Below are 56,557 nucleotides of genomic sequence, written 5' to 3' on the forward strand. Positions count from 1 at the left end.
ACCCGGCAAATAGCGCATCACTGAGAGATCGTCTGCGGCAATCGCTGGTGTGCGTCCGGAAATAATATCAGAAATCAGCTGACCCGATCCGCATGCCATCGTCCAACCGAGTGTTCCATGACCGGTATTGAGATAAAGATTCTTAAACGGCGTCCGGCCAACGACAGGCGTTCCGTCAGGGGTCATTGGCCGCAGGCCGCTCCAGAACGTGGCCCGCTCGATAAAGCCGCCTTCAGGAAAAAGATCCCTGACAACCATCTCCAGCGTTTCCCGCCGTGCGGGGAGCAAATCGGTGTTATAACCGACAATCTCGGCCATGCCGCCGACGCGAATACGATCCTCGAAGCGGGTAATGGCGACTTTATAACTTTCATCCAGCACCGTCGAAACGGGCGCTGATTGCGGATCCTTAATCGGGATGGTGAGCGAGTAGCCCTTAAGCGGATAGACAGGCAGACGCACGATACTCTCCAGCAACGCCGTCGAGAACGCGCCGAAGGCGACAACATAGGCATCGGCGGTCACCGTTTCCCCGTCACATTTTACGCCAGCAATTTGATTGCCTTCCTGAAGTAAGGCATCCACGGCGGTATTAAAACGGAAAGTCACGCCTGCCGCCGCGGCCATCTCCGCCAGGCGCTGGGTAAACATCTGACAGTCGCCGGTTTCATCATTGGGCAGCCGTAGCCCACCGGTCAGAATATGCTTTGTCGCCGCGAGCGCTGGTTCTGCTTCCACCAGCCGATCCGCTTCCAGCAGCTGATAAGGCACGCCCGCAGCCTTTAATACCGCAATATCCTTCGACGCGCTGTCAAATTGTTGCGCAGTGCGGAACAGCTGCAACGTACCGCCCTGACGGCCTTCATAAGCGATACCGGTCTCTTCGCGCAACGCCTTCAGGCAGTCCCGGCTGTATTCAGCAATCCGCACCATGCGGCTTTTATTCTGCTGATAGTGCTGCATATTGCAGTTTTTCAGCATCTGCCACATCCAGGCGAGCTGGAACAAGCTGCCATCCGGGCGGACCGCCAGCGGCGCGTGTCGCTGAAACATCCACTTTATCGCCTTGAGCGGCACGCCCGGCGCAGCCCAGGGTGCGGCATAACCGGGCGAGATCTGACCGGCATTGGCGGCACTGGTCTCCAGCGCCACGCCAGGCTGGCGATCGATTACCGTCACTTCATGACCAGCCTGAGCCAGATACCAGGCGCTTGCGACACCCACAACCCCACTACCCAAAATGACGACTCGCATACCTTCCCACCAGATTAAAAAGAGGATTGAACTGCATAGCTGCGCTATTTGCAGATGAAAACACTACCCTTAAACAGGGCGACCTGCGGTGACTTATTTCACATCTTTTTCACATTCACTGGCAACTAAAACAGAACATTGCGCTAAATACGGGATTTCACCCTGCTTTATCGCGGATGGTAGCAGCAAATCATTGATCCGTTGGTTTGCAGAGGTGCGCACAGAAGATTATTAGCCCTCACTATCATGCGACACTTAAGTAGTTTTATCTGCTGGATAAACCTCGAGAATCTGAACTCTCCAGGGTGCCCGCCTGGTTTTCCCCGTCACGCTTTATTTTATGCCGGAGAATGCGGTTAATCGCCTGAGCGATTGGAGAGAGTGAACTATCATTGAGATATTGGCTTTTCTTCCGGGTGGATCAGGGCAGTCGCGCTTTGGTCGCCGTCATGAAAACGGATATTTTGTCGCTACATGCTGTAACGTCGAAAACCGGTTTTTATAAAAGGGGTGCGCTATGACGACTATCTTTGACGATGCCATCACCAGCAGTAAAAGACTCAGTGATGGTCCTGACTGGACCTTTGAACTGCTTGATGTTTATCTTGCGGAGATTGACCGGGTCGCCAAACTCTACCGGCTCGACACCTATCCTCACCAGATTGAAGTCATTACCTCAGAGCAGATGATGGACGCCTACTCCAGCGTGGGTATGCCCATCAACTACACGCACTGGTCGTTTGGCAAGAAGTTTATTGAGACCGAGCAGCGTTACAAGCATGGACAGCAAGGCCTGGCTTATGAAATCGTCATCAACTCCAATCCCTGCATCGCCTATCTGATGGAAGAAAATACCATTACCATGCAGGCGCTGGTGATGGCGCATGCCTGTTATGGCCACAACTCCTTTTTCAAAAACAATTACCTGTTTCGCAGCTGGACCGATGCCAGCTCGATTGTGGACTACCTGATATTTGCCAGGAATTACATTACCCAGTGCGAAGAGCGTTACGGTCAGGAAGAGGTGGAGAAACTGCTGGATTCCTGTCACGCGCTGATGAACTACGGTGTTGATCGCTACAAGCGGCCGCAAAAGATTTCCCTACAGGAAGAGAAAGCGCGGCAGCAGAGTCGCGAAGCCTATCTGCAAAGTCAGGTTAATACGCTATGGCGTACCCTTCCCCGCCGGGAACGGGAAGAAGCGCAGGTAGAAGCGGTGCGTTATCCTTCCGAACCTCAGGAAAACCTGCTCTATTTTATGGAAAAAAACGCGCCGCTGCTGGAGCCATGGCAGCGGGAGATTTTGCGCATCGTACGTAAAGTCAGCCAGTATTTCTATCCACAGAAGCAGACTCAGGTAATGAATGAAGGCTGGGCAACGTTCTGGCATTACACCATTCTTAATCATCTCTATGATGAGGGAAAAGTCTCCGAACGCTTTATGCTGGAATTCCTGCACAGCCATACCAATGTCGTCTTTCAGCCGCCTTACAACAGCCAGTGGTACAACGGCATTAACCCTTACGCGCTGGGGTTTGCCATGTTCCAGGATATCAAGCGTATCTGCCAGCAGCCCACGGAAGAAGATCGTCACTGGTTCCCGGACATCGCGGGCAGCGACTGGCTGGAAACCCTGCATTTCGCTATGCGGGAGTTTAAGGATGAAAGCTTTATCAGCCAGTTCCTGTCGCCGAAAGTGATGCGCGATTTCCGGTTATTTACGGTAATGGATGATGACCGCAATAACTTCCTTGAAATTGCGGCCATTCATGATGAGGCGGGCTACCGGGCCATTCGTCAGCAGCTTTCAGCGCAGTACAACCTGAGCAATCTGGAACCTAACATCCAGGTTTATAACGTTGATTTGCGTGGCGATCGTTCACTGACGCTGCGCTATGTGCCGCACAGCCGCGCGCCGCTGGATAAAAGTCGCCGGGAGGTGCTGAAACACGTACATCGTCTGTGGGGTTTTGATATTCATCTTGAACAGCAAAACGAAGACGGCAGCACCGAGATCCTCGATCGCTGTCCGCCAAGACCTTCTGCGCTCTGAAGCCCGCAGCGCTCAACAGGGAGTTTTAAGCTGAATGCTTTATCTGCCACAGCCTGTCCGGGCGATGCTATAAAAGAAAAAAACCGGTTCGTCTGAACCGGTTTTTTGCTCTGAGAAGCGTTTTACCGCCCTGCTTTTCTTTATATGCATTACCTGACTGCAAGCGCCGTTCCCGACATCGCCGTTCTGATGCAAGCTATAAGCTGAGATCTCAGCGGCGCGGCGGCGGTAAATCGGTGGGCATGCTGTTCTGCATGCTGTGCCAGATTTCACCGCTCTGTCGCCCGTAATCCCGCACGGTGTCCACAATCTTATCGAACTGCTGCTCCTGGCAGATGATCAGCAGCTGCTGATAGAAGTCCATCGCCAGCTTCCGGGCTGCCGGATTAGAAAAGTAATGACGCCCCACCCGCGTATAGAGGCCTTTCAGCCCGTTCAGGATCAGCCCATAAATGGGATTACCCGACGCGAAAGCAAGACCACGGAAAATGCTGTAGTCCAGGTCAGTATAGGCTTCCGCTTTATCTTCCACGTTTTGTGCCGTCTCCAGCACCGCTTTCGCTTTCTCCGGATAGGTACGGATAGCGCGGCGGATGAAGATGGAAGAGATATTGGTCCGCACGGAGAGCAGATTGTCGATAAGCTGGGGGACGCTGTCGTGATCGAGCCGGGCCAGCGTTTCAAGGATGTTCAGACCGGACGTTTCCCAGAAATCATTGACGCGGGTGGGCTTACCATGCTGAATGGTCAGCCAGCCATCGCGGGCCAGGCGCTGCAATACTTCGCGCAGCGTGGTCCGCGTTACGCCAATCAGCTCTGAGAGCTCCCGCTCGGCGGGCAGGATCGTACCCGGCGGAAAGCGACTGTTCCAGATGCTTTCAATGATGTACTCTTCAGCGAAACCCGCAGGGCTCTGCGCCTTAATTACCATAGCGTTCTGTTTCCGTTGCGTTCAGACTGCGAAAATTTCAGCTCATCATACCAGATGGCCCCGGCATCACATAGACTGGCAGCCGGCTAAAAGAGGGATTGCGCTGCAAAAGGGGAAAAATTTACGCCGTTTTTCAGCCTGTTCCGTTAAGGTGGCGTTAACGTCAGCATGCCCGTTCCACTGAAGCAGTGTTAACGTCAGCAGAGAGGCAAACCGCCTGGAAAATCGCGGCCATTGTTAGCCTAAGTCATTTTCCCGCTTTAAATTTCCACCGGGTGGCTGGCAGGCTGAGGCTTTTAGTTTACACTGCCGTTTCAACGACTATTGCATGGATTGATTATGTTGAGATACCTGAACAGCTGTTCCCCTGGACGCGGCGCCTGGCTACTGCTTGCCTTCACCGCTTTTGCACTGGAAATGGTTGCGCTCTATTTTCAGCACGTTTTACTGCTGAAACCTTGTGTCATGTGTATTTATGAACGCTGTGCGCTGTTTGGCATAATGGGCGCTGGCCTCGTTGGTGCGATCGCACCTAAAACCCCGCTGCGCTGGGTGGCTATTGCGATCTGGCTTTACAGCGCCTGGGAAGGCATTCGTCTCTCCTGGGAACACACCATGATCCAGCTCCATCCGAACCCTTTTGTGACCTGCGACTTCGCCGCCCGTTTTCCTGAATGGCTGCCGCTGGACAAGTGGCTGCCAGCCGTGTTTGTCGCCAGCGGCGATTGTGCTGAGAATCAGTGGTCCCTGCTGACGCTGAGTATGCCGCAGTGGCTGGTGGGAATTTTTGCCGCCTTTATGCTGGTCGGCCTGCTGGTGCTGATCGCACAGCCGCTTAAGCCTAAACGTCGCGATCTTTTTTCACGCTAATCGCTTTACGTTAACGGGTCAGCACGGGAAAGGTGGAACAGATTGGCCACCACGACTACGCTTTACAAGACACGGTGTTGAAAAGGGAAACGAATGAAAAACATTGCCTTAGCAGTTCTGTTCGCTTGTTCTGCTCTGACCCTCTCCGGCTGCACTTACTGGGGCGAAGATAAAACCCATAGTCCACCACCCGCGCCTCCGGGCGGACAGCAACCGCCGGGCGCACCCGGTGGCAGTGGCCCGGTGGGTCAGCCTCAGGCGTGATGCAGGGCCAGCAAAGTCAGTACGTTGCCAACGGGTGAAATTAAAGCGTGCTGATTACCCATGTTATAACCGGCTTGAACAAGCCGGTTATTTTTTTGTGCCCAAGTTATTTCGTATTACTCAGCCCAGCTGGGCTTATTGATGATATGTTCTTCCCAGTCACGGACTTCGCTCTCCCTGACCGCAATATGTCGGACGGAGATACGCGCCGCATGCATCGCCGCTTTCGAGCCGCTGCGCAAGGGATGCCACTGAGGCAGATTTTTACCTTCGGCCAGCATACGATAGGCGCAGCTTGGCGGTAACCATGAGAAGGTCGGCAGGTTATCCCGCGTCAGCTTGATGCAGTCCTCTTCATATTCAAAACGACGCTCGTAGTTACGGCACTGGCAGGTTTTGATATTCAGCTGGTTACAGGCGACGTTGGTGAAATAGATCTCATCCGTATCGGCATCCTGCAGTTTGTTCAGGCAGCACTGGCCACAACCATCGCACAGGGATTCCCATTCCTCATCGCTCATCTGCTCCAGCGTTTTTTCCTGCCAGAAAGGGGTGTCAGTCATGTTCCTCTCCTGTTTATGTAAAAGCCCGCACCTTATAAACAGTTCGGGCCCTGGTTGCAAGCCTTAGAGTACGCGCGTTGTCACGCCATGTCCGCCGAGTGAAATCGCCAGTCTGTCGCCAGAGTGCATCGGGCCTACGCCTTCAGGCGTGCCGGTCAGCACAACATCGCCCGCACGCAGGGTGAAATAACGACTCATATAGGCGATTAGCGGCAGAATTTTATGGATCATTTCCTGAGTGTTGCCCTGCTGGCGCAGCTCACCATTGACCTCCAGTTTCAGGTCAATGTTTTGCGGATCGGCGCCCAGTTCCGCAAGCGGGATAAAACCTGACAGCGGACATGAACCGTCAAACGCCTTCGCCTTTTCCCAGGGCTGGCCGGCTTTCTTGCAGCCTGCCTGCACGTCACGCAGGGTAAGATCGAGCGCCACGCCATAACCCGCTATCGCCTTAGCAACATGTTCTTCTGAGGCCTGCTTAAGCGTGGAGCCGATCAGAATGGCCAGCTCAACCTCATGATGCACGGCACCCGACTCTTTCGGGATGGCGATGGGCTGGCGAATATCGCAAATGGCCGTTTCAGGCTTAATAAAGAGCACAGGTTCAGATGGCGTCGCATTGCCCATCTCCTGAATATGTTTCGCGTAGTTACTGCCGACGCAAACTACCTTGCTTACCGGATAATCGAGTAAGGCGCCCTGCCAGTTATGGTGCTGATACATATGACCTCCTGAAACTCTTAAGGATGACCCTCTGCTGCCATCGTAACGTTAACGTGCAATCGCGTCAGCCATCATGCCGATGCTGACCGCAAAATAGAGCGAGCGATTCCAGTGCATGATTGTGCGAAAATTGTCATAAACCATAAAAGCGCGTCCCGAAGGATCGTCAGGAAGGACGATCCATGCCCGCATCTCATTTTCAGGCAGCGCCACATCGCTTGTCATGCGGATGCCGATTTTCTGCCATTCGCCGACGCTTTTCACTTGTTCGTCTTTCAGCCCGGCCAGCTCTGGGGTAAAACCGAGCGGAATAATGACTTCCCGCCCCCAGCTTTCACCCGCCTTCCAGCCCTCTTTCGCCAGGTAATTCGCAGTGGAAGCAAAGACATCGTCATTGTTATGCCAGATATCAATAATACCGTCGCCATCCCCATCCATTCCGTAAGTCAGAAAAGAGCTCGGCATAAACTGATTCTGTCCCATCGCGCCCGCCCAGGATCCTTTCATCATGGCGGCATCGATATGCTTTTGCTGGATCATCTGTAGCGCGGCGATAAGTTCTTTAGTGAAGAAGGCTTCCCGACGCCCTTCAAACGCCATGGTGGCCAGTGCCGAGACAACATCTTCTTTGCCCTGGAGACGGCCAAAATGACTTTCAAGCGCCCAGAGCGCCACGATATATTCTGGCTGTACGCCGGTTTTACGGCTCACCGCCAGTAACGGCTCGCGGTGCTGCTGGAATTTTTCACGTGCGCGCTCAATCTTCGACTGAGGCAGTACGCGGTCAAGATAGTCACTGAGCGTGATTTTTTTCTCAGGCTGATTACGATCGGCTTTAATGGCGCGATCGACAAAATGGATGTTGGCAAAGGCGGCGTCGATCGTCGCCTGTGTGATCCCCTGACGGCGGGCCTCTCTTTTCAGCGTCTCAACGTAGAGGGGGAATTCGGCTGGATCGCGGCCTGAAGCCGCCAGCGTTGTTGCCTTCGGCGGCGTGACAATACCCTGATTGTTCTGCAAAGGAGGCTTGCTGGTGACGGCGTCAGTAGCCGCAATGGCCGTACTGCTTTTTACCGTGCTACCAGCAAGAACAAAAGAGAAAATAAGCAGGCTCAGCGTTCCTGATTTCATGCGGCATCCTATTTTGCGGACGCCTCGCCACAAATTAAATTCGCGGAATGCAGACCCGGACGAGGCGCTAATTTTGCAGATGAATCTGAATTAAACTTTTTTACTTTTTTCCAGATGCATCTTAAGCAGACTTTCTGGTGGCGGCGGGACCTGTAAATAATAGCCCTGCTCCTTAAGCGCGGCCTTCACTTTCACCAGATCCGCATTGGCCAGCCGTTTGCTGCCGTCCAGCGGCAGCAGCATCGCCAGTTGAGGCTTACCGAATCCCTGCATCAGCTCGGCAGGAACGCGGGAAAAATCGTCCTTTTTTTCAACGTAAAGATAAGTCTGATCGCGTTTCGCGCTTCTGTAGATCACACAAAGCATATTTTTTACCCGAATTAACCTGGATGGTGACTTGCCTGAATATAGCAGTAACTATAACATGCTTGCAGAACTTCGGAATAATGTCCCCTGACGATTAATTACGGCTATAACAGACGTAATTCAGGGAGATAAAATAACAGGACTGAGCCGGGACAGATGTCACAAACGCCAATTGAGTTAAAAGGCAGCAGTTTTACTCTGTCTGTAGTGCATTTACATCACGCCGATCCTGACGTGGTTCGCCAAGCGCTACAGGATAAGGTCAACCAGGCTCCCGCGTTTCTGAAAGATGCACCGGTTGTGCTTAACGTCGCCTCGCTGGACAGTCAGGTCAACTGGCGCCGGATGCAGCAGGCGATTGCCTCGACCGGTCTGCATATCGTTGGTGTCAGCGGCTGCAAAGATGAGTCGCTAAAAGCGATTATCGGTCAGGCTGGCCTGCCCCTGCTTTCTGAAGGTAAAGAGCAGAAGCAGAGTACCGAGGCCGCCCCTCCCGCTCCACCGGTTGAACAGCCGGTGATCAAAACCCGCGTCATTGATACGCCGGTTCGCTCAGGTCAGCAAATTTATGCCAGAAACTGCGATCTGATCGTGACCAACAGCGTCAGCGCCGGGGCGGAGCTGATCGCCGATGGCAATATTCACGTCTACGGCATGATGCGTGGACGGGCGCTGGCGGGTGCCGGTGGCGATCGCGACTGTCAGATCTTTTGTACCAGCTTGTCAGCTGAACTGGTCTCCGTTGCCGGAGAATACTGGATAATGGACCAGATACCCGCTGAATTTTTTGGAAAAGCGTCGCGTCTTTTTTTAAAAGACGGCGCATTGACTATACAGACACTGAACTGAGCCAGGCTCACGAAGCCTTTCTTTTCTTAAGGAAATAATTATATGGCACGCATTATTGTTGTTACATCGGGTAAAGGAGGCGTGGGTAAGACCACGTCCAGCGCGGCCATCGCTACCGGTTTAGCCCAGAAAGGTAAAAAAACGGTTGTGATCGATTTCGATATCGGTCTCCGTAACCTGGATTTGATTATGGGCTGTGAACGCCGTGTGGTTTACGACTTTGTTAATGTCATTCAGGGTGATGCCACACTGAACCAGGCGCTGATTAAAGACAAGCGAACCGAGAATCTGTTTATTCTTCCCGCTTCGCAGACGCGTGACAAAGATGCTCTGACCCGTGAAGGCGTGGAGAAAGTGCTTAACGATCTGGGCACGATGGCGTTTGATTTCATCGTCTGTGATTCACCGGCAGGGATCGAAACCGGCGCACTGATGGCGCTCTACTTTGCCGATGAGGCGATTATCACCACCAACCCGGAAGTCTCATCAGTCCGGGATTCTGACCGTATTTTGGGTATTCTCTCCTCCAAGTCCCGTCGTGCTGAGAACAGCCAGGAGCCGATTAAAGAACACCTGCTGCTTACCCGCTATAATCCGGGCCGCGTCAGCCGTGGCGATATGCTGAGCATGGAGGACGTGCTGGAGATACTGCGCATTCCTCTTGCGGGCGTTATCCCGGAAGACCAGTCCGTACTGCGCGCGTCCAACCAGGGCGAACCGGTGATTCTGGATACAGAATCTGACGCCGGCAAAGCGTACGCCGACACCGTTGATCGTCTCCTCGGTGAAGAACGCCCTTTCCGCTTCATTGAAGAAGAGAAGAAGGGTTTCCTGAAACGCCTGTTTGGGGGATAAACCATGGCCTTACTCGATTTCTTTTTATCCCGTAAAAAGAGCACAGCCAATATAGCCAAGGAACGGCTGCAGATCATCGTGGCAGAACGCCGGAGGGGCGACAGTGAGCCCCACTATCTGCCGCAGCTGAAAAGGGACATCCTGGAAGTGATCTGTAAATATGTCAAAATCGATCCGGAAATGCTGACCGTTAAGCTGGACCAGAAAGATGATGATATTTCGATTCTGGAGCTGAATGTGACGCTGCCGGAGGCGGAAGAAGCACCAAAATGATCGATAGTTGCGGCTGATTTTCCCCTGCGCACCGCAGGGGAAACCGTCACTTATCCTGCTCTCAGAATTCCGGCAATGCCTTCACTCAGCAGTTCGCCCCGCCATCCGTCGATCAGCTCCGGCTTTTTATTACGCGGCTTGAGGTTCCAGTGCCAGCTCAGCAGCTGATTAATCTGGCGACGCGAGGCCAGCAGTTCCTGGCTGACGCCATTTTTCTCTGCCGCTTCTGCCACCAGCGCTTTCAGCGCCTTGAAGACTTTTTTGTAATCAGGATGATCGATCAGGTTCGCGATCGGCCCGGGCAGCTCGCTTTCATCCAGGGCGTTCGCCTGTGCCACCAGCTCCACCAGCGTTTTGCCGTGAAAACGGATCTCCTGTCCCGGTAATCCCAGATGGTCCAGCTCGCCCAGCGATCCTGGCAAGTAGCGCGCCACCTTCCACAGGTTCTCTTCACGTACCACAAAATTGACCGCCATATCTTTTTCACGTGCGAAGGCGAGTCGCCAGGCGGCCAGCAAACGCAGCGCGGCAAGCTGCCGGGGGCGAAGCTGCCAGGCGTTAGTGATATCGCGATAAGCCTCTTCCGGTGCCACCACAACCTGGCGGCGCTGACACAGCAGGCTGCACTCGTTGAGCGCGGCAGCGATTCTGCCGGAGGCTTGCGCCTCAGCCATCAGTTTCTGCGCTATCGGCAGCAGATAATAAACATCGGCGGCGGCGTACTCGCACTGCCGCTCAGTCAGCGGGCGAGCGAGCCAGTCCGTACGGGATTCGCTTTTATCCAGCGTGATGCCGGTAAAAGAGGCCACAATGGTGGCAAATCCGCATGACAGCGGACGGCCCGTAAAGGCAGCCAGAATTTGTGTGTCGATCATCGGCGCCGGCAGTACGCCATATTCATGCAGAAACACCTCGAGATCTTCACTTCCAGCATGAAGGAATTTGATCACATTCTGATCGAGTAACAGCTCACGAAACGGGGTCCAGTCGGTAATGGGCAGAGGATCGATCAGGGAGATTTGCTCACCATCGTAAAGCTGGATCAGACCGAGGCGGGGATAATAGGTACGCGTACGGACAAATTCGGTATCCAGCGCCAGCGCCGGAACCTGACGGGCAGCCTGGCACACATCGGCCAGTGCCTCGTTGGTGGTTATCATGGTGTAATTCAAAATGATCCTCTCGCTGTGGCGTTTACCGCCGCAGTCCAATAAAAACGCCGGAAGTGCCGGCGTTGTCGTTATTTTTTAGCAGAACGGCTGAGCGTCAGGTGGCGTTTGCCGCCCCGCTTGCTTCGTCGCGCAGTTCACGGCGCAGGATCTTGCCCACGTTAGTTTTGGGTAATTCGCTGCGGAACTCCACAACTCTGGGGATTTTATAGCCCGTCAGGTGCTTTTTGCAGTGGGCGATAAGCTCTTCCTGCGTCAGCGATTCGTCTTTCTTCACCACGCAGATTTTGACCGTTTCGCCCGAAATCTCATTAGGCACACCCACGGCGGCCGCCTCACGCACCTTCGGATGCTGCATCAGCACATCTTCGATTTCATTAGGATAAACGTTGAAACCCGACACCAGAATCATATCTTTTTTACGATCGATAATGCGGATAAACCCTTGCCCGTCAACGGTAACAATATCGCCGCTCTGAAGCCATCCATTTTTCAGCACTTCATCGGTGGCAGCCGGCTGCTGCCAGTAGCCCGTCATCACCTGAGGCCCTTTGATGCAGAGCTCGCCCGGATCTCCCTCGGCAACTTCATTTCCTGCCTCATCCACCAGCATAATGTCGGTGGAGGGAACCGGAAGGCCGATGCTGCCGCTGTGATAGCGAATATCGTAAGGATTGACGGAAACCAGCGGCGAACACTCCGTCAGACCATAGCCTTCCAGCAGATAGTGCCCGGTCAGTTTTTCCCAGCGTTCAGCAACGGCTTTCTGTACCGCCATCCCGCCACCGGCTGAGAGCGTCAGGCTTGAGAAATCCAGTTTAGTAAACTCCGCATCGTTCAGTAGCGCGTTAAAGAGCGTGTTCACTCCCGTGATAGCGGTAAAGCGGTGCTTTGCCAGCTCTTTGACCAGCGCCGGAATATCGCGGGGATTGGTGATCAGCAGATTTGTCCCGCCAAGATCGATAAACAGCATACAGTTTACCGTCAGCGCGAAGATATGGTAGAGCGGTAGCGCTGTCACAACCAGCTCTTTCCCCTCTTTCAGCAGTGAACCATAGGTCGCTTTGGTCTGTTCGAGATTTGCCTGCATATTCCGGTGCGTCAGCATCGCCCCTTTGGCGACGCCGGTCGTACCGCCGGTATATTGCAGAAACGCCAGGTCATCGTTACTGATCTCCGGACGGACATACTGCATCTCATACCCTTTTTGCAGCGCGCTGCGAAAAGAGAGCGCATCCGGCAGATGATACTTGGGTATCATGCGTTTGATATATTTGACCACAAAATTGACCAGCGTGCCTTTGGCCGGCGAAAGCTGATCGCCGAGGCGGGTCAGAATGACATGCTCTACTTTGGTCTTTGCCACCACCTTTTCCAGTGTGTGGGCGAAGTTGGAGACGATGACGATAGCGCTGGCGCCGCTATCATTAAGCTGGTGCTCCAGCTCCCGTGGGGTATAAAGCGGGTTAACGTTTACCACGATCATGCCGGCACGAAGTATGCCAAACAGAGCGATCGGATACTGCAACAGGTTCGGCATCATCAGGGCGACGCGATCGCCTTTTTTCAGCCCCAGCCCCTGCTGAAGGTAAGCGGCAAAGGCGCGACTGCGCTCTTCCAGCTTACGAAAGGTCATTGCCTGGCCCATATTGATAAAGGCTGGCCGGTCAGCGTAGCGCGAAGCGGCCTGTTCAAACAGCTCGATAAGCGATGAGTAGCGGTCAGCATCAATTTCAGCCGGGACATCGGCAGGGTAACGGTTTAACCAGACCTTATTCAAGGAAGCACCTCGGAAACTATTATTTGTTGTCATCGCAGCCTCTGCCGAACGCTTTTGTTAACATTATTTTAACTCAGCGTACCAGTTTGCTCATTTCAGCGTTAAGAGGTTGCGAAGCAAATCACTAAAAATCATCCCATCCTGGGATCCCAGATAAAAAATAACCCGACGACTGAGAACCAGCCGCCGGGTCATAATGTCAGTCTGCGTTATTCTGTCAGAATCGTTTGTACCTGTGCCGGGCCGGGAGCGTAGTAGCCAAACGGCGGTGGTCCCCAGTAGCCACCATAATGGCGGCCTCGCGGTGGGCCATACCAGATCCAGGGATCGAGAGGCTGCGGCGGCGAGACAATCTGCTGGGTAAGATGCCAGCGCTGATAGCCCGTCACGCTGACCGTCACAAAGTTATAGGCCGCCTGACCGATTTCCCCTTTTTCCACGCCTTTAATCGGGCCGACTACCGTCACGATTTTGTCGGTGAAGTCCACTGGATCGGCGAAACCGTTAATATCCGCATAGATACGTCCAATAGAAGGTGTGCCAAGGATCGGCCTGGCACTGCTGTCGAGCTGCATCGCGGCAATTTCAAGCCGCGTCATCCCGTTCTTGTTTACGACGCTGATGACCTTACCGCCGAAACGCGACTCCTGACCGATATAGAGCTGTGGCGCGTTAAGCACCCTCACCAGATCCTGCTGCGGCGCGGGCGAAGTACCTTTCACCGAGTCGGGCACACTCACACAGCCGGAAAGCAGCGTGGAAGCGAGCAGCAGACAACTTAACTGCAGTAAAAAACGTTTATGCATAGTGTTCTCCCAGGGACTGATTATTGGACTCCGGGCACGATAATAAGTTGCTATGCCTGCTCCCGCCCGGGCAATTTTTTCCATGCCACTTCATTACGCAGATAGGTGGGTTCAGCCTGTTCGACGGCGACGGTTTTCCCACTGGCCAGCGCGGCTACCGCCAGCGGCAGCATATCTTCCGCACAGGGCAGTTCCACTGTTGTCGGCTGAAGATCAAGATGGCTGCTCTCAGCCAGTTGTGGCCAGGCTTTCCAGCCCGTACCAACCATGGCCCACTGGCCGGAGAGCTGGCTCATGCGCGCCTGAGCGGCCTCCGGTTTCAGCACCGCCTCACTCGCTTCGCCCTGCCAGACGCCGCGTTCATCGCGCTGATACTCAGCCCAGTAAACTTCGCCCATACGCGCATCAATCGCCGCGAGAACCCGCGTGGCGCCCTGAAGTCGCCACGCGCCTTCCGCCATGGTTTTCAGCGTGGATACGCCAATCATCGGCAGGCCAGCGCCCAGCGCCAGCCCCTGGGCAATGCCGATGCCGATGCGCACGCCGGTAAAGCTACCCGGTCCCTGGCCAAAAGCGAGCGCATCCAGTCCGGTCAGCGCAAGCTGGCCCTCGCGGAGTATCTCCTGCACCAGCGGCAGGATGCGCTGCGTGTGTTCGCGGGCGCAAAGCTCAAAATGGGCCGTCACCTTATTTTCATTCAGCAGCGCCACCGAGCAGGCTTCGGTCGCCGTATCAATAGCTAAAATTCGCGTGGACATACTCACCTCTGGCGGGAGAAAAATTTCGGCGCGCAGCATAGCATACTGCTCGCCGGATTACTGCTCTGCCTGCGGCCTCAGAAAGGCGACAGCCCGTTCGATGTCCCGGGTGCGTGGCGTGGGCGGCAAACTGTTGAGGAAGACGGCGCCGTAAGGCCGCATGACCAGACGATTATCACAGATCACCAGAACACCGCGATCGTCCACATCGCGGATTAAGCGTCCAACACCCTGCTTAAGCGTAATCACCGCATCCGGAAGCTGCACTTCATCAAAAGGATCGCCGCCGCGCAGTTTGCAATCTTCCATCCTGGCTTTCAGCAGCGGATCGTCCGGCGAGGTAAAGGGCAGCTTATCGATAATAACCAGCGACAGGAGATCGCCGCGCACATCCACCCCTTCCCAGAAGCTGCTCGTGGCCACCAGCAGCGCGTTGCCTGCCGCGATAAACTGCTTGAGTAATTGCCCCTTACTGGTTTCGCCCTGTAACAGAACAGGCAGCGTCAGCGACGCCCGGAATTCCGCCGCCAGCTCCCGCATCATCTTATGGGAGGTGCAGAGGAAAAAGCAGCGGCCATTGTTCGCTTCTATCAGCGGCAATAGCATGCGCGCCATTTGTCGTGCGCCGTCGGGCTGATTGGGCGCCGGCAGGTTACGCGGCACGCAGAGCAGCGCCTGGCTGGCGAAGTCAAAGGGGCTGTTAAGGATCAACGTCTTCGCCTTCGTCACGCCCAGCCGTTCGACGAAATGCGTCATCTGTTCGTTTACCGCCAGCGTGGCCGAGGTAAAAATCCAGCTTGCCGGCCTTTCATCCATCACTTCCCGAAAACGTTCGGAGACAGAGAGCGGCGTCAGCGCCAGCACAAAGTGACGGGAGTTGCACTCATACCAGTAGCTGAAACCGGGCTGCGAGACATCCTTCAGCCGTTTCAGACGTCCGCGATAAAGCGCCGCGCGTTCAAACGCCGCATCCAGCAGGGCTGAGCGACCCAGCGACATTTTCGCCACGTCGTAGCAAAGCTCCAGGGCATCATCAAGCAGCGTCAGCGCCCGTTGAATGGTGGGATTACTGAGCAGTTCGCGCAGGTTGCCGCGAAAGCCGGGATCGCCCAGCGCCAGGCGAAAATCCTGTGCGCACTGCGCCAGACGGTCGGCGGACTTTTGTAACTGCTGCACATCACGCACCTCGGTGCGGTAAGCGATAATGATATCTTTGGCGAGATCGCCTAGCTGCTTGCTGGAGAGCTGCTGGCCGAAATACTGGCTGGCGATGTCCGGCACCTGGTGCGCTTCATCAAAGATCATCACGTCCGCATCGGGAATGAGTTCGGCGAAGCCACTCTCTTTGACCACCATATCGGCGAGGAAAAGATGATGGTTAACCACAATCACATCGGCATCCATCGCCTTGCGGCGCGCCTTCACCACAAAACAGTCCTGATAGAGCGGGCAGTCGCTGCCCAGGCAGTTATCGTTGGTGCTGGTCACCAGCGGCCAGATGGTGCTGTCTTCGGCAACGCCGCCGCAGGTGCTGATATCACCATCAACGGTTTCCCCCGCCCAGCCGCGCAGATGCACCAGATCGCTCATCGCCTGCGCCACCAGCTCTCCCCCCGCCATCGACTGCTGTTCCAGACGCTCCAGGCAGAGATAGTTTGACCTGCCTTTCAGCAGCGCCAGCGTACCCTTAAAATTGAGCGCACGCGCCACGGTCGGCAGATCCCGACTGTAAAGCTGATCCTGCAACGCTTTCGAACCCGTTGAGACAATCACTTTTTTGCCGGATCGCAACGCTGGTGCCAGATAAGCGTAAGTTTTACCGGTGCCGGTGCCAGCTTCAACGACCAGCTCCCGCTTGTCGGCTATCGCTTCACTCACCGCATCAGCCATCTGCCGCTGCGGTTCACGCGGTTTAAAGCCCGGAATGGCCAGCGCCAGCGCGCCGTCTGCTGCAAAATCGTCTGCCACACACCCTCACCACAGAATAGAAAACACTGTAATTATGTCAGTATCCGGCGCCTCACTCCACCCTTTAGGTGACAGCCCGGACGAATCTGTGCCAGGCTAGCGGCAAAATTTTTCGCTACAGATGAGGGAAGTATGACTATTGAACGTCTCGATCCAGAACACCGTATGTCGGAAGCGGTGGTGCATAACGACACCATCTACTACACCAGCGTGCCTGAGAATCTGGATGAGGATGCCGAAGCGCAGACGGCCAATGCGCTCGCCGTTATCGACCGCGTGCTGACTCGCCTGGGTTCAGATAAGCGCCGCATTCTCGACGCCACAATTTTTCTGGTTCATAAAGAAGATTTTCCGGCGATGAATCGCGCCTGGGACGCCTGGGTTTCCCCCGGCAATGCGCCGGTCCGCTGTACGGTGCAGGCGGGACTGATGAAGCCGGAGTATCTGGTGGAAATTAAGATCGTCGCGGCGAAGTAAATGTTTGGGTGGCAGACAGCAGAAGGTCTGCCACGAAAGGCGTGAGGGCTTACTGGCCCGGATTTTGTTGGCGAGGCGGCTTAATAATCGTCCTCTGCATCCTCATCCGGATAGGTCTTGTATTCCGTGACGGACTCTTCCTCTTCTTCTTCATCCTCGAAGCGGGCCGGGATCATTTCGCCGGTGTGCGTTTCGCGAATTTCCGCCGCCACCAGCTGGATAGCCTCTCCGCTGCTCATCCCTTCCGCCATCAGCGTCTGGATGCGTTCAACGGCCAGCTGTTGCTGTTCGTAAGTCAGTGCCGGTAAACCTGTAATCATAAAAACTCCTGCAACGATTGCGGGGATTATTCCCCGCGTAACAAACAGATGCCAGCAGCGGAAAAGTATGCCAGGCTTGCAGCCAGTTACCGTCCAGACCTGCTGAGCACCATGCTACCTGTTTATTATCCTCTTGAGTATACGCCTGACGCCTTAAGGAATCTCTTCGCCCGCGTTGCCGCGCATCCCTGGGCAATGCTGCTTGATTCCGGCTTTGCTGACCACAGCGATAATCGTTTCGATATTATGGTCGCCGACCCGGTCGCGACGCTGGTTACCCGAGGTGATACCACCGTTGTCACAAAGGACGGCCTGGTATCGGAGAGCAGTGACGATCCGCTGCGCCTTCTTGACCAGCTCTTAAGCCAGACTGAGATGCAGGCCGCGCCTCATCCCGATCTGCCCTTTCAGGGCGGTGCGGTCGGCTTGTTTGGCTACGACCTGGGGCGCAGGTTTGAAAAACTCCCTCAGATTGCCATGCCCGATCTTACTACGCCGGATATGGCCGTTGGCATCTACGACTGGGCGCTTATTGCCGACCATCACCGCCAGACGCTGACGCTGGTTGCGCAGGACGGGCCTTCTTCCCGTCTTGCATGGCTGAACAGCCTTGCTGAACCGGCGCCGGTTGCGCCATTCAGGCTGACCCGGCCGTGGCAGTCAAATATGCGTCGCGAAGAGTATGGTGAAAAATTCCGCCGCGTTCAGCAGCACCTCCGTGCAGGAGACTGCTATCAAATCAACCTTGCCCAGCGATTTAGCGCGGGTTACCGCGGTGATGAATGGCAGGCCTATCTCACGCTGAGTGCACAAAATCGCGCGCCGTTCAGCGCCTTTATCAGGCTGCCGGAAAGTACCCTTCTCAGCCTGTCGCCGGAACGTTTTTTGAAAATGGAGAACGGGCATATCGAAACCCGGCCCATCAAGGGAACGCTCCCGCGCCTGGCCGATGCGGATGCTGACAGACTGCAGGCCGAAAAGCTGGCCCATTCGCCGAAAGATCGTGCGGAAAACGTGATGATTGTGGATCTGCTGCGTAACGATATAGGCCGCGTCGCCGTGCCGGGCAGTGTGCGCGTGCCCGAACTGTTTGTGGTGGAGCCTTTTCCGGCGGTCTATCATCTGGTCAGTACTATTACAGCAACGCTTAACCCTTCGCTGCACGCCTGCGATCTGCTGCGCGCCTGTTTTCCAGGCGGTTCCATTACCGGCGCGCCCAAGGTACGGGCAATGACGATCATTGATGAACTGGAGCCGCATCGCCGTAACGCCTGGTGCGGCAGTATTGGCTACCTTAGCGTCTGTGGCCGGATGGACACCAGCATCACCATCCGTACGCTGACGGCGGAAAAAGGCGAGCTCTACTGCTCTGCTGGCGGCGGTATCGTAGCGGACAGCGTTGAAGAGGCCGAATATCAGGAAACCTTTGATAAGGTTAACCGCATTCTGCCCTGTCTGGAGGCGAGTCATGAGTGACGCATCGCTGACGCTTGACGCTTTCCTGAGCCGTTTCGTGCTTCAGCCTCCACGCCGTCTGGCGGTTGATTTACCTACGCGACAGGCCGCGGTACTGGTGCCCATCGTTAACCGTGCCGATCCGACGCTGTTGCTGACCCGGCGCTCCAGCGCGCTGCGAAAACATCCAGGCCAGGTTGCCTTTCCGGGCGGCGTCAGGGATCCGGACGATAGATCGCTTATTGCTACCGCGCTGCGTGAAGCAGAGGAAGAAGTGGCGATCCCACCCAGCAGCGTGCGTGTGATTGGCGTCCTGCCGCCGGTAACCAGCAGCACCGGATTTCACGTTACGCCAGTTGTTGGCGTTCTGCCTGATACGCTCAACTGGCATCCTAATGAAGCGGAAGTGGAGTCGGTGTTTGAGATGCCGCTACAGGAAGCGCTCCGGCTGGGCCGCTACACCGCGCTGGATATCCATCGTCACGGCCTCTCCCATCGCGTCTGGCTCTCCTGGTACGATCACTATTTTATCTGGGGCATGACGGCAGGTATTATTCGTCAGCTCAGCCTACAGGTGGCAAAACAGGCGGATCGCGGCGAATTTGCCGACAAATAAACCAGCCGGTAAAACTTTTACCCTATTTTCAACCATAAAATTCGCGCTTCTGTCGGTCAAATCACTTCACAAACGCGCCGAATCATCTATATTGCACCGCAGAATGAAGGTGAGAATGTCGCCACGGCGAAGGCAGGCCGGTTTACCTGCGTCTGCCTCAGCCCGCGGTCATTACTTTCCCGTCTTATAACGGTAATTTTATTTATGCGATTATCCCGTGGGGATGATCGATTCACAGTCTCAGTACCCGATGGCCCGGTTGGCCCCTCTAAGGAGCAAAGTGTGATTAGCGTTTTCGACATGTTTAAAATCGGCATTGGTCCATCCAGTTCTCATACGGTAGGTCCGATGAAAGCCGGTAAACAGTTTGTCGACGATCTGGTCAGCAGCGGCAGGCTCAGCGAGGTAACCCGCGTGGCGGTAGATGTTTACGGCTCGCTTTCCCTGACGGGTAAAGGACACCATACTGACATCGCGATTATCATGGGTCTCGCCGGTGCTTCACCAGAAAGCGTTGATATCGACGCTATTGCCGGTTTTATTCGTGACGTGGAGCAGCGCCAGCGTCTGCTGCTCGCGAACGGCGCACATGAAGTGGATTTTCCCCGCGAAGGCGGTATGGTTTTCCGTAGTGACAATCTGTCGCTGCACGAAAACGGTATGCGGATCCACGCCTGGTCGGACGATACCCTGGTCTACAGCAAAACCTATTACTCCATCGGCGGCGGCTTTATTGTTGATGAGGAGCATTTCGGCCAGTCCACCCTGAATGAAGTTTCAGTCCCTTATCCCTTTAACTCCGCGAAGGAGATGCTGGCGCATTGCCATCAGACCGGCCTCTCTCTTTCCGGCATGGTGATGAAAAACGAACTGGCAGTGCACAGCAAAGCAGAGATCGAGCACTATTTTGCCGACGTCTGGCAGAGTATGCGCGACTGCATCGATCGTGGGCTGAATACCGAAGGCGTGCTGCCTGGCCCGCTGCGCGTTCCGCGTCGTGCCTCGGCGCTGCGCAGGCTGCTGGTCTCCTCCGATAAACTTTCACGCGATCCGATGAACGTTATCGATTGGGTAAACATGTTTGCGCTTGCGGTGAATGAAGAAAATGCCGCAGGTGGACGTGTGGTGACCGCGCCAACCAACGGCGCGTGCGGTATTGTCCCCGCCGTGCTGGCCTATTACGATCATTTTATCGAATCCGTCAGCCCGGATATTTTTGTCCGCTACTTTCTTGCCGCTGGCGCGGTGGGCATTCTCTATAAAATGAATGCGTCGATTTCTGGTGCGGAAGTAGGTTGCCAGGGCGAAGTGGGCGTGGCCTGTTCCATGGCGGCGGCAGGGCTGGCTGAGCTGCTCGGTGCCAGCCCGGAGCAGGTCTGCGTGGCCGCTGAGATTGGCATGGAGCATAACCTTGGCCTGACGTGCGATCCCGTTGCCGGACAGGTTCAGGTTCCCTGCATTGAACGCAACGCCATTGGCGCGGTGAAGGCGATTAACTCCGCACGAATGGCGATGCGCCGCACCAGCGAGGCCCGCGTTTCTCTCGATAAAGTCATCGAAACGATGTATGAAACCGGGAAAGATATGAACGCGAAATATCGTGAAACCTCGCGGGGCGGACTGGCAATTAAAGTCCAGTGTGACTGATTCTCCTGCCTTCTCGCTCGCCTTCTGACGCCTCCTCTCTGGAGGCGTCAGGTTATGAATAACGTGCCGACGCCGGTTACCGCTCTCAGTGACATCATTGTGCATTCCACTGGTAAGGCATCCAGCAATAAATCACCATTACACTGATTCCGCTAATTCCCGCAAAGTCACCATCAGCATCATCGGATCTATTGGCGAAGGGGTAAACCCCACCCGCAGGTAAAACGCCGCCGCTTCATCAGACAGCGCATGCACCACCCATCCCCCGGATGTCAATGAATTACGCTCCCCTCAGGAGGCATTTATTGATCGTTCAGCGACGGCGCAAGACGATATTCAGGAGGGGGGAATTTGGCTGCCAAAGTCTGTGCTGCGCTGGCAACCTCGGTTATAACCTCCTGTTTTATCATGAATGATTATTCTCCGGCCTCAGACTAAACTTACCGCTGCGTTTGCCGATAACAGATGTCCGGTCTTGATATACGCGTCTTGCTTTAAGGGTGGTTACTGATGCCAATGTCCCAGGAAGTTTTCGGACAGTTTCGCCGTAAGCGATTGTTAATCGCCGCGGTTGTTGCCGCGTTGGTGCTTATCCTCACCCTCTCGTTTCGTTATATGGAAGAAAAAGGCCGGATTGAACAGCAGTCACGCCTTTTTGCCGACAAAGCTATTCAGCGATTCGATCGCCTCTTCTCGCCACTGGATGTGGCGGCAAATAATACGCTGGGCCTTGTTGGTCTGGCCTGCGATCAGGTCAGATCGCCGCTGATTGAAAAGCTTGCCGCACTGCAAACCGTGCGCGCCATTGTGCTGGTCGAAAATGACAATATGTACTGCTCCAGCATCTTTGGCACCACCGGCTTGCGTTTCAGCCAGACCTATCCTGAACTTGCGGTGAATAATCAACGTATGCTGCTCACCACCGATGACCAACTTCTGAAAGGCTCCCCTGTCCTGCTGCTCTGGACCGCCCATGATACAGATAATCGCTCCGGCATCCTTCAGGTCATTAATATCGAAATGATGAGCAATTATCTGCTTGAACCTACGCTGCCCTGGGTGGAACGCGCAATATTTAACGTGGGCGGGAAAAGCCTGGAGTATGGCAACCCGCTGATTGAACCCGCCTTTCCTTCTGGATCGGAAGTCGCCTATCAGGACGTTTCGCTACGCTACCCCTTTTCTGTCACGCTGTTTGGCCCGGCGCCCGGCAGGCTGGCGCTGATGACCGTCCCTTCCCAGCTTCCGCTCGCGCTGCTCCTCAGCCTGCTGATGGGCTATATCGTCTGGCTGGCTACCGCCAACCGGATGAGCCTCTCCTGGCAGATTAGCTATGGTATTACGACCAGGGAATTTCTGGTTTACTGCCAGCCGCTGATTAACGCGCGTACCGGTGAATGTGACGGCATTGAACTGCTGCTGCGCTGGCATAATGCCCGCCAGGGCTGGATCCCGCCGGATGTTTTTATTCCGCTGGCCGAGCGGCAGAATTTAATCGCTCCCCTTACCCGCTTTGTGCTGAACGAGGTTGTACGCTATCTGCCTGAACTGCCCTGCTCTCCCACATTTCACATTGCCATCAACGTGGCCGCCAGCCATTTCCACAACCGGGAGATCATTGACGATCTTCAGCGCATCTGGTGGCCCGCTAATCCTGTCCCTCCGCTTATCGTTGAACTGACCGAGCGTGATGCGCTGCCCGCCGTTGACCAGCGGGTGGTTTTACAGCTGCATAAAATTGGCGTCAAGCTGGCGATCGATGATTTTGGCACGGGTCACAGCTCGCTCTCCTACCTGAAAACATTGAGTCCGGACGTACTGAAAATCGACAAGGTTTTTACCGCCGCCATTGGAACGGATGCAATTAATGCCACGGTAACTGATATGGTGATTTCACTGGCGCAGCGGCTCAATATCAGTCTGGTTGCGGAAGGAGTGGAAACGGAAGAGCAAGCTGAATATCTGCGGGGAAAAGGGGTGGATGTGTTGCAGGGCTATTTTTATGCGCGTCCGATGCCGTTAAGCGAATTTCAGCAATGGCTGACGGACCACAGAAATCTGCCGTCCGTCAGCCAGCCTGTTGCTGATGATGCCTCTGCTGGCACCTTACCCCTAAGATCCTGACGGGCTGCAGGCCTGAACCGGAATGCACCCCGGGGGGTTACTCTTCTTCATCCCCGGCATGAGGATCGTGCTCGCGGGTAATGCGAACAAGATCAATGCGGTAATTTGTCGCTTCAACGATCTGAAACAGGAATGAGGAAAGCTTAATCACTTCACCCGGTTGCGGAAGCTGGCCTTTTTGCTCAATCAGCAGCCCCGCCAGCGAGGCGTGATCGTCCTGCTGGTTAACCAGCGCCTGAGTATCCAGCAGCTGCTGGAGAGAGTGCAGGTCGGTCCCGCCTTTCACCAGCCAGCCTTCACCGTCTGCAATAATATCGGGCGTCTCATCTTCGTCAGGAAATTCACCGGCGATCGCTTCCAGCACATCCAGCGGAGTAATCAGCCCCTGAACCACGCCGAATTCGTTCGTTACCACCACGAAGCTGCCCTTCGCACGGCGCAGGACGCCAAGCAGATTAATCGGGTCAAGCGTTTCCGGCACGATGATTGGCGGCGAGGCGGCGGCGATAGCCGCCACATCCACCCCACGCTCCAGCGCCACCAGCAGCTCCTTCGCCCGGACCACGCCGATAATCTCATCCAGTTCGCCACGGCAGACCGGGAAGAGACTGTGAGGCGTATCCAGCAACTGGGTACGGACTTCTTCCAGCGGACGCCCGGCATCTACCCAGGAGATTTCACCCCTTGGCGTCATGATGCTGCGAATTGAGCGTGACGCCAGCGTCAGTACCCCGTTGATCATATAACGCTCTTCATCCTTAAACGCTTCCTGTGGCAATATTTTTGCCACTTCATCGCTTTCTTTGCTGTGCGCTTCCTGACTCCGGCGGCCGCCCATCAGGCGCTGAATTGCTTCTGCGGTGCGTTCACGCATCGGCCTTCTCGCCTGATGGCGCATAAAGTTGACCCGTGCTATCTGGTTAAATAGCTCAATCAGGATAGAGAAACCGATCGCAGCGTAGAGATAGCCTTTTGGAATATGGAAGCCGAAGCCTTCCGCTACCAGACTCAGTCCGATCATCAGCAGGAAGCTCAGACAAAGCACTACGACGGTCGGATGCGCATTCACGAAGTTAGTCAGCGGTTTCGAAGCCAGTAGCATCACGCCCATGGCAATAATGACGGCGGTCATCATGATGGTCAGGTCATTGACCATGCCAACGGCGGTGATCACAGCGTCCAGCGAGAAGACGGCGTCAAGTACCACTATCTGCGCCACCACGGCCCAGAAGCTGGCATATCCTTTATTCCCGCTGTTGCCGTGATCGCGGTTTTCAAGCCGTTCATGCAGCTCCGTCGTCGCCTTGAACAGCAAAAACAGACCACCAAACAGCAGGATCAGGTCCCGACCAGAAAAACTGAAATCTCCTACGCTGAAAAGCGGACGGGTCAGCGTCACCATCCAGGAAATCAGCGAAAGCAGACCAAGACGCATAATCAGCGCCAGCGACAGGCCGATCAGACGGGCCTTATCGCGCTGCTTCGGCGGCAGCTTGTCCGCCAGAATCGCGATAAAAACCAGGTTATCGATACCTAACACAATCTCAAGCACGACCAGCGTCAGCAGTCCCGCCCAGATCGAAGGATCTAAAAATAATTCCATCACAGACTCCGATAACAGGATTGAGAAAGCGCCGCTATCGCGCAGGCAGAGGCGCAGCAGATAACATGGCAAAAAGTACGAAGAGAATCGTCAGACGACGGGATAACAGCTGCCGGATAAACCGGTGAAATGAATAAGCGACTTCGGTGACAGTCCATAGGGAGGGCTGAGGCCCGTTACTCCTGTGTTAAAAAGGATCCCTACTTTAAACAGCGGCTCTGGCTGCGTCAAAATATTTTCTTACGTTTACCGAGCGCGCGCACGTTTCCTGCCGCGCAGACTACCGGATCGGCTAACAAAAGCGACGAGGGTCTAAATAGCTGAGCGCGGTCACATAATTTATTTTTTCGCATACTAAAATAAATCGCGACTCAGATAACCCGGCATCGCGTTCAGGGGATCTTTGCCGCTGAGCCGGGCGGAGAATTTATTCGACTCCTTACTCAGTAAAATAACAAAACGTTCAATTTATTTCGGTAAGCTCAGGCTGTCGAATAAATCTCGCGCGACCCAGAGGTAACGGGTTGCACTCTATTGTCAATGGAGGTAGCAAGTGACAATTGCTATTGTTATCGGCACGCACGGCTGGGCTGCAGAGCAGCTGATTAAAACGGCCGAAATGCTCCTCGGGGAGCAGCAAAACATCGCCTGGATCGATTTTGTTCCTGGTGAAAATGCTGAAACCCTGATCGAGAAATATCAGGCGCGACTGGCCGATTTGGACACCAGTAAAGGAGTTCTGTTTCTGGTCGATACATGGGGAGGCAGCCCGTTCAACGCCGCCAGCCGCCTTGTGGTTGATAAAGAACACCACGAAGTCATCGCCGGCGTTAATATCCCTATGCTGGTCGAAACCCTGATGGCCAGAGACGATGATCCCAGCTTTGATGAGCTGGTGGCTATCGCGGTGGAAACCGGGCGGGAAGGCGTTAAGGCGCTGAAAGCCAAAGAAGTACAGCCTGCGCCCGCCGTCGCTGCTGCGGCGCCGGTGAAGGCCGCCGCGCCTGCTGAGCAGAAACCGATGGGGCCGAACGATCATATGAAAATCGGCCTGGCCCGTATTGATGACCGCTTAATCCATGGTCAGGTCGCAACCCGCTGGACCAAAGAGACGAACGTCACCCGCATCATTGTGGTCAGCGATGAGGTTGCTGCCGACACCGTTCGCAAAACGCTGCTGACTCAGGTCGCGCCGCCGGGCGTGACGGCACACGTAGTCGACGTAGCCAAAATGATCCGCGTCTGGAATAACCCGAAATATGCGGGCGAGCGCGTTATGCTCCTTTTCACTAATCCGACCGACGTTGAGCGACTGGTCGAAGCTGGCGTGAAAATTCCCAGCGTAAATATCGGCGGAATGGCGTTCCGGCAGGGGAAAATTCAGGTGAATAACGCCGTATCCGTTGATGAAAAAGATATCGCTGCCTTTAAAAAACTGAATGAACGTGGAATTGAGCTGGAAGTCCGTAAGGTTTCGTCCGACCAACGCCTGAAAATGATGGATCTGATTGCCCGGATGAACAAGTAAAGCGCACGTAAATTATTGCCTGATGCGTCAGGTTTAACTCAGTATTCGAATCACAGAGGAGAAGTGCAATGGAGATTACCACTCTTCAGATTGTGCTCATATTTATCGTTGCCTGTATTGCAGGTATGGGCTCTATTCTTGATGAATTTCAGTTTCACCGGCCGCTGGTGGCCTGTACGCTTATCGGCTTTGTTTTAGGCGATGTCAAAACCGGTATTATTATCGGCGGAACGCTGGAAATGATCGCGCTGGGCTGGATGAACATCGGTGCCGCCGTTGCGCCTGACGCCGCCCTCGCCTCGATTATTTCCACCATTCTGGTTATCGCGGGCGGACAGAGCGTGGGTGCCGGTATTGCGCTGGCGATCCCGCTGGCGGCGGCAGGCCAGGTTCTGACTATCATCGTCAGAACAATCACCGTGGCGTTCCAGCATGCGGCCGATAAGGCAGCCGAAAAAGGCAACCTCACGGCGATTTCCTGGATCCACGTTTCTGCGCTGTTCCTGCAGGCGATGCGTATCGCCATCCCTGCCCTTATCGTAGCCATCTCAGTAGGTACCAGCATCGTTCAGGGCATGCTTGAATCTATTCCTGACGTCGTGACTAACGGTCTAAATATTGCCGGTGGCATGATCGTGGTGGTGGGTTACGCGATGGTCATCAACATGATGCGCGCGGGCTATCTGATGCCTTTCTTCTTCCTCGGCTTCGTGACCGCAGCCTTTACCGATTTCAACCTGGTCGCGCTGGGCGTGATTGGTGTGGTGATGGCGATGCTCTACATCCAGCTGGCGCCAAAATATAACCGCGTGGCGGGTGCGCAGGCCTCTGGCCCGGCAGCAAACGACCTCGATAACGAATTAGACTAGGTAAAGGGTGAGCAAAATGGTTGATACCACTACGACTACCACTGCTACAGCGGCTACAGCGGCTACAGCGGCTACAACGCAGAAGAAGCTGACGGCGGGTGACGTGCGCGGCGTATTTTTGCGCTCGAATCTGTTCCAGGGTTCATGGAACTTTGAACGTATGCAGGCGCTGGGCTTCTGCTACTCCATGGTGCCGGTAATCCGGCGCCTCTATCCCGAAAATAATGACGAACGTAAGCAGGCGATTAAACGTCATCTGGAATTCTTTAACACTCACCCTTATGTAGCAGCGCCGGTACTCGGCGTGACCATGGCGATGGAAGAACAGCGCGCTAACGGTGCGCCTATTGATGATGCGGCCATCAACGGCATTAAAGTCGGCCTGATGGGCCCGCTGGCAGGCGTCGGTGACCCTATTTTCTGGGGAACCGTTCGTCCGGTATTTGCCGCACTGGGTGCGGGCATCGCCATGACCGGCAGCCTGCTTGGGCCGATCCTCTTCTTTGTGCTCTTTAATCTGGTTCGCCTGCTGGTACGCTATTACGGTGTGGCTTATGGCTACCGTAAAGGGGTCGATATCGTGGGCGATATGGGCGGTGGCTTCCTGCAAAAACTGACGGAAGGAGCGTCAATTCTCGGCCTCTTTGTGATGGGTGCGCTGGTCAACAAGTGGACGCATGTGAATGTGCCGCTGGTTGTCTCGCGCATTACCGATCAGAATGGCCAGACGACGGTCACCACGGTACAGACGATTTTAGATCAGCTGATGCCAGGCCTGATCCCACTGCTGCTGACCTTCGGCTGCATGTGGTTGCTGCGTCGTAAGGTGAATGCGCTCTGGATCATTATGGGCTTTTTCATCATCGGTATCGTTGGCTACGCTATCGGCCTGCTGGGCCTGTAAACCTGTCGCCGGGGGCAACCCCGGCGTTTCAGAGACCAGCCGGAAGAGGCCCGTCCGGGGCGGCTTCCGGCTGTTCTTTCAGAGGAAAAGAGATGTCTTTAACCGATTACGTCATCGTGCTGTTTATCGCCCTGTTTTTACTTTATGCCGTCTACGATGAGCTGATTATGGACCGGCTAAGGGGAGAGACGCGTCTGAAAGTGTTGCTGAAGCGCCGCAATAAACTCGACAGCCTGATTTTCGTCGGGCTGGTGGCCATCCTGCTCTATCAGAACATCGCGGCCAACGGCACCCGGCTCACCACCACACTGCTGATGGCGCTGGCCTTCTGCTCTGTTTACCTGTTCTGGATACGCCAGCCAAAATTACTGTTCAAGGCACAGGGCTTTTTCTACGCCAATATCTTTATTGATTACGATCGCATCAACGCGATGAACCTGTCAGAAGATGGCGTTCTGGTGATTGAGCTGGAAAAGCGCAAGCTCTATATCCACGTCAGTAAACTGGACGATCTTGAGAGCATCTACCATTTTATGGTTGCGCAGCAGTAGCCTGTCCTGCCGTCCTGCGCTGCCAGAGACGCAGCGTGAAGTCCGTTTCGCAGTCAAACCGGGGAGTCGTCGCCAGTACGCCCCAGACTTCGGGACGCGCCCGCCAGGCGAAAGGCGTCATCTGTAACAGCGCCGCCGACTCTTCCGCATTGAGCTGCATCGGATAATTCAGGGCGTGCTGCTCTATCATCTCAAAACCCTCCATCTGCTCCGGCGTCTCATCATGAAGTTTCACATCCTGATAAATCAGCGCTTTAAACTGGATCAGATGACGAGGGCCAGGCGTAACGGTCAGCACATAGCCCTGCTCTTTCACTACCCTGACAAGCTCTGCCGCTTTGCAGGGCGCATAAATGCGCAGCACAGCATCGAAATGCGCATCCGGAAACGGCAGGCGGTGACTGGAAGCGACGCAGAACTCCACATTGTGATAACGGCGCGCACCATAACGTACCGCGACCTTAGAGACATCCAGTCCGTATACGCAGGCCTCGCCTCGCGCCTGTAGCTGCGCCGCTACGGCGTGGGTGTAATATCCCTCTCCGCAGCCGATATCCAGTACGCTGACCGGTCTTTCTGGCAGAATACGGTTGAAGATCTCGCTAACCCGCTGCTGTAAAGGCTGATAGTGCCCGGCGTCGAGAAATTCGCGGCGCGCCTGCATCATATCCGCACTGTCACCCGGCTGGCGTGAGCGCTTATGCTGCACCGGCAGTAAATTGACATAGCCTTCTTTTGCCCGATCAAACTGATGTCTGTTGCTGCATCGCCACAGCGACGCCTCCTGATGCAGAGGGGAATGGCAAAGGGGGCACTGGTACGACATAACAACTCTCCGGGAAATGATCACGGCGGGAGTTTACCGGAAACCGCCCCGCAGCGGCACCCTTTTCCCGGACCATGAAAAAGCCCCGCCGTTTCCGGCAGGGCTTTAGTATTCTGATGCTTGCCTGATGGCTCGCCACACGGGCAAGAACAGGCTCAGATCGAAAATTAGATGGCGGTTACGTTCACAGCAGCAGGGCCTTTCTGGCCATCCTGAATTTCGAACTCAACGTTCTGGCCTTCGGCCAGCGTTTTGAAACCATTACCCTGGATTGCAGAGAAATGTACGAATACATCTTTGCTGCCGTCTGCTGGGGTGATGAAACCAAAACCTTTAGACTCGTTGAACCACTTAACCTGACCTTTAATCTTTGCCATTTTGCAAATTCCTTAGAGAGTTTATTCGCCCGGAGGCTTGACGTACAAAAAAACCAGAGACATTACTGCATGAGGCATGAATGGAGGCTCGGCAAAGAAGCGGTATTCAACGTCTACGTCTTAACTCGAAACTTCGTTACTGAAGATGCCATACATAAACAGAGCTGTACCTCGTTTTATCTAAAAGCGTTATCACATATCCGTTAATTAATGGCAAGTCATTTTTAAACAGCAATTGAGACGTCGCACAGAATTGAATCGGATAAGGTACAGACTGAATCTCTCTGTCTCTTCGGCTATGAGCGTAACACGCGTCAGTGCCTCTTATCGCCTGCCAGTTTGCCCCATAAAAACAATAGCACAAGCTTACCCCGCCGGGGTGTTTCTGTCTATTCACTAATAAGACCAGCAGAAATTATCCGGCAGATGTATTGCATAAATATGGCATGACGGCAGCCGGTAAGATCTTTTAAATGCGTACGCATCGTGCGAGGCAGGCGGGAGAAAACTGTACAAAAAAAAAGCTCAGGTACAATATAGAATTTTAAATTGCACCAAAATCAGGAAACTGTATTCTGCCTGCCCCTTTAAAAGGCAAAAATGGCGCTGAATTAATTTCCGGCCCTGGCCAACGATTATTTGTATTATTCATGATGACCTGTGAAATGCACCGCGTTTGAATTAAGCCTTTTAGGATTTATCCTGGTCTAGATTATTCAGCGATCTTTTCTCGCCAATTCGCCAGGCGCAAAATCGCCTTTCATCCATGCCGGCCGCTCGCATCGTTTCCATCAAAATTCTCGGGGGTTCATCCAGCGATTCATCGGCAAGTTCAAAGACGCCCCAGTGCACGGGAATGGAAATGGGCTCACCCAGAAATTTGTGCAGGGAGACCGCCGCGGCCGGGTTCATATGCTGTCCGCGCATAAACCATTCTGGCGCATATGCGCCCACCGGCAAGGCCGCCAGGTTAAAGGGGCCGAGACGGCGAGGTATCTCAAGCAAATTGTCCGAATAACCGCTGTCACCGGTAAACCAGAAGCTCAGCTTGTCCGTTTTGATCACCCAGCCGCACCAGAGTGAACGGTTACGATCGAAAGGCGTGCGCATACTCCAGTGACGTGCAGGAACGGCGTGGATATTCAGCCCGGCGGCCTGCGTTGTTTCCCACCAGTCCAGCTGAACAACGTTCCTGGCCCCAACGTTGCGAAACCAGGGCGCCAGCCCCAGCGGCACGACAAAGAGAACGTCAGGGAAACGGCGCAGGATTTTTTTGATGGTGGGCCGGTCAAGATGATCATAATGGCTGTGTGAAATCAGTACGCAGGAGAGCGAAGCGAGCTGACTCAGCGCCAGCGGCGGCGGCGTTTTTCTCTCAGGCCCGAGAAAACTCACCGGGGAAACCCGGGCAGATAAAACAGGATCGATTAAGCTGTACTGCCCTGCTGTTCTGAGCAGCAGCGAGGCGTGACCAAGCCACCAGACAGCGTCATCGCTCCCGGCGAGATCGGCCTCTTGCCACCATTCGCGGGTGAAATGCGCATATCCCTGCGCAGGGGGAAAAGGCAGCCCGGCAGCCTTACGCTCCTTGCGCCAGCGTTTCAGATCGCCACGTGCCCTCAGCTCCTCTTCCGGATTACGAAAGCCGGCAGGCGTATGATGAGGTTTATCCGGATCGTACCAGGGATTCCGCCATGCCATAAATTCTTTTCCCGGAAGCTTAACGTTCAGGGATCAGACGAATAAAGTCCTGACCACTTGTTTCTTCTGTGGAGGTTGTTGTCTCTTTCCCGACCACCTTATCGGTAAGCCGGTTGAGCATGGCGTTCTGACGCTTCTGCTCCTCCAGCAACAGCTCAAGTAAGCGTACCTGCTGGCTGGCTCTGACGCTGGCCCTGTTAACGAAGAACCAGGCAATCAGGCTGATGATGACCAGCAGCGCCGTAAATCCCATTGACGCCAGCCCCATCGTATCATTTGTTATTGTCATAGTTGCCTCAGAAATGCCTCTCTTTTTCCTGCAGTCGCGGTGCGGTGCAGTCAGGGGAGAGATTTTACCCTGTCGCCATAAAATTGACAGTCAGCATGAAAGATTTTAGGAACCTTCACAGAGTGCCACATGCCCTGACGCGTTATGCTGCAGAAAATGGTTGTCAGCTGGTAAGCTATGCTCTCACAGCGAGGCGAGGATGCCTGACAGCTGACATTGTTGTAAAGGAGAGGAAATGCGTTTTTTAGTCCGACTTGTGATGCTTTTTGTGGTGATCTGGATTGCGCTGCTGGTGACCGGCTATGGCGTACTGACCAGCAGTGCCAGTAACGTGGCGGGACTGGGTTTACAGTGCCACTACCTGACCGCCCGCGGCGTGGTTGCGGCACAATACCTCCATTCAGATAGCGGCATTGTGGGCGTAACCGACTGTCCGCTACTCAGAAAAAGTACCGAGGTGGTGGATAACTAAGCGCCGGGGCCAGCGTCTCTGGCCCCGCAATTCAGAATGGATAGTCGTGGTAACCCATCTGTTCAGAGAGTTTTCTTGCAGCCTGATGCAGCATCGCCACGTAGTGGCTTTTCTCATCTTCCGAAAAACGAATGGTCGGGAAGGAAATGCTCAGGCCCGCAATCACCACGCCAAAACGGTCAAAAACCGGAACGGCAATGCAGCGTAACCCCTCTTCCTGCTCTTCATTATCCTCACCATAACCCTGTGCCCGGACCCGCTCCAGAACCGGGATTAACTCCTCTGCACTGCCTACGGTACGCGAAGTACTGCGGGTGAAGATAACGTCCGCCAGAATCTCTTTTACCTCTTCCGAATCGCGCCAGGCCAGCAGCACTTTGCCAATTGCCGTACTGTGTAACGGGTTGCGGCGGCCGATGCGGGAATACATGCGCAGGTTATACAGAGAGTCGATTTTATGGATATAGACAATGCTGTCTTCTTCCAGCGCACCCAGATGGATAGTTTCTTTAGTGTGTCGTGAGAGTTCGCGCATCTGAATGTCCGCGCTGCGGATCAGATCGACGTTTTGCAGCGCTTTAGCGCCCAGTTCAAACAGCTTCAGGGTCAGGGAGTATTTCTCTGAATCGCCCTCCTGAGAGACGTATCCAAGGGACTTCATCGTTTGCAGGAAACGGTACACGGTACTTTTGGACATCATCACCCGTTGTGAAAGTTCGGTGATGCCGTGCTCCCTCTCCTCCCCCAGCGCCTGTAAAATCCCAAAGACTTTCATTACCGAAGAGACCGCATCCGGTTGTTTATCCATATCACCGCTAGCCATGAGGGATCCTTTATGTGTTTTATAAAAAATGGAACGTGATTTCTAGTATACGTTTGGCGTCAGTAAAGGCGCAACGCCGGGCGTCGCATAATTGTGAACATGGCGGTGATATTTTTAGCCTCTTCAGTGGGCATGCGGGGGAAAAATCATTAGCATACTAAGATTCTCTTCCCTGATTCAGAAAGACCTATGCCGCAATCAACCCATGCTGACGGCTTGCCCGTCCCCCAGCGCTACGGTGCGATCCTTGCTATCGCGCTTGGCATTACGGTGGCCGTCCTTGACGGTGCCATTGCCAATGTCGCATTACCGACGATTGCCCGCGATCTCAACGCCAGCCCGGCGGAATCCATCTGGATCGTCAATGCGTATCAGCTGGCGATTATCATGTCGCTGCTATCGCTTTCGTTCCTGGGCGATATCCTGGGATACCGCCGCATTTATCAGTGGGGGTTGATACTGTTTACCGGCACCTCGGTGTTTTGTGCGCTTGCTACGTCGCTTGAGATGCTCACCTTCGCGCGCGTCCTGCAGGGATTCGGTGGCGCGGCGCTGATGAGCGTTAATACCGCCCTGATAAGAATAATTTATCCGCAGCGTTTTCTCGGAAGGGGAATGGGGATCAATTCGCTGATTGTGGCGGTCTCGATCGCCGCCGGACCAACGATTGCTGCGGCTATTCTCGCCGTGGCGAGCTGGCACTGGCTGTTCCTGATTAATATCCCCATCGGTCTGGCGGCGCTCTGCCTCGCCTTTCGTTTCCTGCCGGATAATCAGCAGAAAGCCGAAGGTCAGCGTTTCGACGTCGTCAGCGCTCTAATGAATGCATTAACCTTTGGCCTGCTGATCTCAGCCATAAGTGGCTTTGCACAAGGACACAGTGGCAAGCTTATCCTCACCGAGGTTGTCGCCCTGCTGGTGGTGGGCTTTCTGTTTATCCGGCGTCAGCTTCGCCTGCCTTTTCCGCTGCTCCCGGTCGATCTTTTCCGTATTCCGTTATTCTCTCTCTCGATAGGCACTTCCATCTGTTCCTTCTGCGCCCAGATGCTGGCGATGGTCTCGCTGCCCTTTTTTCTGCAAACCGTCCTGTTGCGCGGTGAAGTGGCCACGGGCCTGCTGCTAACCCCCTGGCCGCTGGCGACCATGCTCATTTCTCCGGTTGCCGGCAGGCTGGCAGAGCGCGGTAATCCAGGCCTGCCGGGCGCGGCCGGGATGGCTCTCTTTGCCGCCGGGCTCTTTTCGCTGGCGCTGCTGCCCACATCGCCCGGCAATGCCGATATTATCTGGCGAATGGCGCTGTGCGGGGCGGGTTTCGGGCTGTTCCAGTCCCCCAACAATCACGCCATTATCTCTTCAGCGCCCCGTCACCGCAGCGGAGGAGCCAGCGGCATGCTTGGCACCGCCCGTCTTCTCGGACAGACCATGGGTGCTGCGCTGGTCGCGCTGATGTTTAATCTGTTTGATGGACAAGGCACCCATGCTTCTCTGCTGCTGGCGGGCGGCTTCGCCACTCTCGCAGCCATCGTCAGTGCTCTTCGCCTGACGCAGCCTCGTACCCGGTGACCCTGTTCAGATATAAAAAAACCGACCATAAGGCCGGTTTTTTACAGGGCTGGAAACTTAATTCAGGTACTGGCCGCTGCGCAGCGCCTCAATACGTTTATCCAGCGGAGGATGCGACATAAACAGCTCGCTGATCGATTTTGACTTGCCGTTAATGCAGAAGGCCAACATGGTACTGGCTTCCTGCGGCTCGTAGCTGGTCTTCAGACGCTGAAGCGCGGCGATCATTTTTTCACGACCAACCAGTTTTGCAGAACCGGCGTCAGCATGAAATTCACGGTGGCGCGAGAACCACATGGTAATCATGCTGGCAAGGATGCCGAATACCAGCTCCAGCACCATCGACACGGCAAAGTAAACCATCGGATTACCGTTGCTTTCGCCTTCTTCACGGTTACCGGACAAAAAGCCGGAGGCGATCTGGGCGATAATGCGCGAAACGAAGATAACAAAGGTGTTAACGACCCCCTGAATCAGCGTCATCGTGACCATGTCACCGTTGGCAATATGGCTGATTTCGTGCGCCAGCACCGCTTCCGCTTCATCGCGGCTCATATTCTGCAACAGGCCTGTGGATACCGCCACCAGAGAGGCGTCGCGGCGCGCGCCGGTCGCAAACGCGTTGATGTCCGGGGCGTGATAGACGGCAACCTGCGGCATCGCGATCCCCGCCTGCTGCGCCTGACGGGCAATAGTCTGCACCAGCCAGCGTTCGGTTTCAGTGCGGGGTTGTTCAATCACTTCACCGCCGACGGAACGCAGCGCCATCCATTTCGACATCAGCAGTGAAACAAACGCACCGCCAAAGCCAAACAGGCCTGCCATGATCATCAGGCCCTGAACGCTGCTTGACTGGATCCCTGTCAGGCTGAGGATCAGCCCGAATACCAACATCACTCCAAGGTTGGTTAACAGGAAAAGCGCAATACGCATCATAAATTTTTATCTTCCTCAGTAAGCAAATGTGCCTGTAACGGATAACTATCCTATGGGCTGACGAAAACAATTCAAGCTCTCTTAATGTTTAAGTGCTTAAAAAGACATAACTTTACACTTAATTTTAACAAAGTAAAACTGCGGTTAAGAACAAGGCGGAGCGTGACAAAAAAAGCGGCGATTCGCGCTGTAACAGAGCAAAAAAAAACACAGCTTGCGCTGTGTTTGTGTTACGGGCAACGTTGTGAAGCACGGTTTTCACCGTGCTTCCGGTTTACTGCCCTGCCGCTGCCGGGTTCGCTTTTTCCAGCGCCGCCAGGTCGTTGGCAATGTTGACCGTTTCATCAAGATAAGGATCGGGCTCTTTATAATCCTTTGGCAAATCATCAAGTTTTGCCAGTGGCTTTTTGCCTTCCTGCTTCAGTCGCGCATTAATGCGCTCCAGCCGCATCGCATCTTCTTCCTGATTTTCTTTCTCACGCTCGGCGTAGTTAAGCGAAATCATATTGCGCTTCTCTTTCAGCGCATTGAAGCGGGCGATATCTTTCAGAATGTACTGAAACTCGCGATCTTTGGCGATACGCGCCTGATGGTTTTTCACCAGCTGCGGCTCCAGCGGGCTCAGATCGCCGGTTTTGGTGTAGCTCGCCGCATTGATGCTGTCCCAGGGCAGCGCGTTATCTTCAAACTTCTCGCCGGTTTCGACCGCCTCAACGCCAGTAGGCATCAGCAGATCTGGCGTGACGCCTTTACGCTGCGTACTGCCACCGTTGATGCGGTAGAATTTCTGAATGGTATAGGTAATGGAACCTAACGCTGGCCATTCAGGACGAAGCATCTGATCGTAAATGCGGTTCAGAGAACGATACTGCTGCACGGTACCCTTTCCAAAGGTAGGTTCACCGACGATCAGCGCACGCCCATAATCCTGCATAGCCGCCGCAAAGATTTCGGATGCCGATGCGCTGAAGCGATCGACCAGCACCACCAGCGGACCTTTATAGAACACCGTACCGTCAGTATCGCTATCTTCACGGATTTTACCGTTATTATCCCGCACCTGTACGATAGGTCCAGCGGGAATAAACAGGCCGGAAAGCGACACGGCCTCGGTCAGCGCACCGCCGCCGTTGGTCCGCAGATCGATTACGATGCTGTTAACGTTCTGCTTTTGCAGTTTCTGCAGCTGCGCCTTAACGTCATCGGTCAGGCCAACATAGAAGCCGGGAATGTCCAGTACGCCCACTTTCTCTTTACCCACGTCATGCACGGTCATTTTCACCGCCCGATCTTCCAGGCGAATTTTTTCACGTGTCAGGGTAATGATGCGGGTTTTGGTCCCCTTACCGGCTGGCAGCATCTCCAGACGAACTTTGCTTCCCTTTGGCCCTTTAATCAGGGCGACAACATCGTCAAGACGCCAGCCGATCACATCCACCATCGGCTTGCCTGGCTGCCCGACGCCAACGATGCGATCGCCTACGGTAATCGCTTTGCTTTTCGCTGCCGGGCCGCCGGCGACCATGGAATTGATGACCGTATAATCTTCATCCATCTGCAGTACCGCGCCAATCCCTTCCAGCGAAAGGCTCATTTCCGTATTGAACTGGTCGGTATTGCGGGGAGAAAGATAGCTGGTATGCGGGTCGATTTCACGGGCAAAGGCAGTCATCGCCAGCTGGAAAACATCTTCGCTGTTGCTCTGCGCCAGGCGGCGGATAGCAAACTGATAACGCTTGGTGAGAACCTCGCGGATCTCTTTTTCATCTTTGCCGGTGAGCTTGAGGCTCAGTTCGTCATATTTGACTTTGGCATCCCAGAGCTGATCCAGCTCGGCGCTGTTCACGGGCCAGGGAGCCTTGCCGCGGTCGATATCAATCGTATCGTGGCCGCTAAAATCCATCGGCTTATTCAGCACGGAGAGCGCGTAGTGATAGCGCTCGAAGCGGCGTTTCTGCGCCAGATTATATAAATCGTAAAAAACGTCCAGCTGGCCCGTTTTTAATTCGTTCCCCAGGGTGGTTTTCTTCGCCGCATACTGCTGAATATCGGAGGCAAGCAGTACGTTATGGCTGTAGTCCAGCAGATTGAGGTAGCGATCGAAAATTTTCGCCGAGAAACTCTTATCGAGCTCGAACTGGCGATAGTGCGAACGGGTGAAGCGTGAAGTCACGCGCTCACTGACCGTCGCATGCTGGGGTTCCTGATGAAGTTGAGGGATCTGATCGGCGCGCGTGATGGTATCGGCAGCGAAAACGTTCCCGGCAAGCAGCAGTCCAGCGAATACGGTGGTTTTTAGAAAGTTGTTCATGCCCTGATTGGCCTCCGTATCAGAACTGCAAGTGTTCTGCGCGTACTATCATTGCCATGCCGGAGGTGAGCTGTACCCGGACGCCATCTTTGGTAATTTCAAGAATGGTGGCATCCATCGCACTTTTACCCGCGGTGACTTTGATCTGCTGGCCGATCTGCAAGGCTGCCGTGTCGGTGACGGGTTTGCTGCGCGGTGGCTGACGTTCTGCCAAAGGCGCGCGGTCAGCCGCAGGCTTACTCTGCGCTTTACGTGGCTGCTCGCCTTCGGCAGAAGGCTTACGCACCGGCTTGCGGGGACGACGTGGCGCAGCCTCGGTGCCCGCTTCACGTTTTTTCGCCTGCTGCTGCTCGCGCTGCGCCTGAACGCGCGCCTTAGCCTCTTCCAGCTGCTTACGGGCATGCTCCACATGCTGCTCGTCAAGCACGCCACAGGCGTTGCCATCGAGGTCAACACGGGTTGCGCCCGCTTTAATACCATATAAATAACGCCAGCTCGACGTGTAAAGACGTAACGCGGAACGAAGCTGAGTTTTACTCAGATTCATTTCTCCCTGTACACGATCGACTAAATCCTGAAAGATGCCGATCTTTAGCGGCTTTGCTTCGCCTTCGGCACTGAAACATTGAGGAAAGCGCTCGGCCAGAAAGGCGATAACTTCTTTGCTGCTATTCAACTTAGGTTGATTTTCCATGAAATTTCCTGATTACAACGGGTTTGCCAACCAGCGCGGGCATGAACAGGCGTCATTATAATGACCCCATCGGCAATTGCTACGTTATCCAGCGCTTTAGCTGCGTTTCATGTGAATAAATTTTTCCACATCGGTTCCGGCGAGGACGTCACACAACCCGTCAGTCAGGATTTTCAGGCCCTGTTCGTCTTCATGGTCGAAACGGTTATATTCCACGCTGTCGATATCCAGCACGCCAATGGTTTCACCGTTAACCACCAGCGGCAGCACGATTTCAGCATTGCTGGCGGCGTCGCAGGCGATATGGCCAGGAAACGCATGCACGTCTTCAATACGCTGGACGCGCTTTTCCGCGACGGCAGTACCGCAAACGCCTTTACCGACGGGGATCCGCACGCAGGCGATCTTACCCTGAAACGGCCCCAGGACCAGGGTATCGGCTTCGGTTAACAGATAAAAACCCGCCCAGTTGACGCCCTCAAGACGCTCATAGAGCAGCGCACTACAGTTACCCATCACAGCAAGAAAACTGGTTTCACCGGCAATAAGCGCGCCCAGATCGCGGTTCAGATCGGAATAAAATTCTGTCTTTGTCATTTTTCAACCATTGAGAAAACGAGATATGCGGCCTGTATCCACCGCAACTGATAAAATAAGCATTAAAAGTCCAGACGGACAAGGTGAAACATTCCGTCAGTTCATATACCCTTGGTTTTGTCTGGACCTTAAGCACGACTGCGATGTGTCCTGGTAGCTTTCTGGCGAAACAGCGCCAAACCCTGCCCTGCACAGTCCGGGCATCAGCATAGTCAGGATTATGAAAATACACGTCATTCGTCATGCTCTGCCACAGGCACGTTATCAGCGTTGTCCGCAATGCGATACCCTTTTTTCCTTACCGGATGTGAAATCTGACCAGTCAGCGCACTGCCCCCGCTGCAACGCACGCATCCTGAACGGACGGGACTGGTCCATGACCCGGCTGGCCGCCATGGCCGTGACGATGCTGCTGCTGATGCCTTTCGCCTTTAATGAGCCGCTGATGGTCATCCGGCTACTGGGCACCACTATCCGCGCCAGCCTGCTGGGCGGCGTCATTCAGATGGCGGAACAGGGTGATGTGATTACGGCTTCAATGGTCGCCTTCTGCACCATAGGTGCGCCAGTGACGCTGGTGGCGGCCATAGGCTGGCTCTATTTCGGTCATCAGTTCGGCATGAACCTGCGGCCGGTACTGCTGATGCTGGATCGCCTTAAAGAGTGGGTGATGCTGGATATCTATCTGGTCGGCATCGCGGTGGCCTCCATCAAGGTACAGGACTATGCCGAAATTAATCCGGGTCCGGGTCTGCTCGCCTATATGTCACTGACAATATTAAGCCTGGTGACGCTGATTCATATGAATGTGGAGCAGTTGTGGCACCGGTTTTACCCGCAGCCGCAGCCGCAGCCGCAGCCCAATGTACCGCCTGACCAACTGCGGGTCTGTCTGAACTGCCACCATACGGGGCTTGCCGACGAGCGCGGCCGCTGTCCACGCTGCCATACCCCGTTACGTTTCCGCCGACGCTTCAGCCTGCAAAAATCCTGGGCCGCGCTGATTGCTTCTATCATCTTTCTGATCCCGGCGAACCTGCTGCCTATTTCCATCATCTATCTGAATGGTTCGCGACAGGAGGACACCCTTTTTTCCGGCATTCTCTCTCTCGCCTCGGGCAATATCCCCATCGCAGCGGTCGTGTTTATTGCCAGTATTCTCGTGCCCTTTACCAAAGTGATTGTGCTGCTGACGCTGCTGATCAGCATTCATTTCAAATGCGAACAGGGCCTGAAAACCCGCATCCGGCTTCTGCGTGTTGTGACCTGGATCGGACGCTGGTCTATGCTGGACCTGTTTGTGATTTCATTAACCATGTCGCTGGTCAATCGCGATCAGCTACTGGCTTTTACCATGGGACCTGCCGCCTTCTATTTTGGTGCTGCGGTCATTCTCACTATCCTGGCCGTTGAGTGGCTGGATAGCCGTTTACTTTGGGATGCACATGCAACAGGAAACGCCGACTACACCGACTAACGCGCGCATTACACGCCGGCGCAAGATTTCGCCGTTCTGGCTGCTGCCGCTGATCGCGTTGCTGATCGCCGGCTGGCTTCTCTGGTCCAACTACCAGGAGCGAGGCACGACGGTCACCATTGATTTCGCCACGGCGGACGGCATTGTGCCTGGACGTACGCCGGTACGCTATCAGGGCGTCGAAGTGGGCCTGGTTCAGGGCATCAGCATGACGGACGACCTGCGCACGATTAAAATCAAGGCCAGCATTAAAAGCGATATGCGCGATGCGCTGCGCGAAGATACGCAGTTCTGGCTGGTTACGCCAAAAGCGTCGCTGGCGGGCGTTTCCGGCCTTGATGCGCTGGTGGGCGGAAACTATATCGGCATGATGCCCGGCAAAGGCGAGCCGCGTGAACATTTTGTCGCCCAGGATACCCAACCAAAGTATCGCGTCAATACCGGTGAAATGCTGATCCATATGCATACCCAGGATCTGGGATCGCTGAATACCGGCTCGCTGGTCTATTTCCGTAAAATTCCGGTAGGCCGCGTCTATGACTACAGCATCAATCCTGGCAATCAGGGCGTGACGGTGGATGTGTTGATCGAGCGCCGCTTCACCAATCTGGTTAAAAAAGAGAGCCGTTTCTGGAACGTCTCTGGTTTGAAGGCAGATGTCGGGCTGAGTGGCGCTAAGGTACAGTTAGAGAGCCTGGCCGCGCTGGTCAACGGCGCCATCGCCTTCGACTCTCCGGAGAACTCCCCTCAGGCGCAATCAGAAGATACCTACGATCTCTACCCGGATCTGGCGCACAGTCAGCGCGGCGTCATGGTGACGCTCGATCTCCCCAGCGGGAAGAACCTCAAAGCGAACAGTACGCCGCTGATGTATCAGGGGCTGGAGGTTGGCACTCTGACCGCGCTTAATCTGAATCCCGGTGGCAAAGTCACGGGTGAGCTGACGCTCGATCCCTCAGTGACAGGCCTGATGCGTACAGGTACGCGTATTGAAATGCGCAGCCCCAAAGTCAGCCTGAGCGATACCAGCCTGAGCAGCCTGCTCACCGGCAATACGCTTGAACTGATCCCGGGCGAAGGCGATCCGCAGAAGCATTTTACTGTGGTGCCGGATAACGCCTCCCTCCTCCAGCAACCGGATGCGCTGGCACTGACGCTGACCGCACCGGAGAGCTACGGCATTGATGCCGGGCAGCCTCTGATGCTGCACGGGATGCGGATTGGCCAGGTCGTCAGCCGGGAACTGATGGAGAAAGGTGTACACTTTACTCTGGCCGTTGCCCCCAAACACCGGCACCTGGTGCATGGCGACAGCAAATTTATCATCAACAGCCGTCTTGACGTCAAGCTGGGCCTGGACGGCATGGAAGTGATTGGTGCCAGCGCCCGTGAATGGGTCGATGGCGGTATCCGCCTTGAACCAGGCAGTAAAGGCGAGCCGCAGAAGCGCTACCCACTTTATGCCAATGCTGACAAAGCGGCGGAAGGCATTACCACGGATCGTCTGCCCACCACGCTGACGCTGACCGCCAATAGTCTGCCAGATATTCAGGCAGGTTCTGTGGTGCTTTACCGCAAATTTCAGGTAGGCCAGATTGTTGATGTCATTCCGAAGGCGAACCAGTTTGACGTCCTCGTCTACATTAAGCCGGAGTACCGTAAACTGCTCTCCGGCAACAGCGTTTTCTGGGCAGAGGGCGGTGCCCGGGTGCAGGTGAACGCCAGCGGCCTTACCGTTCAGGCTTCCCCGCTGAATCGTGCGCTGAAAGGGGCGATCAGTTTCGATAATCTGACGGGCGCGGGTGCCGGACTGAGCAGCAAGGACAAGCGCGTCCTCTATGATTCGGAAACGACCGCGCGTGCGGTTGGCAGCCAGATAGCGCTGCGCACCTATGATGCCAGCAAGCTCTCTGCGGGTATGCCGATCCGTTACCTGGGCATTACTATCGGCCAGCTTGAATCACTGGCGCTCAGTCCGGACAAAAATCTGGTGGTGGCGAAAGCCGTTCTCTACCCGGAGTATGTCGATGACTTCGCGCGGATCGGCAGCCGTTTCTCGGTGGTATCGCCGGAAATTTCCGCTGCCGGTGTGAAGCATCTCGATACGCTGATCCAGCCTTATATCAACGTCGATCCGGGTAAAGGTCGCCCGCAGCGCAGCTTTGAGCTGCAGGAATCCACCATTACCGACGCGCGCTATCTGGATGGCCTGAACGTGATCCTTGATGCGCCGGAAGGCGGCTCGCTCTCTGTCGGTACGCCGGTTCTGTTCCGGGGCATTGAGGTGGGTACCGTAACCGGGACCTCGCTCGGCGCGATGGCCGATCGTGTCCAGATCACGCTGCGCATCAGTAAAAAATACCAGCATCTGGTACGGAATAACTCGGTGTTCTGGCTCGCCTCTGGCTACAACCTGAAGTTCGGCCTGATCGGTGGCGTCGTGAAGACCGGCACCTTCCAGCAGTTTATCCAGGGCGGCATCGCCTTTGCCACGCCGCCTACGGTGCCGCTGGCGCCTCAGGCGACTTCCGGCAAGCACTATCTGCTGGAAGAGGAAGAGCCGGGCGGCTGGCGTAAATGGGGTACAGCGATACCGGGGAAATGATCCCGGCGGCCTGCGGAACGCTCCGCAGGCTCGTCACTTCTGTTGCCAGCCTTGATGTCCGATACTGAGACAGCGAGCGCGGCATGACAAAACGGACAGCTAAGCTGTCCGTTTTTTTTACCCCGCCTGCCTGTGGTAAACTAACCGCCACTTTTTGCCAGCGGAATTTTTCAGTGTCCTCATCTTCCCGTCTCTTTCTTCCTGACGCCTTTCTTGAACAGATGCGCGAACTGCTGCCTGACGGCGCAGACTTCGATCGCTTTATCGCCATCAGCCAGCAGCCCCTGCGACGCAGTATTCGTGTGAATACGCTCAAAATCAGCGTGCCTGATTTTCTGAACCTGGTCGCCCCTTATCAGTGGGAACTGACGCCGATCCCCTGGTGCGATGAAGGTTTCTGGATAAGCCGTGCGGATGCGGATAACCTGCCGCTGGGCAGTACCGCTGAACATCTTGCGGGCCTTTATTATATTCAGGAAGCGAGTTCAATGCTGCCGGTCGCGGCGCTGTTCAGCGCCAGCCCGGCCCCTGAACGGGTGATGGATATGGCTGCTGCGCCGGGATCGAAAACCACGCAAATCGCGGCGCGCATGCAAAACCGAGGCGCGATTCTGGCCAATGAGTATTCCGCCAGTCGCGTCAAAGTGCTGCATGCTAACCTGAGCCGCTGCGGCGTCAGTAACACCGCGTTATCCCATTTCGACGGTCGCGTTTTTGGTCCGGCGCTGCCGGAAACATTTGATGCCATTCTGCTTGACGCGCCCTGCTCCGGCGAAGGCGTGATCCGTAAAGATCCGGATGCATTGCGTAACTGGTCAGCAGAGAGCACCGATGCTATTGCCGCAACCCAGCGGGAACTGATCGACAGCGCCTTTCATGCGCTGCGTCCCGGCGGCACGCTGATCTATTCGACCTGTACGCTTAATCTGCGTGAAAATCAGCAGGTGATCGCCTGGCTAGTGGATCGTTATGCCGGAGCCGTAGTTATTGAGCCGCTGAATACGCTCTTTACCGGCGCCGAACGGGTCGTCACGCAGGAGGGTTTTTTGCACGTTTTCCCGCAGATCTTCGACAGCGAAGGTTTCTTTGTAGCCTGCCTGCGTAAACGACAGAGCGTCCCGCCCCTGCCGCGTCCTACCTATAAAGTTGGCCAGCTCCCGTTCTCTCCTGTGCGCACCAAAGAGCGGCAAACCATCATTGCTGCGGCAGAAAAGGTCGGGCTGAAATGGGATGAGGCAACGCACAGCCTGTGGCAACGGGATAAAGAGATCTGGCTGTTTCCGCTGGCGCTTGAGCCGCTACTGGGAAAAATCCGGTTTTCACGCATTGGCCTGAAACTTGCGGAGACATTTGCGAAGGGTTATCGCTGGCAGCATGAGGCGATCATCGCCTTTGCCGACCCGCAGGCGGCTAACGCTTTTGAACTGACGTCCGCTGAAGCGGAAGAGTGGTACAGAGGCCGGGATATCTACCCGGAGCGCGAACTGCCAGCGGATGAAATCATCGTCACCTGCCAGCGGCAGTCCCTCGGCATTGCCAAGAAGGTAGGCAGCAGGATTAAAAACAGCTATCCACGCGAACTGGTGCGCGACGGCAAACTATTCTCGTCATAAACCAGCCCCGGTGGTGAAAAAGGCGGCCAGGCGGGGCTTACTGGATGCGGGCCAGCGTCAGGTCGTTACCGAACACCGCGCCCGTATCAATAAAGTGCTGATTAAAGGCATGCAGCGGTGCGGGAAGCGGCGTATGCCCAAAGTAAAACGCATCGGCGCCGCTTATCACCTCGCCCCCTCCGCTTTGCAACCGCTCAATCCGTTTGCGGCTCCAGACCACTTTGGCCGCATCAACCTCAGCGCCCCAGGCGTACTTCTCTGCCGGATAATCCGCGTGTGCCACTACCACGATGCGTTCGTTTAGCAGAATATGCAGAATGAGCGGCATCTCCCCGCAGCGGCTGATGGCGTGCTTCGCTTCGATCATGCGCGTACCTTCGAGGTGATAAAACCAGTCGCCGCCATTCATGGCCCACTGATGATGCTGGCCCTGTCGTAGCGCATTAAGCGCCATTTCTTCATGATTGCCGCGTACGCTGCGAAACCAGGGTTCCTGCAACAGCGCAAGGCATCCCATACTGTCCGGGCCACGATCGATAAGATCGCCTACGCTCACCAGCAAATCCTGCTCAGGATCGAATTGATGGTTCATCAACTGGGCATCCAGCATTCGCCGGCAGCCATGTAAATCGCCGACGATATAGATATGACGCCAGTTTTCACCATTCAGATACTGATAAATCATCATCTCGTCCTGTCAGTCTGTTCACAAAGTATTGAGGGGCCGTTCAGACTTTACCCGCTAAAGTATAGGCAGTCCCATGACAGAGGAGTGGCAAAGCTATGTGCGATCGCAAACTAACAGGGTTAATGCTGCTGCTTTTTCTGACGGGCGGCACGTTGCTTATTGAAGTGATGGCGAGAATACTGCATCTGATGCTGGGGTGAGCGCGGAGAAATTGATGCGCCAGCGGTAACGTTAGGTCACGCCTGGCGCCGTCGCTGCGGGTTATTTCTCTTTCAGCGCGCGTGGATTTTTTCTCAGTGATGCTGCCCAGTTAAAGGCTTTCACCTCACTCTCTTTCGCCGCCGCAGGCTTACGGGGTTTTTTAGCGATTAACGCTTTGGTACTCTCCTTCACAACCCGATCCTTCATCACCAGTCGCTTGGCCTCTTTCAGGATCTCCTTCTCTTCCTTCTTGCTGGCGAGATGCGCAAGTTTCAGGGTCAGCTGTTTGACCTTAGCCGCAACCAGTTCTTTTTCCGCTTCGGTGAACTGGTCGATCGAAATTTCTTTCTCATTTTTCATTTAACTGGCTCCGGGCAGTAAGGTCGCTCGCGGGATTCGCGCGCCGCTACTGCCCTTTCAGGGTAAAGGGTTGTTGGTGGATATACAAGAAGAGGGAGACGGAGGCGTGCTTCTCAGACGGATAACGGACGGCGTTTGTCATTAAAGCGCGATAAAAAGCCGATCTTTCCGGTCCGTAACAACAACTCGCGACAGGCTTTAATCTCTGCCACAACGTATGTCTGGTTCGTGGTGGGCAAGATAATGCCGACAATAGCCCTATACCCGCTCCTTTTTACCTAAAACAGCCCGGCGGGAAATTTCAGGCGGCTTTATCTCGCCTGTTGCAGTAGTACTGCACTGCCGCACCGGCGAGCAACATAATTATACCGAGCGTGGCTTTGTTCTCATCCTGACCTGCCAGGCCACCGAAGGCGAGAAAATAGAAACCCGCAAAAATCGCTTTTGGAAATTTCTTCGCGTTGCTCTGTGGCTTAATGCATATGCTGCGTACCGACCATGCGCCCAGAATCAGGCCCAAAAGCGCTAACATCGTTCCCATACTTCCCCTCTGAATATCATCAACGGTTTACTGCGAAACACAGTAAATCAAAATGCCCGACGGTGATACTGCGCTAACCACTTTGCCCGCAACAAAATTGTCAAATTACTGGCTTATTCCTGCCCGGCTTTTTTCTTCCCCTCTGTCCTGCTACTGGCTCAAAGACGCCGTGCCAATCGGGGCCGAAAATGGCACGTAAACACGCCAGGCCCTTATGGACTGGCACGCCAGCCGGATGCCGTAGTCAGCATGAACCTGCTCCGGATAAACGATCGGGGAAATCAGTGGCGCATTAACCTTACGGCTCTGGCTCTGGCTCTGGCTCTGGCTCTGGCTCTGGCTCTGGCTTTGCAGACTGAATAATCACTTCAGCCGTCATGAAGGTGGCAGGGAGGAGATCGTTATATAAGAGATAAAAAAAGACCGAAGACGATTCCTGTCTTCGGTCCAGGGGAATGGCTCTTTTAAGGGAGCCGTGCGCTAAAAGTTGGCATTATTGAAGGCAATGTTGCCTTGCCCTTTAAAAGGTAGTACAGCGGTGGTGATTTTCCAGCCAGCCATAACCTTAGGCGGCGGAAGATGCCAACTTTGTGAGCGTGGCGAAATAATAAGGCGCGCGGGCTTGCAGAGTAAAAAGCTAACTTGCTGTCTCTTCTGGCAAAAGCGTCAAAACGCCTTTGCCAGAACGGAAAAGAAAGATTCAGGACGTTTACTCACACAACGTTTGCGCACGCGCAATCACCGGCGCCAGGCTTTTCTTTTCACCGGCATGCTGAGGATCGTCAATCTGGATCACGCTTACCGGCTGGCCCTGAGTCTGACCGCTTTTAACCAGCGCTTCGGCGCGATCGTTTAGCGGATACTGCATCAGCGTGGCGGGATTGATCACAAAAAGCGCCCCCTCTTTAGTACAGGTCAGCATCACCTCTTCACGATTGAATGCCCAGTTATCCCTCCCCATCTCAAACCGGCTGACGGTAATAATTTTCGCGGCCATCGCGCTGGAGCAAAAACTCAGGGCAAGGATCAGTGTAATCAGTTTCTTCATGGTTATTTCCTGGTCGGTAGAGAACCTGCATCGCAGGCAGTAAAAATTATCAGGCTGGTTCCAGCGTGGCGAACAGGCTGACCAGCAGTAATACAGTTGCCGCCAGTGCCAGCTCGGCCAGCGTCGCCCGGATAAATTTCTGCGCGGCATGAGTGCCGCTTTGCTGAAAACGGGGGACCAGCCAGTAGCGGTTCCAGAGGGCAACACCACACATAACAACCACCAGCACGGTTTTGAGCAGCAGCAGCTGGCTGTAGGGACCGAAGCTTGCAGGCGGCCATTCGGGTAAAATAATCAGCGCATTTACCAACCCGCTTATCAGCACCAGCGCCACGGCCAGATGGCCAAAACCGGAGAAGCGCATCAGCGTCCGGATAGCCGGCTGGCGCAGCGACGGATGACGGGTGTCTGTCATCACCAACAGTACCGGCAGCAGCCCGCCTGCCCAGAATGCGGCAGCAATAAGGTGTACCGCCTGATTAGTGCGCTGGAACATGCCCGGTATGCCGTCAAGCAGAGTCGCGTGCCCCGTAAAGGCGAGCCCGGTAAGCTGTGTTATTGCGCTGAAAAGATAAAGGCCTTGCTGTGCTCTGCCGGAGAGGGCCAGTGCCGCTACGCCGGTTAAGGCCGCCGCAATTTGCCACTGCCAGACCTCGCCAAAACGGGTTTGCAGCACAGCGTGCCATACCGTCACGCGGAAGATATCCTGCCAGCCCTCGCCCATCAGCCCCGTCTGCACTGCAAGTAATAAGAGCGCGCTGACCAGCGCGATGACGGCACTGCTGCCAAGCAGCAGGCTGAATCGCCGGGCCAGATGCTGGCGATAGTGGCCAGGCCCCAGTAGGGTCGAAAAGATGCTGCCACCGGCGAGCATCATCAGCGCGGTAAAATGCAGCCAGCGCAGCAGCACATAAGTGAGGCTGAGGGACATCTTATTTCACGCTGAAACGGTAGTTCCCTTTGGTTTTGTGACCATCGACCGAAAGGACGTGCCACTTCACCTGATAATCCCCGCTCGCTAACGGTTTTTCGAGCGGCACAATCAGCTGGTTATGCTGCTTTGGCGCACGCTCTGCCTCCTTCATCGGCATAGCCTGCTGCTGTGCGTTGCTCACCTCGACGCCGCTGAAAGCCGGCTCAATATCTTCCGAAAAGGTCAGCGTCAGTGCCTGAGGAGAAACTTCCATCGTGGCGTTTGCCGCCGGATACTGACTTTTCAGATGCGCGTGCGCCAGCGCCTGCTGGCAAGAAAAGGCAGACAGCATCGTCAGTGCCAAAACCATAGAGAACTTACGCGTAAACATCGTATTATCCTTATCTGAGCAGCCTGGTTGCTGCGTGACGCCGCAAGAATACTCCGCTTAAAATAGCGTGTCGAGCCGATCGGGACGTAACGGCACGGCGGGACTTGCGAAAAGGTCCTGACTCCTTTATTTTTGGCCCGACTAACGGGAGAGAAACATGCAATACAACCTGGCAGAACTGCCTCAGGATGAGAAAGATAAGGTGAACGTTGATCTTGCCGCCGCTGGTGTCGCGTTTAAGGAACGGTATAATATGCCGATCGTGGCCGAAATGGTTGAGCGTGAACAGCCTGAATCGCTGCGCGACTGGTTTCGCCAGCGCCTGGCCCATCATCGTCAGGCGTCGCTGAGTCTGTCCCGGCTGCCATATGAACCCCGGCAGAAATAGCATTCCGTTCCCGTTGTTATGTTTTTCCCTGCCGCGTCAGTTGTGATAGCGGCCTGTGCCCCTCTTCTCAGGAGAATCTATGTCCGTCTGGAGTATTGCTGCCGCCCAGTCCGGATCGCGTTCCGGCGACATTGACTGGAATATTTCGCGCCATCTCGACTTTGTGGATCAGGCCGCCGAGCACAGCGTTGATTTACTGATTTTTCCTGAGCTTTCCCTGACGGGTTATGAACTGGCGCTGACTCCCTCGCTGGCGATGTCCCTTGAGGATCCGCGACTGGAGGTGTTTGCCAAAGCCGCCATCCGCCATCAGATGGGGATCGTGATCGGACTGCCGCTGCAGGATGGGCCAGATACGCTGCTCGCCGCAGTGGCGTTTTTACCCGAAGGTACCCGTATTTCCTACGGTAAACGTAAGCTGTTCGGCGATGAAAAGTTATTCTTCAAAGCGGGACAAAGCGTGCCGCTGTTTGGCTACCAGCAGCATCATGTGGCGATGGCTATCTGCGCCGATATCAGCGTTGAATCCTACGCGCGTGACGCCGCGCAGCGGGGTGCCAATCTTTACGCCACCGGCGTGCTGGTGTCTGAGAAAGGCTACCATAACGACTGTGAATATCTCGCCCGCTGGTCACGCGACTATAAAATGGCCGTGCTGATGGCTAATCATGCTCTGCCGACAGGCGGTTATCAGAGCGCTGGTAAGAGCGCGCTGTGGGACGAAAGTGGACGCCAGGTTGTGCTGGGCGGCGGCGGCGAAGAATTAGTCATTGCCCGACGCAAAGGTAAACTCTGGCAGGGCGAAGTGCATACCGTTGCCTGTCGCTCTGCGGTCTGAAACTTATCAAGTACAGTGCAGGCTCCTGCCTGCCAAACGGCTTTCTGAAAAGGATCTATGTTGTTACGCGTAATTGATACCGAAACCTGCGGTCTGCAGGGCGGCATTGTGGAAGTGGCTTCAGTGGATGTCGTTGACGGCCAGATCGTCAATCCGATGAGCGATCTTGTCTGCCCCGACCGGCCTATCAGCCCGCAGGCGATGGCGATTCACCGTATTACCGAAGCGATGGTCGCAGGTAAGCCGCCCATTGAGCAGATTGTCAGCCGCTATCACGGCAGTGACTACTATGTTGCGCATAATGCCAGCTTCGATCGTCGCATGCTGCCAGAGATGCCGGGCGAGTGGATTTGTACCATGAAGCTGGCGCGAGGTTTATGGCCCGGTCTGAAATACAGTAATCAGGCGCTGCGCGACGCGTTGCAGCTGGATGTGACGCCGCCTGCAGATCTGCATGCCCACCGGGCGCTCTATGACTGTTACGTGACAGCGTCACTTCTGATCCGTATTATGTCCTTCTCTGGCTGGGATGCGGCTGAGATGGTGCGAAGAATGCAGGTAAGCGGTTCCAGCACCACCTTTCCGTTCGGCAAGTATCGCGGCAGTAAAATCGACGACGTGGCTAAACGCGATCCCAGTTATCTGAAATGGATGCTGAAAAATATCCGGGATCTTAAGCCCGACCTGCGCAGCGCCATGGAGCGCGCCCTGTCGGCCGATCAGTGAGCCGTACCGGTGCCCAGCGTTTCCTGGGCGAGGCCAATCAGAAAAGCGTATTCCAGCGCCACACCCTCATAAGATTTGAACCGGCCTGATTTCCCGCCATGACCGGAATCCATGTCGGTACAGAGCAGCAGCAAATTATCATCCGTTTTCATCTCACGCAGCTTCGCCACCCACTTTGCCGGCTCCCAGTACTGCACCTGCGAATCATGCAGGCCGGTGGTGACCAGCATATGCGGATAGGGCTGCGCGGAAATGCAGTCGTAAGGGCTGTACTGGCGCATATAGCGATAATAATTTTCATCCGCCGGATTGCCCCACTCTTCATATTCACCGGTGGTGAGTGGGATGGTTTCATCCAGCATCGTGGTCAGCACATCCACAAAAGGCACCTGTGCCACCACGCCATCAAAACGCTCAGGTGCCCTGTTGATCACGGCCCCCATCAGCAAGCCCCCTGCGCTACCTCCCATGGCGTAAAGCTTATCGGGATTGCCATAGCCTTTGGCGACGAGCGCGTCGGTGACGTCGATAAAATCGTTGAACGTATTCATCTTGTTCAGCAGCTTGCCCGCCTCATACCACTGCTGTCCCAGCTCGCCACCGCCGCGTATATGCGCCAGCGCATAGACGAAGCCCCGGTCCAACAGGCTGAGACGGCTGCTGCTGAAGTCAGCATCCATGCTACTGCCATAAGATCCGTAGCCATAGACCAGCATCGGGTTTTTACCCGGCCTGAAATGTTCCCGGTGATACACCAGCGAAACGGGCACTTCGACGCCATCCCGGACTTTGATCCAGTGATGTTCACTGCGGTAAAGCGTGGCATCAAAACCTTTCACCTCAGTCTGTTTCAGCACCCGTCGCTCGCCGCTGTCCATATCCAGCTCAAACAGCGTGTCCGGGGTGGTCATTGAGGAGTAGCCGTAGCGTAACTTGCTGGTTTCAGGGCTGGGGTTATAGGAGAGCCAGGTGACATAGGCCGGATCGTCAAAGGCAATCCCAAAAGTTTCACCGTTTTTCCGGCAAATCTGCCGCAGGCTGGTCAGTCCACGCTGCCGCTCCTCCACTACCATCCAGTCGCGAAATACCGTGAAGCCCTCCAGTACTATATGTTCCCGTGCCGGAATAAGCGTTTCCCACGCCTTCTCAGCAAGTAAACCGGTGCGATAAAGCCCAAAATTTTTCCCTTCACGGTTGGAACGCAGATAGAAGTTATGCTGATAGTGATCGAGCGTGTACTCATGATCCTTACGGCGTGGACAGAAGACCTGCGGCCTGGCGTCTGCATATTCCGCGTCCAGCAGCAGAACCTCACTGGTGGTGCTGCTGGAAAGCGAAATCAAAATAAAGTGCTCGGAGGTGGTTTTATGCAGGCTGACGTAAAAAGTGTCGTCCTTCTCCTCATAAACCAGTTCATCCTGCTCCTGCGGCGTGCCTACCCGGTGACGCCAGACCTGCCACGGCAACAGCGTTTGCTTATCCTTCAGCACGTAATAGAGCGTACGGCTGTCGTTAACCCAGACGAAACTTGAGGAGACGTTTTCCAGTACTTCTGGATACCAGCAACCGGTTTCGAGATTGCAGAAGCGGATGCCGTACTGCCGGCGGGAGAGGAAATCTTCCGCCAGCGCCATGGTCTGGTTATCGGGAGAAATGCTCAGCCCGCCCAGCGTATAGAATTCGCTGCGCGCCGCGCGCTGGTTGCCATCAACCAGCGTTTCCCAGATCTCTGGCGTGGCCGTGTCCGCAGGCTGACGCAGATGAATAGCGTACTCGTTTCCCTCCTCATAGCGGCGCTGGTAACGGTAGCCGTTCCGTACCCAGGGTACAGAGTGATCCTGCTGCGGGATGCGATCCATCATTTCCCTGAGTAACCGTTCCTCCAGCGCCTGCTGAGACTGCATAACTTCTCTGCCGTAATCATTCTCGGCATGCAAATACGCCAGCATGGCAGGATCTTCCCGGCTGTCGTCACGAAGCCAATAATAGTTATCGGTACGGGTCTCGCCGTGCAGGCGCATTTCAAAAGGGATTTTTTTTGCTACTGGTGGTTTCATATTGCCTGCCCCGCAAAGTGAGAAAGATGACATAAGGGTGGCATGTTGTGGCGCTTAAAGCCAGGCGGCGGAGAGGGAGAATTTTAAAATGGTGCGTTAAAACAGCGAGTTGGGGCGGACAGGCCGCCCCGGAAATTCAGGCGGTGAGCTTCTGTTTTTCTTCACGAATGTCGCGGGCGATGCTGTCGCGGACATCCTCAGGGATCCTGAGCTCGTCGCCCAGCGCCTTAAGGTAGCTGCGTTCCATAAAGTGGTCGAGGTCGATAACGAGATTACTGAGGTAATAAACTTCCAGCGCTTCCTCTTCGTTTTTGACGTCGTGCGCCAGTTTTTGCGGATCGAGTGGCATCTCAATGGCCTGCTGGATTAGCCGTTCACCTTCCTGCCCGAGTCCGGCCTGATGGATATGTTCCCCGATCGCTTTTCGCTCATCGCCATCGATATGACCATCGCTTTTGGCCGCAAACACCAGCGCCTGCACCAGGCGTTCGGCACGGCGATCCACCGGCGAAGCGGCCTGAGCTGGCTGAGCGTCATCACGCCGGGCTTCGCCCACACGCTGCTTATATTTGTTCCACAGAACCGCACCGGCCGCCGCACCACCGCCGATAATCAGGGCGTTTTTGCCATATTTACTCAGCAGACTGCGGGAGGATTTGCTGCTGATCAGCAGCGTGGCGAGCCCGCCCAGCGCACCTGGCGCCAGCAATTTACTTAGCCCTTCTCCACCGCCAGGCTTGCTTTTGTTCCCCATCAGGGACTGAATCTGTTGCAGCCAGTTGGTCATTGTCTTCCCTTATTTTACTGGAAACCTCCAGCATAGTGAGAGCGACGTCAAGTTGCGTCAAGGGAGGCAAAGCCTGGAAAAGTTGAACTTCAGGGAGAGGAGAAAGACGCTGAATAAGCAGACACGTCGGATACCGGATAGCAAAAGAGTCAGAACGTAGTACAAGCCAGAGCCTGAGTTGAGGCAAACGCCAAACTCATATTGAGCTGGGCGTAATGCTGTAGCAGGTCGCCTGCAATCGTTTAAGAATACCGCGCCGCGCTACCCCGGAGAGATAAGCAGCGGCTCAGGGGCAGGAAGGCGTTTCCGTCATCACCGCAGGCAGCACAAGCCGGTTGGGTTCAGCGGGAGCAACTCTTACACCGGCGCTGTCGCTCACCACTCCGCGGGCCAGGCTGTCACCTTACCGCCCTCTGCTTAACAGGCGAGGCCTGAATACCTGAGACCCTACAGCCGCCATCAGCCATCATCATTCACCTGCCAACCTGATATCAGGCGGCCTTAGGACGCCCCTTCGGTTTTGATAGGGTGGCATCCGCATGCTCTTCTGCCGCCGCTGGGGAAGATTCCTGCTCTTTGCTGAGATCCTGAACGGCACTCTCCGGCCCGGCTTGTACGGCGCTGGCATCAACGTCAGGCATTTTGCTGGTGCGCAGTATATGCTGTACTGCGTCTTTATTCTCCGCAAGGAACAGGCCGAGCGCTTCGCACTGTTCCTCCTCCATCGCCAGCGGGCCGGCACTTAACCAGTCGCAGAACACTTCCGCCATATCGAGCATTTTGTCATACGCGTCAGCTTCTTTTTTACTGGCGAATGTCATTTTTTCCTCACCTTTTCTGACGACAACATATTTGATTTCAACAGCCATAGTTTCCACCTGGGTTACTGTATTTTTATACAGTATATCAGCAGCTGTTTTCCAGCTCAACCCCGGAAAGCAGATGTATACGCAAACGTTTTCGTTTATACTGCGCCCGCGTTTTTTTCATCCATTCGGGGAGAAGCTATGACAACTCTGGGAACCGCGCTGCGCCCTGCCGCAACCCGCGTAATGCTGTTAGGTTCAGGTGAACTGGGCAAAGAAGTCGCACTGGAATGCCAGCGCCTCGGTGTGGAAGTGATCGCGGTTGACCGCTACGCCGGAGCGCCCGCGATGCATGTGGCCCATCGCAGCCATGTGATTAATATGCTGGATGGTGAGGCGCTGAAGGCCCTGGTTGCCCAGGAGCGCCCCGATTTTATCGTGCCGGAAATCGAGGCTATTGCTACTGATATGCTGGTTGCGCTGGAGAAGCAGGGAGAAAATGTGGTGCCCTGCGCCCGTGCCGCACAGCTGACGATGAACCGTGAAGGTATCCGGCGTCTGGCGGCAGAGGAACTCGCCCTCCCCACTTCCCGCTACCGCTTCGCCGACAGCCGCAGCGCATTCGACCAGGCAACAACCGACATCGGCTTTCCCTGTATCGTTAAGCCGGTGATGAGTTCTTCCGGTAAAGGTCAGAGTTTTATTCGTGAAGCCGGGCAGCTTGACGCCGCCTGGGAGTATGCCCAGCAGGGTGGCCGTGCGGGAGCAGGACGCGTCATTGTGGAAGGCGTGGTGAAATTTGATTTTGAGATTACCCTGCTCACCGTCAGTGCCGTAGATGGCATCCATTTTTGCGCCCCGGTGGGTCACCGGCAGGAAGATGGCGACTATCGTGAGTCCTGGCAGCCGCAGCAGATGAGCGATCTTGCCCTTGAGCGTGCGCAGGCTGTTGCCGCTAAAGTAGTGAGCGCGCTGGGTGGCTATGGCCTGTTTGGCGTTGAACTCTTTGTTTGTGGTGATGAGGTGGTGTTCAGTGAAGTCTCACCCCGGCCACACGATACCGGCATGGTTACGCTGATTTCCCAGGATCTCTCTGAGTTTGCCCTGCACGTCCGTGCCTTCCTCGGTCTGCCGGTAGGTGGAATTCGTCAGTATGGTCCTGCGGCTTCTGCGGTAATTCTGCCTGAATTGCACAGCGACAATGTGCAGTTTGCGAATCTTGATCGGGTTCTTGGTGCGGGGTTACAGCTCCGCCTGTTTGGCAAACCTGAGATTCAGGGAGAGCGCCGGCTAGGCGTCGCGCTCGCCAGCGGCGACAGCATTGAGGATGCCGTTGAACGCGCCACCCGCTGCGCGGCGGGCGTGAAAGTCAGCGGATAGCGCGTAAACCGCACTTCAGGTGCGGTTATATTTTGCTTAGCGGGCGCCAGCGACCGCTTCTTTTGCCAGCTGAGTAATGCGATCGTAGTCGCCGGCCTCCAGCGCATCCGCCGGCACCAGCCAGGAGCCACCGATGCAGAGCACGCTTTTCAGGGCAAGATAATCACGATAGTTCGCCGGTGAAATGCCGCCAGTCGGGCAGAACCGCACTTGTGGGAAAGGTCCGCCAATCGCCTGCAGCGCCTTGACGCCGCCATTGGCTTCTGCCGGGAAAAATTTGAACTCCCGCAGCCCATAATCCAGACCGGTCATCAGTTCTGAGACGGTACTGATGCCGGGGATCAGCGGCACCGGGCCGTCAACCGCCGCTTTTAGCAGCGAATCGGTAATGCCGGGGCTGATAACGAACTGTGCACCCGCATCCGTCACCTGCTTCAGCTGC

At 55.1% G+C, this 56,557-nt stretch carries 55 protein-coding genes and 1 pseudogene (2 of these 56 cut by a window edge); 23 read left to right on the forward strand and 33 right to left on the reverse strand.

All coding sequences use genetic code 11. The annotated features are described in order from the left end of the window. Positions 1-1,254, reverse strand: the 5' portion of a protein-coding gene (locus EA20_RS0118560) for a D-amino acid dehydrogenase (protein WP_024968258.1). 42 nt of this gene lie to the left of the window's left edge; only the first 1,254 of its 1,296 coding nucleotides appear in the window; its start codon is at positions 1,252-1,254; the stop codon falls past the left edge of the window. Between the two features lie 517 nt (positions 1,255-1,771). On the opposite strand from EA20_RS0118560, the gene EA20_RS0118565 reads away from it, so the two are divergent. Next, a complete protein-coding gene (locus EA20_RS0118565; RefSeq protein ID WP_024968259.1) occupies positions 1,772-3,307 on the forward strand; it encodes a SpoVR family protein in 1,536 nt (511 codons plus the stop codon). Positions 3,308-3,518: 211 nt separating this feature from the next. Here the strand turns inward: EA20_RS0118565 and fadR are convergent, their stop codons facing one another. After that, on the reverse strand, positions 3,519-4,238 hold the full coding sequence (gene fadR, locus EA20_RS0118570; protein WP_024968260.1) for a fatty acid metabolism transcriptional regulator FadR: 720 nt from the start codon (positions 4,236-4,238) through the stop codon (positions 3,519-3,521). A gap of 339 nt (positions 4,239-4,577) precedes the next feature. On the opposite strand from fadR, the gene dsbB reads away from it, so the two are divergent. Then, the gene (gene dsbB / locus EA20_RS0118575; RefSeq protein ID WP_024968261.1) at positions 4,578-5,108 is read left to right on the forward strand and encodes a disulfide bond formation protein DsbB; all 531 of its coding nucleotides are present in this window, start codon (positions 4,578-4,580) and stop codon (positions 5,106-5,108) included. A gap of 380 nt (positions 5,109-5,488) precedes the next feature. Here the strand turns inward: dsbB and EA20_RS0118580 are convergent, their stop codons facing one another. From EA20_RS0118580 to EA20_RS0118595, 4 genes are all read right to left on the reverse strand, one after another. Then, positions 5,489-5,935: a YcgN family cysteine cluster protein gene (locus EA20_RS0118580; RefSeq protein ID WP_024968262.1), complete on the reverse strand. Its 447-nt coding sequence runs from the start codon at positions 5,933-5,935 to the stop codon at positions 5,489-5,491. 63 nt (positions 5,936-5,998) lie between these two features. Next, the gene (locus tag EA20_RS0118585) at positions 5,999-6,658 is read right to left on the reverse strand and encodes a fumarylacetoacetate hydrolase family protein (protein WP_024968263.1); all 660 of its coding nucleotides are present in this window, start codon (positions 6,656-6,658) and stop codon (positions 5,999-6,001) included. A 48-nt stretch (positions 6,659-6,706) separates the two neighbouring features. Beyond that, the gene (locus EA20_RS0118590) at positions 6,707-7,789 is read right to left on the reverse strand and encodes a lytic transglycosylase domain-containing protein (protein ID WP_024968264.1); all 1,083 of its coding nucleotides are present in this window, start codon (positions 7,787-7,789) and stop codon (positions 6,707-6,709) included. A gap of 90 nt (positions 7,790-7,879) precedes the next feature. After that, positions 7,880-8,155, reverse strand: a complete 276-nt coding sequence (locus tag EA20_RS0118595) for a YcgL domain-containing protein (protein ID WP_024968265.1) — start codon at positions 8,153-8,155, stop codon at positions 7,880-7,882. Between the two features lie 156 nt (positions 8,156-8,311). Between EA20_RS0118595 and minC the strand changes: the two genes are divergently transcribed. The 3 genes from minC to minE are packed head-to-tail and all read left to right on the forward strand — an operon-like array spanning position 8,312 to position 10,132. Continuing rightward, the gene (gene minC / locus EA20_RS0118600; protein WP_024968266.1) at positions 8,312-9,004 is read left to right on the forward strand and encodes a septum site-determining protein MinC; all 693 of its coding nucleotides are present in this window, start codon (positions 8,312-8,314) and stop codon (positions 9,002-9,004) included. A gap of 42 nt (positions 9,005-9,046) precedes the next feature. Next, positions 9,047-9,859 (forward strand): septum site-determining protein MinD, encoded by an 813-nt coding sequence (minD, locus tag EA20_RS0118605; protein ID WP_024968267.1) that lies wholly within the window; start codon positions 9,047-9,049, stop codon positions 9,857-9,859. A 3-nt stretch (positions 9,860-9,862) separates the two neighbouring features. Beyond that, complete coding sequence (gene minE, locus EA20_RS0118610) at positions 9,863-10,132, forward strand: cell division topological specificity factor MinE (protein WP_024968268.1); 270 nt, start codon at positions 9,863-9,865, stop codon at positions 10,130-10,132. Between the two features lie 50 nt (positions 10,133-10,182). On the opposite strand, the gene rnd is transcribed toward minE, so the two are convergent. The 5 genes from rnd to EA20_RS0118635 form a co-directional block, all read right to left on the reverse strand. Continuing rightward, positions 10,183-11,292, reverse strand: coding sequence for a ribonuclease D (rnd, locus tag EA20_RS0118615; protein WP_024968269.1), 1,110 nt, complete (start codon positions 11,290-11,292; stop codon positions 10,183-10,185). 106 nt (positions 11,293-11,398) lie between these two features. Beyond that, positions 11,399-13,081: a long-chain-fatty-acid--CoA ligase FadD gene (fadD, locus tag EA20_RS0118620; RefSeq protein ID WP_152540263.1), complete on the reverse strand. Its 1,683-nt coding sequence runs from the start codon at positions 13,079-13,081 to the stop codon at positions 11,399-11,401. Between the two features lie 209 nt (positions 13,082-13,290). Then, positions 13,291-13,887, reverse strand: a complete 597-nt coding sequence (locus EA20_RS0118625; RefSeq protein WP_024968271.1) for a Slp family lipoprotein — start codon at positions 13,885-13,887, stop codon at positions 13,291-13,293. A gap of 50 nt (positions 13,888-13,937) precedes the next feature. Then, complete coding sequence (tsaB, locus tag EA20_RS0118630) at positions 13,938-14,645, reverse strand: tRNA (adenosine(37)-N6)-threonylcarbamoyltransferase complex dimerization subunit type 1 TsaB (protein WP_038381790.1); 708 nt, start codon at positions 14,643-14,645, stop codon at positions 13,938-13,940. A 57-nt stretch (positions 14,646-14,702) separates the two neighbouring features. Further along, positions 14,703-16,613 (reverse strand): ATP-dependent DNA helicase, encoded by a 1,911-nt coding sequence (locus tag EA20_RS0118635; RefSeq protein WP_024968273.1) that lies wholly within the window; start codon positions 16,611-16,613, stop codon positions 14,703-14,705. A gap of 132 nt (positions 16,614-16,745) precedes the next feature. Here EA20_RS0118635 and EA20_RS0118640 point away from each other — a divergent pair, with 132 nt between their 5' ends. Then, positions 16,746-17,090: a RidA family protein gene (locus EA20_RS0118640; protein WP_024968274.1), complete on the forward strand. Its 345-nt coding sequence runs from the start codon at positions 16,746-16,748 to the stop codon at positions 17,088-17,090. A gap of 80 nt (positions 17,091-17,170) precedes the next feature. Here the strand turns inward: EA20_RS0118640 and EA20_RS0118645 are convergent, their stop codons facing one another. Beyond that, positions 17,171-17,410: a YoaH family protein gene (locus tag EA20_RS0118645; RefSeq protein WP_024968275.1), complete on the reverse strand. Its 240-nt coding sequence runs from the start codon at positions 17,408-17,410 to the stop codon at positions 17,171-17,173. Between the two features lie 111 nt (positions 17,411-17,521). On the opposite strand from EA20_RS0118645, the gene pabB reads away from it, so the two are divergent. From pabB to sdaA, 3 genes are all read left to right on the forward strand, one after another. Continuing rightward, complete coding sequence (pabB, locus tag EA20_RS0118650; RefSeq protein WP_024968276.1) at positions 17,522-18,886, forward strand: aminodeoxychorismate synthase component 1; 1,365 nt, start codon at positions 17,522-17,524, stop codon at positions 18,884-18,886. Continuing rightward, positions 18,879-19,481 carry a CoA pyrophosphatase gene (locus tag EA20_RS0118655; protein ID WP_024968277.1) on the forward strand — a complete coding sequence of 201 codons (603 nt, stop codon included), beginning with the start codon at positions 18,879-18,881 and terminating at the stop codon, positions 19,479-19,481. Before pabB ends, EA20_RS0118655 begins: the two co-directional genes overlap by 8 nt. 282 nt (positions 19,482-19,763) lie before the next feature. Further along, the gene (sdaA, locus tag EA20_RS0118660; RefSeq protein ID WP_024968278.1) at positions 19,764-21,128 is read left to right on the forward strand and encodes an L-serine ammonia-lyase; all 1,365 of its coding nucleotides are present in this window, start codon (positions 19,764-19,766) and stop codon (positions 21,126-21,128) included. A 138-nt stretch (positions 21,129-21,266) separates the two neighbouring features. Here sdaA and EA20_RS20495 read toward each other — a convergent pair. Then, a pseudogene (locus EA20_RS20495) lies at positions 21,267-21,392 on the reverse strand (GNAT family N-acetyltransferase); the annotation flags it as partial. Positions 21,393-21,638: 246 nt separating this feature from the next. Here EA20_RS20495 and EA20_RS0118670 point away from each other — a divergent pair. Continuing rightward, positions 21,639-23,252 (forward strand): EAL domain-containing protein, encoded by a 1,614-nt coding sequence (locus EA20_RS0118670; RefSeq protein ID WP_024968279.1) that lies wholly within the window; start codon positions 21,639-21,641, stop codon positions 23,250-23,252. A 37-nt stretch (positions 23,253-23,289) separates the two neighbouring features. Here EA20_RS0118670 and EA20_RS0118675 read toward each other — a convergent pair whose 3' ends face one another. Next, on the reverse strand, positions 23,290-24,855 hold the full coding sequence (locus EA20_RS0118675; RefSeq protein WP_024968280.1) for a TerC family protein: 1,566 nt from the start codon (positions 24,853-24,855) through the stop codon (positions 23,290-23,292). A 553-nt stretch (positions 24,856-25,408) separates the two neighbouring features. Between EA20_RS0118675 and manX the strand changes: the two genes are divergently transcribed. The 4 genes from manX (at position 25,409) to EA20_RS0118695 (ending at position 28,707) form a co-directional block, all read left to right on the forward strand. Beyond that, entirely contained in the window at positions 25,409-26,383 is a 975-nt protein-coding gene (gene manX, locus EA20_RS0118680; RefSeq protein WP_024968281.1) for a PTS mannose transporter subunit IIAB, read from the forward strand. A gap of 68 nt (positions 26,384-26,451) precedes the next feature. Then, complete coding sequence (locus tag EA20_RS0118685; RefSeq protein ID WP_024968282.1) at positions 26,452-27,252, forward strand: PTS mannose/fructose/sorbose transporter subunit IIC; 801 nt, start codon at positions 26,452-26,454, stop codon at positions 27,250-27,252. A 16-nt stretch (positions 27,253-27,268) separates the two neighbouring features. After that, complete coding sequence (locus tag EA20_RS0118690) at positions 27,269-28,156, forward strand: PTS mannose transporter subunit IID (RefSeq protein WP_024968283.1); 888 nt, start codon at positions 27,269-27,271, stop codon at positions 28,154-28,156. Positions 28,157-28,248: 92 nt separating this feature from the next. Further along, the gene (locus EA20_RS0118695) at positions 28,249-28,707 is read left to right on the forward strand and encodes a DUF986 family protein (protein WP_024968284.1); all 459 of its coding nucleotides are present in this window, start codon (positions 28,249-28,251) and stop codon (positions 28,705-28,707) included. Here the strand turns inward: EA20_RS0118695 and rlmA are convergent. The 4 genes from rlmA to EA20_RS0118715 all read right to left on the reverse strand — a co-directional run bounded on the left by rlmA (position 28,688) and on the right by EA20_RS0118715 (position 31,900). Then, on the reverse strand, positions 28,688-29,533 hold the full coding sequence (rlmA, locus tag EA20_RS0118700) for a 23S rRNA (guanine(745)-N(1))-methyltransferase (RefSeq protein ID WP_024968285.1): 846 nt from the start codon (positions 29,531-29,533) through the stop codon (positions 28,688-28,690). The two genes, EA20_RS0118695 and rlmA, sit on opposite strands and share 20 nt — an antisense overlap. Positions 29,534-29,700: 167 nt before the next feature. Then, positions 29,701-29,910: a transcription antiterminator/RNA stability regulator CspE gene (cspE, locus tag EA20_RS0118705; protein WP_001062678.1), complete on the reverse strand. Its 210-nt coding sequence runs from the start codon at positions 29,908-29,910 to the stop codon at positions 29,701-29,703. A gap of 690 nt (positions 29,911-30,600) precedes the next feature. Further along, complete coding sequence (locus EA20_RS0118710; protein WP_024968286.1) at positions 30,601-31,611, reverse strand: MBL fold metallo-hydrolase; 1,011 nt, start codon at positions 31,609-31,611, stop codon at positions 30,601-30,603. A 19-nt stretch (positions 31,612-31,630) separates the two neighbouring features. Continuing rightward, positions 31,631-31,900: a YebO family protein gene (locus tag EA20_RS0118715; RefSeq protein ID WP_024968287.1), complete on the reverse strand. Its 270-nt coding sequence runs from the start codon at positions 31,898-31,900 to the stop codon at positions 31,631-31,633. 235 nt (positions 31,901-32,135) lie between these two features. Between EA20_RS0118715 and EA20_RS0118720 the strand changes: the two genes are divergently transcribed. Beyond that, positions 32,136-32,372 carry a YobH family protein gene (locus EA20_RS0118720; RefSeq protein WP_024968288.1) on the forward strand — a complete coding sequence of 79 codons (237 nt, stop codon included), beginning with the start codon at positions 32,136-32,138 and terminating at the stop codon, positions 32,370-32,372. Positions 32,373-32,403: 31 nt separating this feature from the next. Here EA20_RS0118720 and kdgR read toward each other — a convergent pair whose 3' ends face one another. Next, positions 32,404-33,195 (reverse strand): DNA-binding transcriptional regulator KdgR, encoded by a 792-nt coding sequence (kdgR, locus tag EA20_RS0118725; RefSeq protein ID WP_024968289.1) that lies wholly within the window; start codon positions 33,193-33,195, stop codon positions 32,404-32,406. 189 nt (positions 33,196-33,384) lie between these two features. Between kdgR and EA20_RS0118730 the strand changes: the two genes are divergently transcribed. After that, positions 33,385-34,758: an MFS transporter gene (locus EA20_RS0118730; RefSeq protein WP_024968290.1), complete on the forward strand. Its 1,374-nt coding sequence runs from the start codon at positions 33,385-33,387 to the stop codon at positions 34,756-34,758. A gap of 57 nt (positions 34,759-34,815) precedes the next feature. On the opposite strand, the gene htpX is transcribed toward EA20_RS0118730, so the two are convergent. The 4 genes from htpX to EA20_RS0118750 all read right to left on the reverse strand — a co-directional run bounded on the left by htpX (position 34,816) and on the right by EA20_RS0118750 (position 39,296). Then, on the reverse strand, positions 34,816-35,694 hold the full coding sequence (gene htpX / locus EA20_RS0118735) for a protease HtpX (protein WP_024968291.1): 879 nt from the start codon (positions 35,692-35,694) through the stop codon (positions 34,816-34,818). 274 nt (positions 35,695-35,968) lie between these two features. Beyond that, a complete protein-coding gene (prc, locus tag EA20_RS0118740) occupies positions 35,969-38,005 on the reverse strand; it encodes a carboxy terminal-processing peptidase (RefSeq protein ID WP_024968292.1) in 2,037 nt (678 codons plus the stop codon). Positions 38,006-38,024: 19 nt separating this feature from the next. Further along, the gene (gene proQ, locus EA20_RS0118745) at positions 38,025-38,699 is read right to left on the reverse strand and encodes an RNA chaperone ProQ (protein ID WP_024968293.1); all 675 of its coding nucleotides are present in this window, start codon (positions 38,697-38,699) and stop codon (positions 38,025-38,027) included. A gap of 96 nt (positions 38,700-38,795) precedes the next feature. Beyond that, positions 38,796-39,296 (reverse strand): GAF domain-containing protein, encoded by a 501-nt coding sequence (locus EA20_RS0118750; RefSeq protein WP_024968294.1) that lies wholly within the window; start codon positions 39,294-39,296, stop codon positions 38,796-38,798. A gap of 220 nt (positions 39,297-39,516) precedes the next feature. Here EA20_RS0118750 and yebS point away from each other — a divergent pair, with 220 nt between their 5' ends. The 3 genes from yebS to rsmF all read left to right on the forward strand — a co-directional run bounded on the left by yebS (position 39,517) and on the right by rsmF (position 44,991). Next, entirely contained in the window at positions 39,517-40,773 is a 1,257-nt protein-coding gene (gene yebS / locus EA20_RS0118755) for a membrane integrity lipid transport subunit YebS (protein ID WP_024968295.1), read from the forward strand. Beyond that, complete coding sequence (locus tag EA20_RS0118760) at positions 40,742-43,378, forward strand: PqiB family protein (RefSeq protein ID WP_024968296.1); 2,637 nt, start codon at positions 40,742-40,744, stop codon at positions 43,376-43,378. Before yebS ends, EA20_RS0118760 begins: the two co-directional genes overlap by 32 nt. 173 nt (positions 43,379-43,551) lie before the next feature. Continuing rightward, on the forward strand, positions 43,552-44,991 hold the full coding sequence (gene rsmF, locus EA20_RS0118765; protein WP_024968297.1) for a 16S rRNA (cytosine(1407)-C(5))-methyltransferase RsmF: 1,440 nt from the start codon (positions 43,552-43,554) through the stop codon (positions 44,989-44,991). A 37-nt stretch (positions 44,992-45,028) separates the two neighbouring features. Here the strand turns inward: rsmF and EA20_RS0118770 are convergent, their stop codons facing one another. The 6 genes from EA20_RS0118770 to yobA form a co-directional block, all read right to left on the reverse strand. Then, positions 45,029-45,676, reverse strand: coding sequence for a metallophosphoesterase (locus EA20_RS0118770; protein ID WP_024968298.1), 648 nt, complete (start codon positions 45,674-45,676; stop codon positions 45,029-45,031). A gap of 264 nt (positions 45,677-45,940) precedes the next feature. Continuing rightward, entirely contained in the window at positions 45,941-46,240 is a 300-nt protein-coding gene (locus tag EA20_RS0118780) for a hypothetical protein (RefSeq protein WP_024968299.1), read from the reverse strand. 301 nt (positions 46,241-46,541) lie between these two features. Next, complete coding sequence (locus EA20_RS0118785) at positions 46,542-46,781, reverse strand: hypothetical protein (RefSeq protein ID WP_024968300.1); 240 nt, start codon at positions 46,779-46,781, stop codon at positions 46,542-46,544. A 709-nt stretch (positions 46,782-47,490) separates the two neighbouring features. After that, a complete protein-coding gene (locus tag EA20_RS0118795) occupies positions 47,491-47,829 on the reverse strand; it encodes a YebY family protein (protein ID WP_024968301.1) in 339 nt (112 codons plus the stop codon). Between the two features lie 49 nt (positions 47,830-47,878). Further along, entirely contained in the window at positions 47,879-48,760 is an 882-nt protein-coding gene (gene copD / locus EA20_RS0118800) for a copper homeostasis membrane protein CopD (protein ID WP_024968302.1), read from the reverse strand. A 1-nt stretch (position 48,761) separates the two neighbouring features. Beyond that, on the reverse strand, positions 48,762-49,133 hold the full coding sequence (yobA, locus tag EA20_RS0118805; RefSeq protein ID WP_024968303.1) for a CopC domain-containing protein YobA: 372 nt from the start codon (positions 49,131-49,133) through the stop codon (positions 48,762-48,764). A gap of 157 nt (positions 49,134-49,290) precedes the next feature. On the opposite strand from yobA, the gene EA20_RS0118810 reads away from it, so the two are divergent. The 3 genes from EA20_RS0118810 (at position 49,291) to exoX (ending at position 51,085) form a co-directional block, all read left to right on the forward strand. Next, the gene (locus EA20_RS0118810; protein ID WP_024968304.1) at positions 49,291-49,521 is read left to right on the forward strand and encodes a DNA polymerase III subunit theta; all 231 of its coding nucleotides are present in this window, start codon (positions 49,291-49,293) and stop codon (positions 49,519-49,521) included. A 79-nt stretch (positions 49,522-49,600) separates the two neighbouring features. Further along, a complete protein-coding gene (locus tag EA20_RS0118815) occupies positions 49,601-50,359 on the forward strand; it encodes a carbon-nitrogen hydrolase family protein (protein WP_024968305.1) in 759 nt (252 codons plus the stop codon). Between the two features lie 60 nt (positions 50,360-50,419). Then, a complete protein-coding gene (exoX, locus tag EA20_RS0118820) occupies positions 50,420-51,085 on the forward strand; it encodes an exodeoxyribonuclease X (protein ID WP_024968306.1) in 666 nt (221 codons plus the stop codon). On the opposite strand, the gene EA20_RS0118825 is transcribed toward exoX, so the two are convergent. The 3 genes from EA20_RS0118825 to EA20_RS0118835 all read right to left on the reverse strand — a co-directional run bounded on the left by EA20_RS0118825 (position 51,079) and on the right by EA20_RS0118835 (position 54,798). After that, a complete protein-coding gene (locus tag EA20_RS0118825) occupies positions 51,079-53,142 on the reverse strand; it encodes an oligopeptidase B (protein ID WP_024968307.1) in 2,064 nt (687 codons plus the stop codon). The genes exoX and EA20_RS0118825 overlap by 7 nt on opposite strands. A 136-nt stretch (positions 53,143-53,278) precedes the next feature. Then, positions 53,279-53,929, reverse strand: a complete 651-nt coding sequence (locus EA20_RS0118830) for a tellurite resistance TerB family protein (RefSeq protein WP_024968308.1) — start codon at positions 53,927-53,929, stop codon at positions 53,279-53,281. A gap of 491 nt (positions 53,930-54,420) precedes the next feature. After that, positions 54,421-54,798 (reverse strand): YebG family protein, encoded by a 378-nt coding sequence (locus EA20_RS0118835; RefSeq protein WP_024968309.1) that lies wholly within the window; start codon positions 54,796-54,798, stop codon positions 54,421-54,423. Between the two features lie 138 nt (positions 54,799-54,936). Here EA20_RS0118835 and purT point away from each other — a divergent pair, with 138 nt between their 5' ends. Beyond that, a complete protein-coding gene (purT, locus tag EA20_RS0118840; protein ID WP_024968310.1) occupies positions 54,937-56,115 on the forward strand; it encodes a formate-dependent phosphoribosylglycinamide formyltransferase in 1,179 nt (392 codons plus the stop codon). 36 nt (positions 56,116-56,151) lie between these two features. Here purT and EA20_RS0118845 read toward each other — a convergent pair whose 3' ends face one another. Continuing rightward, a protein-coding gene (locus EA20_RS0118845) for a bifunctional 4-hydroxy-2-oxoglutarate aldolase/2-dehydro-3-deoxy-phosphogluconate aldolase (RefSeq protein WP_024968311.1) crosses the window boundary here: on the reverse strand, positions 56,152-56,557 show its 3' portion. It continues 233 nt past the right edge of the window; only the last 406 of its 639 coding nucleotides appear in the window; its start codon lies beyond the right edge, outside the window; the stop codon is at positions 56,152-56,154.

It is taken from the genome of Pantoea sp. IMH (assembly GCF_000599885.1).
In the GTDB taxonomy this organism is placed as follows: domain Bacteria; phylum Pseudomonadota; class Gammaproteobacteria; order Enterobacterales; family Enterobacteriaceae; genus Erwinia.

Bases quoted from the DNA above. Each gene is read 5' to 3' on its own strand.
- EA20_RS0118565 (WP_024968259.1), top strand. From the start codon at position 1,772: ATGACGACTATCTTTGACGATGCCATCACCAGCAGTAAAAGACTCAGT.
- fadR (WP_024968260.1), bottom strand. From the start codon at position 4,238: ATGGTAATTAAGGCGCAGAGCCCTGCGGGTTTCGCTGAAGAGTACATC.
- dsbB (WP_024968261.1), top strand. From the start codon at position 4,578: ATGTTGAGATACCTGAACAGCTGTTCCCCTGGACGCGGCGCCTGGCTA.
- EA20_RS0118580 (WP_024968262.1), bottom strand. From the start codon at position 5,935: ATGACTGACACCCCTTTCTGGCAGGAAAAAACGCTGGAGCAGATGAGC.
- EA20_RS0118585 (WP_024968263.1), bottom strand. From the start codon at position 6,658: ATGTATCAGCACCATAACTGGCAGGGCGCCTTACTCGATTATCCGGTA.
- EA20_RS0118590 (WP_024968264.1), bottom strand. From the start codon at position 7,789: ATGAAATCAGGAACGCTGAGCCTGCTTATTTTCTCTTTTGTTCTTGCT.
- EA20_RS0118595 (WP_024968265.1), bottom strand. From the start codon at position 8,155: ATGCTTTGTGTGATCTACAGAAGCGCGAAACGCGATCAGACTTATCTT.
- minC (WP_024968266.1), top strand. From the start codon at position 8,312: ATGTCACAAACGCCAATTGAGTTAAAAGGCAGCAGTTTTACTCTGTCT.
- minD (WP_024968267.1), top strand. From the start codon at position 9,047: ATGGCACGCATTATTGTTGTTACATCGGGTAAAGGAGGCGTGGGTAAG.
- minE (WP_024968268.1), top strand. From the start codon at position 9,863: ATGGCCTTACTCGATTTCTTTTTATCCCGTAAAAAGAGCACAGCCAAT.
- rnd (WP_024968269.1), bottom strand. From the start codon at position 11,292: ATGATAACCACCAACGAGGCACTGGCCGATGTGTGCCAGGCTGCCCGT.
- EA20_RS0118625 (WP_024968271.1), bottom strand. From the start codon at position 13,887: ATGCATAAACGTTTTTTACTGCAGTTAAGTTGTCTGCTGCTCGCTTCC.
- tsaB (WP_038381790.1), bottom strand. From the start codon at position 14,645: ATGTCCACGCGAATTTTAGCTATTGATACGGCGACCGAAGCCTGCTCG.
- EA20_RS0118640 (WP_024968274.1), top strand. From the start codon at position 16,746: ATGACTATTGAACGTCTCGATCCAGAACACCGTATGTCGGAAGCGGTG.
- EA20_RS0118645 (WP_024968275.1), bottom strand. From the start codon at position 17,410: ATGATTACAGGTTTACCGGCACTGACTTACGAACAGCAACAGCTGGCC.
- pabB (WP_024968276.1), top strand. From the start codon at position 17,522: ATGCTACCTGTTTATTATCCTCTTGAGTATACGCCTGACGCCTTAAGG.
- EA20_RS0118655 (WP_024968277.1), top strand. From the start codon at position 18,879: ATGAGTGACGCATCGCTGACGCTTGACGCTTTCCTGAGCCGTTTCGTG.
- EA20_RS0118670 (WP_024968279.1), top strand. From the start codon at position 21,639: ATGCCAATGTCCCAGGAAGTTTTCGGACAGTTTCGCCGTAAGCGATTG.
- EA20_RS0118675 (WP_024968280.1), bottom strand. From the start codon at position 24,855: ATGGAATTATTTTTAGATCCTTCGATCTGGGCGGGACTGCTGACGCTG.
- EA20_RS0118685 (WP_024968282.1), top strand. From the start codon at position 26,452: ATGGAGATTACCACTCTTCAGATTGTGCTCATATTTATCGTTGCCTGT.
- EA20_RS0118690 (WP_024968283.1), top strand. From the start codon at position 27,269: ATGGTTGATACCACTACGACTACCACTGCTACAGCGGCTACAGCGGCT.
- EA20_RS0118695 (WP_024968284.1), top strand. From the start codon at position 28,249: ATGTCTTTAACCGATTACGTCATCGTGCTGTTTATCGCCCTGTTTTTA.
- rlmA (WP_024968285.1), bottom strand. From the start codon at position 29,533: ATGTCGTACCAGTGCCCCCTTTGCCATTCCCCTCTGCATCAGGAGGCG.
- cspE (WP_001062678.1), bottom strand. From the start codon at position 29,910: ATGGCAAAGATTAAAGGTCAGGTTAAGTGGTTCAACGAGTCTAAAGGT.
- EA20_RS0118710 (WP_024968286.1), bottom strand. From the start codon at position 31,611: ATGGCATGGCGGAATCCCTGGTACGATCCGGATAAACCTCATCATACG.
- EA20_RS0118715 (WP_024968287.1), bottom strand. From the start codon at position 31,900: ATGACAATAACAAATGATACGATGGGGCTGGCGTCAATGGGATTTACG.
- EA20_RS0118720 (WP_024968288.1), top strand. From the start codon at position 32,136: ATGCGTTTTTTAGTCCGACTTGTGATGCTTTTTGTGGTGATCTGGATT.
- kdgR (WP_024968289.1), bottom strand. From the start codon at position 33,195: ATGGCTAGCGGTGATATGGATAAACAACCGGATGCGGTCTCTTCGGTA.
- EA20_RS0118730 (WP_024968290.1), top strand. From the start codon at position 33,385: ATGCCGCAATCAACCCATGCTGACGGCTTGCCCGTCCCCCAGCGCTAC.
- htpX (WP_024968291.1), bottom strand. From the start codon at position 35,694: ATGATGCGTATTGCGCTTTTCCTGTTAACCAACCTTGGAGTGATGTTG.
- prc (WP_024968292.1), bottom strand. From the start codon at position 38,005: ATGAACAACTTTCTAAAAACCACCGTATTCGCTGGACTGCTGCTTGCC.
- proQ (WP_024968293.1), bottom strand. From the start codon at position 38,699: ATGGAAAATCAACCTAAGTTGAATAGCAGCAAAGAAGTTATCGCCTTT.
- EA20_RS0118750 (WP_024968294.1), bottom strand. From the start codon at position 39,296: ATGACAAAGACAGAATTTTATTCCGATCTGAACCGCGATCTGGGCGCG.
- yebS (WP_024968295.1), top strand. From the start codon at position 39,517: ATGAAAATACACGTCATTCGTCATGCTCTGCCACAGGCACGTTATCAG.
- EA20_RS0118760 (WP_024968296.1), top strand. From the start codon at position 40,742: ATGCAACAGGAAACGCCGACTACACCGACTAACGCGCGCATTACACGC.
- EA20_RS0118770 (WP_024968298.1), bottom strand. From the start codon at position 45,676: ATGATTTATCAGTATCTGAATGGTGAAAACTGGCGTCATATCTATATC.
- EA20_RS0118780 (WP_024968299.1), bottom strand. From the start codon at position 46,240: ATGAAAAATGAGAAAGAAATTTCGATCGACCAGTTCACCGAAGCGGAA.
- EA20_RS0118785 (WP_024968300.1), bottom strand. From the start codon at position 46,781: ATGGGAACGATGTTAGCGCTTTTGGGCCTGATTCTGGGCGCATGGTCG.
- EA20_RS0118795 (WP_024968301.1), bottom strand. From the start codon at position 47,829: ATGAAGAAACTGATTACACTGATCCTTGCCCTGAGTTTTTGCTCCAGC.
- copD (WP_024968302.1), bottom strand. From the start codon at position 48,760: ATGTCCCTCAGCCTCACTTATGTGCTGCTGCGCTGGCTGCATTTTACC.
- yobA (WP_024968303.1), bottom strand. From the start codon at position 49,133: ATGTTTACGCGTAAGTTCTCTATGGTTTTGGCACTGACGATGCTGTCT.
- EA20_RS0118810 (WP_024968304.1), top strand. From the start codon at position 49,291: ATGCAATACAACCTGGCAGAACTGCCTCAGGATGAGAAAGATAAGGTG.
- EA20_RS0118815 (WP_024968305.1), top strand. From the start codon at position 49,601: ATGTCCGTCTGGAGTATTGCTGCCGCCCAGTCCGGATCGCGTTCCGGC.
- EA20_RS0118825 (WP_024968307.1), bottom strand. From the start codon at position 53,142: ATGAAACCACCAGTAGCAAAAAAAATCCCTTTTGAAATGCGCCTGCAC.
- EA20_RS0118830 (WP_024968308.1), bottom strand. From the start codon at position 53,929: ATGACCAACTGGCTGCAACAGATTCAGTCCCTGATGGGGAACAAAAGC.
- EA20_RS0118835 (WP_024968309.1), bottom strand. From the start codon at position 54,798: ATGGCTGTTGAAATCAAATATGTTGTCGTCAGAAAAGGTGAGGAAAAA.
- purT (WP_024968310.1), top strand. From the start codon at position 54,937: ATGACAACTCTGGGAACCGCGCTGCGCCCTGCCGCAACCCGCGTAATG.